This window comes from Acinetobacter bereziniae LMG 1003 = CIP 70.12 (genome assembly GCF_000368925.1).
GTDB lineage: Bacteria > Pseudomonadota > Gammaproteobacteria > Pseudomonadales > Moraxellaceae > Acinetobacter > Acinetobacter bereziniae.
The window spans coordinates 1,281,634-1,339,304 of record NZ_KB849755.1; the positions used below are offsets into that span (position 1 = coordinate 1,281,634).

The following is a 57,671-nucleotide window of genomic DNA, read 5'->3' on the forward strand; positions in this document are numbered from 1 at the left end:
CAACCTGTTTTATCTTTACGGATATTGTTGTCTTTATAATTCTCCACCAAAACACGTGCAGAAGCGTTACCGTTACCACCCGCATATGATTGAGTTACTTTACCAGTTAACACAGGAAGACTGTATTTAATTGCAGTACCTGTTATACCAGCACTATTGCCTTCTTCAGCAGCAACCAATAATTTTGTAGTCGGTGCTAGGTTATATGTATAACGAACTTGCGGAATACGTGTCGTACCACCACCTAAGTTAGTTGCAAAGTCAATCATTTCTGGCGCATGGCTAGACAAGAAGTTAGACGTTGTTTGACCAAATAACCAATTGTTATAAGTTAAGTAAGCGTGACGAATACGAAGGTTTTCATTCACACCATTACCCGCAAAGTCAACTTCAACTTTACCACCTACTTTTGCATCGCCTACAGGTGTATTAAAGTCTAAACCGATACGCGTAGTTTTCGCAGTAGCACGTAATTTATCTTTCGCTTCACCCGTCGTTGCATTCACTTTGTTGAAGTCATCGTCTGCACCCTCGATGATATAGTTCGCATCACCACGTACAAAACCGTAAATGTTAATGTCAGCGCCAGATTTTGATTTCAAACCTGAAGAAGCTGATGCAGGTGCAGATTCAACTTTAGACTCGACCAGACGAACTTGCTGTTGCTGTTGTTGAAGCAATGCTTTTAATTCTTGAACTTCATTGCGTAATTGTTGAATCTCTTGGCTGTCAGTAGCAGCTTGAGCTGTATTTACCATTAAAGCAGTGACTGTTAATGCTAAGCTTTTGATAATAAATGACTTGCGGTTTGTGAATAGACTCATGAAATACTCCTAGCCTTATTTATGATGTGCATCCGTACAATTTGACCTTTTAACCCCAGAACTTTGCTAAAAAATCAATTTTTCTTGTTTTCTTCAGTAGTCTCTCAAACACCACATTAAAAAAACATTGCACATATATGCTTGCTATTAAATTATGAAAGCGTTGAAACTAAGTTAAAACCCAAAAGTAACAATTTGTGTATAATTCTTACACTGTTGTAATCTAGCCTAACTCAACCCCTTAATTAAAATCAGTTTTACCGAATAAGACTTTGATTTCAATTCTTTTTTCAGATTAACATTTCTATAATTATTATATAATCGGGGGGTTAGCGAAATCTTGACAAACGTCAGTCGCTCAATATACGACTATCGTATATAGTCTAATTGATGGAAAACCAAGCTTTATAGGGAAAATTAATAGCGACAATGACGTTCAAATTGTGGATTCAATAATTACAGGTCTTGCTTGATTATTTGAAATGTGTCGTTAAATGAGGGCTCAACGATAACAAATTATTTCAAACACTCTTAGGGTCTGCGGACATTTCATAAATGGCTTGCGTTGTGGGTTAAAATTGAGCAGGTATGAGGAGTATACTCCGCAAGGAAATGAAGAGAATAGCGAGACTATTTTTAAATTTCATAACGTAGCCTGAGATAATTTTAACCACAACCCTGAGCAAGAACAAAGCACTGCTTTGTTTGCAGCGCAAGGCGTAGCGGGGACTAGCGTGTTTTTTGGCGCTTCGTCGTTCCCTTGCGAAACAGTGTTTCTCATCATTTAGAATGACTAAATTTCGTATTTCGCGCCTAGTATCGCCTACAAAACACACCTAGTCGCAAACATAGACGAATTGTCCACAGCCCCTAATATCTTTGCTACTTTTTGCAGCCTTAATTGTTTCGCTGATCATAAAAATCATTTCAATCCAAATTTATTGTTATCACTTTGACTTGATCTCATTCCTCTAACAATTTTCTATGCTTAGAAAATATAGTGCTTTGAGCTTAGTAAGCCTTCACTCAGTTGTTGTATGGACACCACTATTTATTAGCAAACTCCATAAAGGATAAAAAATTATAAATAACAAAACTTTAATCCAATATAAATCATCATGATCCATTTTTATTTTACTTTGTAATCTTTTGTAAGTGAATCTTGTTAATTAAAATGTCATTATGACACTATATATGTATTGGCAATAAGCCACTTTATGAGAGTCAATTCATGTCTATTCAAATTCAAGATTCAAAACAGAACCTGATTCCTGTACAGACGATCCAATTTGCGGGTGGTGAAAGACATATCCAAATTTCGGCAGAAATTTTGAATACCTTGAAAGGTACAATGCAAATTCAAGCAAAAATTACCAATAGCCAAGAGCTCATAGATTACTTATTGCTCGAAAATGTATTGCTCAATCAAGGTTTAGAAATTGATTTAGAAATCCCTTATTTCCCTTATGCGCGTCAAGATCGCATTTGTGCAACTGGACAAGCTTTTTCATTAGAAGTTATGACAAAGCTGTTAAATATCAACAATGAAAAGTTTCCGCAGCAACGTAAATCCATCAAAGTCTGGGATGCTCATAGTGATGTGACAGAAAAACTTTTGCATGAAAATACACACTTTTTTGAAGTTGAAAATGTCCAACCTAGTGAAATAATTTTAAAAAATGAAATGTTAACGAAGCTTTTAACAACAAAGAAAACTGTTTTAGTCTGCCCAGATGCAGGTGCAAAACAGCGTACAAAGACAATTGCCAGTGCTGTAAATACATTTCGTGATCGTGAAATTGATGTGGTCTTTTGTGAGAAACGACGCGACCCTGTCACTGGAAAAATCCAAAATGCTCAGGTCAATGCAAAAGATTTATCGGGTAAAACCGCAGTCATTACTGACGATATCTGTGACGGCGGTGCAACGTTTATCGGCATTGCACAAGAGTTAAAAAAATTAAATTGTGAGCATGTGATTTTATACGTTACACACGGCATTTTTAGTAAGGGCTTACAAGTATTCGATGGTTTAGTCGATCAGATTTTTACTACAGACAGCTTCCCTCAAATCGAAAATCCAAAACTTAACGTTATTAAATTCAGCCGTTTCAGTACATTGTAATTATCAAATTTTAACTGCCTAATTTTAATTATCTAGGAGAACAACAATGAGCTTAAAAATTAATCCACTAAATGCCATCGATTTTTATAAAGCAGATCACAGACGTCAATACCCTGCTGGTACAGAATATGTTTATGCCAATTTTACGCCACGTTCTTCGCGTTTAGCTCAAATGCTACCTGATTTTGACGATAAAATCGTGTTCTTTGGTTTGCAAGGTTTTATCAAACATTTTTTAATCGAAACATGGAATGAAGGCTTTTTCCAGCAAGATAAAAACAAAGTGATCGCTGCTTATAAACATCGTATGGACAATGCCTTAGGTGAAGGGGCGATTCCAGTCGATCACATTGAAGCCTTATATGACTTAGGCTATTTACCAATTCGGATCAAAGCCTTGGCAGAAGGTAGCCGAGTCAACATGAAAGTTCCTGTACTGACTATTGTAAATACCTTACCTGAGTTCTTTTGGTTAACCAATTATTTGGAAACTGTACTCAGTGCAGAATTATGGAAAAGCTGTACCACTGCAACTATTGCATTTGAATACAAGCATTTACTTACAGCGTATGCAATCAAAACTGGTGCACCTTTAGATTTTGTTCCAGTTCAAGGACATGATTTTAGCAGTCGTGGAATGAGTGGAATCTATGATGCAACACAAAATGGTGTTGGTCACTTAACCAGTTTTATCGGTACAGATGCCGTCTCAGCGATTGATTATGCCGAAGAATATTACAATGCAGACGGTATTGTGGGAGTTTCAGTTCCTGCTACTGAACACAGTGTAATGTGTATGGGCAGTGAAGATAATGAAATTGGAACATTCAAACGTTTGATCACTGAACTTTATCCATCTGGCGTAGTCAGTATTGTGTCAGATACTTGGGACTTTTGGCGAGTCATTACAGAATTCACTGTTGAGTTAAAAGGTGAAATTCTTGCTCGCCAGCCTAATGCTCAGGGTCTTGCCAAACTGGTTTTCCGACCTGACTCTGGAGATCCTGTAAAAATCATATGTGGTGATCCTGAAGCACAAGTTGGCAGCCCTGCCTATAAAGGTGCTGTGGAATGTTTATGGGAAATCTTCGGGGGGACTAAAACAGACCGAGGTTATAAAGTGCTCAATGAACGTGTTGGCTTGATTTATGGTGATTCGATCACATTGGAACGCGCTTTAAAAATTCTGCAAGGATTAGAAGCCAAAGGTTTTGCTTCAAATAATCTTGTGTTTGGAATTGGGAGTTATACCTATAACTATTTAACCCGTGATACTTTTGGCTTTGCAGTGAAAGCAACATGGGGACAAGTGAATGGTATTCCACGTGAATTGTTTAAAGATCCTGCGACTGATTCTGGAACTAAAAAGTCGGCTAAAGGGCTACTTCGTGTAGAAAAATCTGAAACGGGCTTTGTATTGTTCGATCAACAATCCGCAGAGCAAGAACAACAAGGTGAGTTAGACACGGTGTTTGAGAATGGTCAATTGATTCAAGAATGCGCATTGAATGAAATTCGTGAGCGTTTAATATCAAGCCTATAGTATTAAAACCAAGCATTCAGTTTAGGATAAAACTGAATGCTTAAACTAAACTATTGAAAAACACCAGCAAAATAGAAATTCCCATTAATGGTATCTGAACCAATTTGTACATTATTAAAGGTAAAATTTTGCTTTAGGTAATCTACGCTTAAGCCTTTACAACTTATATTTCGGTTCCCACATAAAACTGTATCTTCACCTTGTGTATAGACTAAGCTTAGATGTCCTTTTATCTCTTGATTAATTGTAAGCACTCCATAATTTTCAAACTCAATTTGATACATTTTTTGATCATTTATTGCTTGAGCATACGTATTCTTATACCTTGGCACTAATTGAGTTGACTGGTTTAAGATTAAATTATATTGATCATATGGAACATACACATTTGCACTTAAAGTTTTAATTTTCTCTGCATCACTTTTTAAAATAATATTGTCTAAATTGAGTTCGAATCCTTTGTTAGAATTAGACCAAATCTCATTTGCTAAGTCTGAAATAGTATAAGTATCTGTGCCATCTAACACTCTGATCGAAATTGCATTTTCAGAATAAGTATTGAGATACTTTCTTATTGATAAAAATATTGTTTTATCGTCTTTTTTTAAAACTAACTCCTTATCAGTCCAATATAGCTTACCCTCCAAGCGAGTATCAAATTCTGCATAACTTTCAATATTATATTCTTCACTATCGTAAATCACTTTACCTTGAACTTTTACAATCGGAAAGCGATTAGTTTGAAAAATTGGCCAATTACTTTGGGCAAAGTAATTTAATTCTCCTGTGATTAAAACAGATTTAAAACCATTAAAATCTTTTAATTCTGAAGCATCTCCACGATAGTATTGGTTTGGCGCATCTTTAAATATAACTTGGATGTGTTTTTTTTGGTTCAATTCTTTAATTGAATAGTTTGTGTTTGAAGAGCAATCATAAAGTGGAAAACAAAAAATAAATTTTACATCTTGCGTATCAAAGTCTTTAAACAGCATAGCGAGTTTAGCCTTGTTGCCGTGATTCAGTTCAACAACAGAAAAGTCAGAACCATTTTTATTCGCAAAACTAGCAGATGTAATTGGTTGATTTCCTATCGCTGAAATTTTATAAGTGAGTTGGGAATCATCAAAGTTTAAAGTTTGGTTAATTCCCTCACCTTTAATTGTTATATAGCTAGAATGATTCGCTGTCCCAATAGAATTATCACTTCCACCACAACCTGACAGCAATAATAAACTCACTGCCGAATACATCACGATTTTTTTCATTATCCATTCCTTATAAGGATATTTATTAAGTTTTTATAAACAATCTTATAACATTAATTTTCCTTGGCTAATATCCTTTACCCTGTAATAATTCTAACTATCTTTAAATTTAATAAATTAAGCGAGCCTTATTGTGACCTTGAATGCTGAACAGGAATTTCTGTCGAGTTATAATAAAAAAGACTTTGATGCTCCCCTTTTCACAGTCGATATGGCTATTTTTTCTGTGGATGCTGGGCAGCTACAAGTTTTATTGATTAAGCGCTCCAATTTTCCACAAAAAGATAAATGGGCACTGCCGGGTGGTTTTGTTGATTTAACCCAAGATGCAGATTTAATGGCTTCTGCGCATCGTAAATTGGTTGAAAAAACGGGGCTACAATCTCCCCATTTGGAACAAGTGGCAACTGTGGGCAATGCAACGCGTGATCCTCGGGGCTGGGCAGTCACCGCCTTGTACTTTGCGCTCATTGATTTCAAAGAATTTCAGCAAGTCGCTACCGAACAAACTGAACATAGTGAATGGGTTTCAATCTCGGAAGCAAAAAAACGAGACTTGGCATTTGATCATTTACAGCTTTTGGAAATGGCGATTGATCGTTTAAGCCGTAAAGCGCGCTATACCGCTTTACCAGTCAGTTTGATGCCAAAACTATTTACGTTGACTGAATTACAGCAGATTTATGAAATTATTTTGGGTCAAAGCTTAGAGAAGAAATCGTTTAGACGTCGTATGATTGAAGCAGGTGCAGTTGAAGAAACAAATCAATCTAAAATTGCAGGTAAACGTCCTGCGCAACTGTATAAATATGCTTTCGAGAGCTATGATTTCCATTTTCCAAGAATTTTGGAATATCCACGTGACTTAAATCCGTCATGACTGAGATAAGATTAGTTCAAGCTTTTCCTCAAGAACTATTCGATGATGTTATATTGGTGGCTCAATATCTTGAAAATCAGAAAATACAACTTCATGACAATACCCAATGTGAAGTGATCATTCATCAAGCTTTGATCAAGATACCTGCCAGAATCTATATCAACGCTGTACAATCTGTTGAGTTTCAAAACTTTCCATTGATACAACGTCAAATTCTATGGTGTATTTTCACGCGCCATCATGATGGTTTTGTCCGGCAAAAAGCGCTTGAAAAACTACTTCAGCAAAATCTTGAATATTTTATGACGCCATTTATCTTTCAATTGCTAGGTGAATATGTGGCTGAAATTTTGAAAATCATTGAGCCACATCTCAATGAAAATAATCAAAACAAATGGAGTGATTTTATCTTAGAAAATTGTCAGTATTTTCAAACGACACAAAGCAGAATCGTCAGTTATTGGAATGAGTACTATCGGTCAAGCTATCCTGATTTTAAAAACTATATTGGTCATCAAATTTTAACCAAATTCAAAAAATATGAGGAATCACGCTTTAAATGAAATGCATAACTTAAGTTTGATTTATTGGTTACCAAAAACAATCACATAAGTTCCAATCTGTATTTTTTCTTCTAAGCAGCATGCCAGATGTTCTAAAAAATTCATTATTTTTATATCTTCAAAAGACAAATCCCTAAGGTCTGAAACAATTTTCTCTACTGCATTGTAATCAAAATAATTATCGGAACAAGGATCAAAACTATTCTCGAATTCATTTGTCAGCGGGCTAAAAAACGGAAATAAAGACCTAAATATTTCAATCACATAAGCAAAATCATCCTGTGGAATAAAATAAGTTCTAATGTTTTTATCTTGTACTCGCTCTAAGTTTTCATCTTCTGCCCAAATAAAGAAACCCACTTTATCAACATATTTGGGATTTTCCGCTATCGTCAACTTGATTGGACGTTGATTAAATTGATCAATCTTTTCAATAATTTTTTCAATATTCTGCTGATAAACAGGATTTATATAATATGTGTGAGCAAGCGTTTGGTCACATCCTGTCGCTAAACAAATTTTATTGAGATTATTTTGATGAAACTGAGTAAGCGATTGTTCAATATCGTCATTATTTTGTTTTAATAATGACAATGCTTCTGTCAATGAAACGTTTATTTTTGCTCGTAATATCTTGAGCTTTTCATTATTCATAACATACTCTTGTATTTATTCATGATTCCATTTTCAATATTTATACATCGTCACTGCCTAAATTATCTTATGTTAATTATACAATTAAATATCGATGGACAATAATTATGAACACCCTATGCTATTTTGAAATTCAGTCTTCAAACCCTGAACGTGAAATGAAGTTTTATCATGAGGTCTTTGGTTGGAAGTTTAACAAAGTCGAAGGTTTACCGATCCAATATTTTCAAATTGAGACAGCAACATTACATGGAGGCTTATTAGAAAGACCAGCGCAAACACCACCGACACAGTGTGGAACCAATGCCTTTACCTGCTCTTTTGAAGTTGAAGATTTTGATCAAACGGCTGAAAAAATTTTAGCCTTAGGTGGGCGCATCGCCATGGAAAAATTTGCCATCCCTAACAAATGTTGGCAAGGCTACTTTTTAGATGCAGACCATAATACCTTTGGTTTGGTTCAAGTTGATCCAAATGCACAATGATTTTAAGAAATGAAACAAATAACTACACCAAACTCAGATTGATTTAAGTGGTGAATTTAGAGAATTGATATTCTAGAGTGTTGGTTTTTTAAAAGCTTAACCAGACGAGTGATTGAGTGAAATACTGTTTGGCTTTTTATCTGCTTAGTCAGCCATCCTGACCTTTTACTCAATCACTCACTTTAAACCGAAGCAATCAAAAAAGTAGTCTATTCAATCACCACAAAAGAACTTCTTATCTGATTCATCCGTGAATTTATGCTACCTTATTTTACAACGCATTAAGATCACACACGCACATGACTGTACGCTTTCTTCATACTTCAGACTGGCATCTGGGACAATTCTTTTATAACCACTCGCGCCAGTATGAACATGAACAGTTTTTAGCGTGGTTATTGCTACAAATTCAAGAGAAACAGCCAAATGCCTTACTGATCGCAGGTGATATTTTTGATGTGATTAACCCGGCTTCATCGGCTCAAAAACAATTATATCAATTTCTTGCAGATGCACATGAGATTGCACCACATATGCAAACACTGATGATTGCAGGAAATCATGACTCAGGTTACCGTATCGAACAAGTAGAACCGTTACTTGAGAAATATCATGCCAAATCTGTTGGGGTGATTCATAAAAATAGTGAAGGTCAAATTGACTTAGATCGTTTACTGATTCCTATCTATGATCCGCAACGTCATATTATTGCTTGGTGTCTAAGTTTGCCCTTTTTACGTCCTGCTGAAATTACTGGATTTAATGAACAGACTCATAATAGTCAAAACGCAATTGCCTATTTACATCAACAGTTGATTGCAGAAGCTCGTAAGAGAAAAACGGCTGATCAAGCACTGATTTTAATGTCGCATGCGCATATGCAAGGTGGGGAAACTTCCGATTCTGAGCGCCCAATTATTGTAGGGAATGAAGAAGCTCTTTCAACGACGTTGTTTGAAGATATTCTTGACTATGTGGCACTTGGACATTTACACAAACCACAAAAAGTTGCACAAGCACATATTCGTTATAGTGGTTCGCCCATTCCACTGTCGTTTAGTGAAATCCACTACAAACATCAAATTGTAGACGTAAAAATTGATCCATCCAAAACAGATGAATCCCGCTTTGAGTTTGAAAGTATCTATATTCCACGGAGTATACAGCTCCATAAAATCAAAGGAGAATTGAGCGTTGTTTTTGCTCAGTTACATGCTTTGCCAAGTGGAGAAATTGACAATATTGATCATCGTGAATATGTCGATATTGAATATCATACGGATGTTCCCCCTCCGCCCAATTTACGCCAACAATTTGAAGAAGCCTTACCCAAAGATAGATACCGATTGGTGCGTATTTCAAGACAATACTTAAGCGCAGAAAAAAATGGGGATACACCGAGTACAATCCATCTCGAACCGCCTACGCCAGAAAAACTTTTTCAACAGCTCTGGGAAAAAAATGGTTATGCCAGTGATGATGCTGTTTTCAAAGACTTTTTAAATTTGCTGCAAGAAGCTGAGAAGTCACTCGAAAATGAACCTGAAGCATAGGAGTTTGCTGTGAAAATTTTATCGATACGACTCAAAAATCTAGCTTCGTTGTCTGGTGAACATTTTATTGATTTTGAATCTGAACCATTGGCTTCAGCTGGTTTAGTCGCAATCGTCGGGAAAACCGGGGCTGGAAAGTCCACTATTCTGGATGCGATGTGCCTTGCCCTATTTAATAAAATCCCACGTTTAAAAGACAGTGATGGTAAGTTACAAGATGTGGATGGTTCAGAACTTTTAACCAACTCCCCACTGACTGTACTGCGTCGAGGTACCGCGCATGGCTTTGCAGAGCTTTGTTTTGTTGCACAAGATCAAAAACATTATCTGGCTCGTTGGGAGCTAAAACGTTCACGTGAAAAAGCAGATGGAAAACTGCAAAGTGTACAACGTTATTTAAAATGTCTGACCGATGGAACAGTGATAGCGGATAAAGCCAAAGCTGTAGACAACAGTATTTATAAAATTACTCAATTGAGTTTCGAACAATTTACCCGTGCTGTACTTTTGGCACAATCTGAAGTCACAGCATTTTTAAAAGCACGTGATAATGAACGTGGAGAGTTACTCGAGTATTTAACCAATTCAGCAATTTTTGGAAAAATTGGTCAATTGGCATATGAAAAAACCAAATTGGTGGCTTCAAAACGTAAGGAACTTGAAAACCTACTGGGTCATATTGAACTGTTATCTGATGAGGATTTGGCTGAACTGTCGACTCAATTTCAATATATTGAAAACACCTATCAAAAATTACAATCAGAAAAAATCCAGCTTGAAAAACAACAGCTTTGGTTTGAACGTAAACAAAAATTAGATCAAGAGATTATTCTGAAACAGCAATTTTTAGATGCCCAACTCAAAGTACAACACGACTTACGACCTGAACGTGAATGTTTAATTCGTTTAGAAAAATTTTCGAGTATTCGCTCAAGTGTTTTTCAACAGCAACAGCTGAATAAAAATGAACAACAACTGACACCACAATTGCAAAAGCAACAACAACTGTTTGATCAGTTAAAGCTACAGTTTGAGCAGCAAAAGCAAAACTTCACTCAAGCTGAAACTGCTTTTAATGATATACAAAGTTTTGAAAACGCACATTTTGATGCTTTAAAAGAAGTACGTAAATGTATCCAAGAACGTGATTTTATTGGTACAGAATTTAAAAAAATTCAATCCAAACTCAATGAATTGGAACAATCAAAACATCCCTTACTAAGCCAGCAACAGGAAGTTGAACAACATATTCAACGTCTTAGCCAACAGCAACTAAATTTAAGTCAAAAACTTGTTGAGACACAACAATTTTCAAGTCTGGATAAAGGCTTGACAGCGCATATACAACAACTCAGTCAATTTATTCAACACTATCCAAACATCGAAAACCAACTCGGTAATTTAAGCCAAGCTGAAGATAAACTCAGACAGCAAAACGCTCAATTACAGGCTTTAATTGATCAATCAGGTACGATCGAGACGCTAGAAACAAGGCTTGAACAAACCCGCCAACAACGTGAAACGATACTTTACCAACTCAATCAATTTGACATCATCCAACAAAAATTACAGCAATTTTTTGAATTACAGTCAGAGTCTCAACAACTTATTGCTCAAATTCATCAAGGTCATACACAATTTCAACAACTAGAAAAAGCCACAGTTCAAGCTGAACAAGATTATCACAACGCAAAACAGGCTCGAACCAAGCTACAGGATATACTTCAACAACAACGCTTATTGCATACAGAAAATGTCGAGAATTTAAGAGCAGCACTTAAAGATGATCAACCATGTATCGTCTGTGGAAGTACCACCCATCCCTATAAAATGGATGATTCCATTGTTTCCAAAGCCTTGTTTGAACTACAACAGCAACAAGAACAGCAAGCTCTGCTTCAAGAGCAAGATACTTTTAACATTTGGCAGCTTAGTCAGCAGAATTTAACCCAATTCAATGCAGAGCAAGAACAACTAAAAACCTCGCAAAAAAGACTGGTTGAACGAATCGCAGTCACTCAACAGACTTGTGCTGAACAAATTGCTTCTGCAAGAATTAAGCTTGATCTCACTCAAACACAAGCTGAAATCATGTTACAGTTAGGTCAATTTACCCAACAATCTCAACAGCAGATTGAGCAAATCGACCAACAGTCCAAACAATCGATTCAAACGATAAAAACCCAACAACAATTGTTGCAGAGTACTCAGCACACATCACATTTATTACAACAAGCCAAAAACCTTCAGCACCAAATTCAGCATATCGTTTCATGTTTGTCTGAGCAGGAACAACACATGTGGCAACAGCAGACAGTCACCACCGCAGAAAATGTTTGTATCCGTTTAAAACAACGTGCGCAACAACTTGATCAACAAGAACAGCACAGTAAGCAATTAGATTTATACGCCCAACAACAACACAGTATTCAACTCAACCTAGACAATATCTCCAAGCAAATTGCTGATACTGCTCAAAGCTTAGCGGAGATTAAACTTAAAGGATTACAAAATACAGAAACTGCAAATCAATTAATTTTCAGCATGACGGGATTAAATGAAGTGAAGCCGAATGAATGGCTAGCTCAGCATGATCTGAAACGCCAGCAAAGCCAACAACATTATCAACAACTCAAACAAAACTTTGAGCAATTGCGTAATCAATTTGAACAAGAAAAGAGCCAGCTTGAACAGCTCAAAGCTCAGCTCACCCAAAATCTAAATCATCTCAATCAAGTGCAGTTTGAAATCCAACAATGGTTAACAGAACATCCAGATTTTCAATTAGAAGATTTAAGCAACTTGGCGCAAATTACACCACCACAAGAACAGCAAATTCGAAAGCAATTACAGCAAGCTGAACGCACATTGAATGAAGCCCATTCAGCACTGAAAACCATTCAGGAACAACTCTCAGAACATCTAACGCTTCAACCAGAAATAGTGAGCAATGAATTACAACAATTGATGATAAGAAATAGTGAAGCGCTAAACACGCAAATTGAAATTCGAGATCAACTCAAACTCAAACTCGAATTACATCAGCAGAATGTCATGAAGCAAAAACAGTTTGCAGATCAAATTCACAACGTCCAGCAAGAAGAACATCGTTGGGGGAAAATTTCAGGTTTGATGGGGGATGCAACAGGTAAAAAATTTAGAGATTATGCGCAACAGTATAATTTGGATATTTTACTTGAACATGCCAATCTGCAATTGGCGATGCTGTCTCAACGCTATACGCTTAAACGTCTCGAAAACTCTCTAAGTCTCGCCATTATTGATCATGATATGGATGGTGAAACTCGATCTGTTGCTTCACTGTCGGGTGGCGAGTCATTCTTAACAGCACTAGCGCTCTCTCTAGCAATTGCCAATATGGCTTCAGGTTCAATGAAAATTGAATCCTTATTTATTGATGAAGGTTTTGGAACACTGGATGCTTCATCATTACATATGGTAATGAATGCTTTGGATCAACTGCAAAATCAAGGGCGTAAAATTGTACTAATTTCACATATACAGGAAATGCATGAACGCATCCCTGTACAAATTCAAGTCCGAGCTTTAGGTGCAGGTGCCAGTACGATAGAAGTAGTCAGTTAAAAAAAGGAGGATATTAACCCTCCTCGAACTGGACTTAACGTATTCAGTGATTTGCTAAATATTCTTTTTTAGCTTGATCACAAATTTCTTTTTTATCACTCAAGCCTTGGGTTGCTGTTTCGAGGGTTTCATCAAAGGTGGTATCAAACTGTTTGTAATCTCGGTCATACTGTACTTTATATTTTTGATTATTTTTTAATACAGCGATTGAACTCTGAATGGCGACACACATTGGATAAAGTTCCTTCCGATCCTGTGTTTGAGTTGCACGATCAGTAATTTCTTCGATTTTTCCCAAAATCGTATCAAAGTTCTTTTGAAATTTTTCATAACTCGGTTGAGTTGCAATAAGGGATTTATATTGATCTTCGATTGGATTGGCAAATGATTGTATGGAAGCCATGCCCAGTAAAGTGATCACACAAACTTTAACTAATTTCATTATATATTGACTCTTTTGTTTATTAATGGGTTCAAGTGTTTAAAAGCATAGGCTGTTTTCACGAATGCCCTATGCTCGTTGAAAAGATAATTTATCGATCTGCTGGAAATGCATTGGGTGGCGGCGCATATTTATTTACAGGTTTCGCCTTTTCTTCTGGTGCTTCTAACTCATACACTACAGTACCGATTACACCTGTATTTTGAATAGAGCCTTGATCAGAATTAGCAGCATAAGCATCTTTAGGCTTACTAAACGTAAAAGATGCTACAGCAGAATCACTCTTACGGAAACCTTCGATTTTCAAGGTGTCATGCGCATGCAATACATAACCTGCATTGCTCCGAGAAGCTTCACTGCCATTAATTACATCAATACCATCAACACTGGCAACAATTTCAAAGGTCTTACCCGTATTATTTTCATACTGTAATTGATAACTTTGCCCTTCACGCCCTGACAAATAATATTTTTGCCCCACACGATACATGGGAATGAACTGACCATGATCATCGACCACAGAAAAACTAATTTTTCCTGCCGCGATTGAAATAGAATTCACTGATTTTCCTTGATAGTTTTTATCAGCATATTGCAAAATTGTTTCAGCCAATGACGTTTCAGATTTACGTTTTAACTGCACTTCTGTGACCTTGGAATCAATTTCATCACCCCACTTCGTACCCAGTTTTTCATCAGCAGAGACTTGGTTATTGGCAGCTTCAGCAGCAGCATCGGTACTGGTCGTTTCAGCCGATGAGTTGGATGAACTTTCATCTGTTTTTTTCGCACAAGCAGCAAGAAAAATACACAGCAAAAGGCAGAGAAATATATTTATATTTTTCATTATCAAACCTATTTTAAAGTAATAAGTTACATTCCAATCATTATAATGCCTTGTATTTATTCAATAACATTGAACAATTAGAAAGATGTTTCAGTTAGATTATTATCAGCCATATCATAACTGAGCAATGTTTGATGTACTATTTTTTAATTATTGCAATTGTGTAACATTATAACATCCTAGAGCATTCTAGGATGTTAAAACCTATAGTTTGCCTAAACTCAATCACTTAATCTGCTGGAAAAGCATTAGGAGCAGGAGCATAGCCATCCTTTGAATTTTTAGCAGGCTGATATTGAGGTGCTTTTAATTCATACACCACTGTTCCAATCACACCGGTATTTTGAATAGATCCATTTGCAGAATTAGCAGCATATGCATCTTTAGGGCGACTAAAAGTAAATGAAGCGACTGAAGAATTACTCTTTCTAAATCCTTCAATTGCAAATGAACTGTATGGTCGTAACACATAACCACTATTTGAACGTGAAGCTCGGCTACCATCTAAAACATCTAAACCATCCACACTCGCGACAATTTCAAATGTTTGATTGCTGGTATTTGAATAGCGAAGTTGATAGCTTTGCCCATCTATGGCTGAAAGGTAATAATTTTGTCCATCACGGTAAAGTGGTAAAATTCGACCACGATCATCTACAACAGAAAAACTCACTTTGCCAGCTGCCAGAGAAATGCTATTAATATTACGTCCCGAAAATTGCTTATTGGCATAACGAATTTGAGTTTCATCAATTGGACGATTGCTTAAGCGTTTTAAATCCACTTGGGTCACATAAGAATTTAGATCATCACCCCATTTTGTCCCCAAACGTTCTTCTGATCGCACTTGATTTTGTTTGGATGTTGTACTTGCAGGTCTAGGCGCCGGTTTGGCTGAAGGTGCTGGTTCTGTCTCTAAACTTATGGCATCGTTTGATGGCGAATACTTTGTTGTACTGCAGGCGCTGATTAAAACACAAAGACACAACCACAATAACATTTTGGATTTATTCATATTCTATTTCCAGTTTCTAAATTTTATTTCACTAAGTATAGTCAACTTAACAAGTGCTGTGCATCGAAAATTGTAGAATATATTTTAAAGTCCCTGTTCAACGATTCAAGACAAATACTTCGATATATTTGTCCTGAATACTTATTTTTTAGTGTGAGTATAATCCTCGCGCAGCGCTTAACTCAGTGCTAAAACTACACCTGCAAAGCCAATACAATAAAAACCGAACAGCTGCCAACGTCCATGTTCTAGCCAGCTAGATAACCACTTTAAAGCAGCAAGACCTGCAATAAAGCTAAATACCATTCCCAATACACTCGGAAAAAGGAGTTGGCTTAAATGCATATGTTGAAAATTCTCCGCATGCATAAGACGATAAAACTCTTTAACAATCACAGCAGGTGTGAGCACTACAGCCAACGCAAAACTAAACTCTTCCGCTTTTTGGCGAGCAACACCTAAAAATAATCCTGTTGAAATGGTGGCACCAGAACGTGAAAAACCTCGAAATGGTAGACATAAAGCTTGTATCGCACCAATCCATGCCGCACTTTTCAAGCTGATTTCACCAGTTTGTCCACGATCTAATCGCGCAGATAAAATAATCAATATCCCTGCTGAGACTAATGCAGCAGCCATTAATTTTGAATTACTAAATAACTGTTCTATTTCAAAGTGATTTGCTCCTGCAAAAAACACATGTTTAATCAAGGCTTGTAGGGTTAATCCAAGTATGCCGGTAATGGCTGTGGCAAGAATAATAAAACCTGCTTGTTTCTTAAAATTAGTGATGGATGAAAAATATGTCTTACGCCAAGATGCCCAGAAATAAACAATGACGGCAAACATTGTACCTGTATGTAGCATGACCAAGAGAAAAGTCATATCCGGTGCAGAAGGATCAAAGCCCATTAATTTTTCAGCCAAAATGACATGGGCAGAACTGGATACAGGAAGCAACTCTGCCAAGCCTTGAATAATGGCAAGAATAAGCACATGAAAAATAGTCATCAATGCTCTCAGGTTTAAAATGATGTTTGCCTTATACGTTTACAGCATTAAAACTAAATTAAAATAAACTTAAACCACAACAAACGCAGTACTCCACTTCAAGCATAGGGCTAAAAATGCTATTCGTTTTTAGTGGAATAATCTCGTGCACCAAATAATGCTGTACCAATCCGAACCATCGTTGAGCCTGCAGCAATTGCTTCTACCAGATCTCCTGACATTCCCATACTCAGGGTATCCCAATCTTCAGGACGAACATGGAACACTTTAACTTGGTCAAATAACTGCTTGGCATCTTGAAATGCTTCAGTGTGATGTGGTGCAGGAATCACCATCAGCCCTCTTAACCTTAAATGCGGCAACAGGCTGATTTGCTTGACCAATTCAACAACTTCGTCAGGCTGACAGCCATCTTTGCTGTCTTGTGCATCAATATTCACTTGTAAACAGATATTTAAAGGGTCTTGAGTTACATCTCTTTGTTTCGATAAACGTTCAGCAATTATAAAACGATCTACGCCATGCACCCATGCAAACTTTTCGGCAAGATGCTTGGTTTTATTGCGTTGTACATGACCGATAAAATGCCACTCAATATCCAAATCTTTTAAATCTTCAATTTTATCCAAGGCTTCTTGTAAATAATTTTCCCCAAACGAGCGTTGCCCTGTGCTGTACATTTCTCGTAATAATGGACTTGGATGTGTTTTAGAAACCGCCAATAACTGGACCTGTCCCAGATCTCGATTTGCAGCCAAGCAGGCATCCTGAATTTGTGCTAATACATGATTTCGAGCTTGATTTAGATCATTCATTGACGGGGTTCTCATTTCATAAAAATTTCAGCTTCCAAGCAATTAAATTGTTGGTTATGCTGAGTGAAAAGCCTTATTATTCTACAAAATAATCAGGGTATGTTGATTGTTCATCAATGGCTTGTACGTGGCAGGCAAAAATTAAACAAACCATGAGTGAAATATAAAGAATAGCAAAACTATTTTAAAATTTCATAACGCAGTTTGAAATAATTTTAGCCATAACTATTGCACGAACAAAGCATTACTTTGTTCTTAATGTATGACAAAACGAGAAACCGAGGTGTTTTTTTACTGCTAAAACGTTACTTTGCGAAATATGGTTTCTCATCATTTAGAATAACGCCATTTCGTAGTTTCTGCAGAAGAACCAAAAACACTGAGATCGTCAGCAACATAGATGAACGCTCTTTACCCTAGGCTAAGAGATTTTATTCGGGGACATTATGGATATTACAGAATTATTGGCGTTTTCCGTTAAAAATGGTGCGTCTGACTTACACCTTTCAGCGGGTATGCCACCGATGATTCGTGTTGATGGTGAAGTCCGCCGTATCAATTTACCAGCATTGGAACATAAAGAAGTTCATAGACTGGTCTATGACATCATGAATGACAAACAACGTCGAGATTTTGAAGAACAATTAGAGACTGACTTCTCTTTTGAAGTTCCAGGCGTTGCCCGTTTCCGTGTTAACGCATTTAACCAAAACCGTGGTGCAGGTGCGGTATTCCGTACCATTCCATCCAAAGTCCTGACTATGGAGGATCTTGGTTTAGGACAAATCTTTAAAGACCTTTGTGACTTACCACGTGGTTTAATTTTGGTTACAGGTCCAACAGGTTCTGGTAAATCAACCACTTTGGCTTCGATGATTGACTTCATCAATGACAATCGTTATGACCATATTTTAACTGTCGAAGATCCAATCGAATTTGTACACCAATCTAAAAAGTGCTTGATCAACCAACGTGAAGTGCACCGTGATACACATGGCTTTAACGAGGCGCTACGTTCTGCACTGCGTGAAGATCCAGACATTATCCTTGTCGGTGAGATGCGTGACCTTGAAACTATCCGCCTTGCACTTACCGCAGCAGAAACAGGTCACTTGGTCTTTGGTACGCTGCATACCACTTCCGCAGCGAAGACCATTGACCGTGTGATTGATGTATTCCCTGCCGAAGAAAAAGACATGGTGCGTGCCATGCTTTCTGAATCACTACAAGCTGTTATTTCTCAAACCCTTTTAAAGAAAAATGGGGGTGGACGTGTTGCTGCACATGAAATCATGATCGGTATTCCTGCCATTCGTAACCTGATTCGTGAAAACAAAGTTGCACAGATGTATTCAGCAATTCAGACTGGTGCAAACTATGGTATGACCACCCTAGATCAAAGCTTAAAAGCGCTGGTTGCCAAAGGTGTAATTAGTCCTCAAGTTGCGCGAAATGTCGCAAAACAACCAGAATCATTTCTATAAATAAGATGGAAGATTGAGGCTTAAAAGATGGACTTTAATGACTTGCTCAATATGATGATTGAGCAGAAAGCATCCGACTTGTTTATTACCGCAGATGTAGAACCATCAATGAAAATTAATGGTCAAATCGTCCCTGTGGTAAAAACCAAGTTAAACGGCGAAATCATCATGCAATTACTCAACTCAATCATGAGTGAGAAGCAACGCAAAGAATTTGCAGATACGCGCGAATGTAACTTTGCCATTACCAACAGAGATAAAACTGCCCGTTTCCGTGTCAGCGCTTTTCAACAACGTGATATGCCAGGTATGGTTTTGCGTCGTATCGAAACTAAAATTCCAACGATGGAAGAGTTAAAACTTCCACCTATACTCAAAGATCTTGCCATGACAAAACGTGGCATCATTATCTTTGTTGGTGCGACAGGTACCGGTAAATCCACATCTCTTGCATCGATTATTGGCTATCGCAATCAGAACTCAAAAGGTCATATCATCACCATTGAAGATCCGATTGAATTTGTTCACGAACATGCTGGCTGTATCATCACCCAACGTGAAGTTGGTATTGATACTGACTCTTTTGAAATTGCCTTGAAGAACACCTTGCGTCAAGCACCTGATGTTATTCTGATTGGTGAGATTCGTTCCCGTGAAACCATGGATTATGCGATTGCCTTTGCAGAAACTGGACATCTGGTCTTTGCGACACTACATGCCAACAATGCCAACCAAGCCATTGACCGCATTATTCACTTCTTTGAATCTGACCGTCATAGCCAATTGTTTATGGACTTATCTCTTAACCTTAAAGCTATGGTCGCACAGCAATTAATTCCAACACCAGATGGTAACTCGCGTCGTGCAGCGATTGAGATTCTGATCAACTCACCACTCGTTTCAGATCTCATCCGTAAAGGTGATGTACATGAAATCAAAGATTTGATGAAACGTTCACGCGAATTGGGTATGCAAACTTTTGACCAAGCCTTGTTTGACCTTTATAAAGCTGGTCAGATTACCTACAAAGATGCGTTGAAACATGCAGACTCACCAAATGATTTACGTCTACAAATCAAATTGGATGAAGAAGGTGGCGCGCAGTTATTGAATGCCAACAGCAAATTGACTTTTGATGGGCAATAAAGCAACACAAAATCTTTAAAAATGAAAAGGGAGCTTCTAAAAGCTCCCTTTTCATTTGTTGTATTTATGTGATTTTAACGCTTACGATAAGCTTCCTGACATTCAGGCTCATCACAATAACCATATAGATTTAGAGAATGACCAGTTAACTGGAAACCATGCTTCTCAGCAACTGTATGTTGTTCATGCTCAATGATATCATTAGTAAATTCAACGACTTTATTACAATTTTGGCAAACCAAATGATCATGATGATCTTCTTGCATAATTTCGAAAACAGAATGATTGTTTTCAAAATGATGACGCTGAATAATTCCAGCAGCCTCAAATTGTGTTAACACACGATATACGGTCGCTAGACCAACATCTTCACCTTGTTCGAGTAATGTTTTATAAATGTCTTCCGCGCTCAAGTGGTGTTGTCTTGAATTTTCTAATAATTCCAAAATCTTGATTCGTGGTAGGGTAACTTTAAGTCCAGCTTTGCGTAAATCTTGATTTGAAATAGGCATATAAAAAGGTCTCTCAACAAATTTTAAGTTGGAATATGCAACAGAGTTGAGATGCAGTATGATCTATCCTTGGATCAATTGCATCATAATTAATTTGGGATAGTGTAGCAAAATGCAAAAAATCATGCTGACGTTATTCGTCGCTTCTTTACTTGGTGGTTGCTCTGTATTTGGAGTATACAAAGTTGATATACCTCAAGGAACACCATTAACCCAAGCTCAAGCTTCAAAAATTCAAGTCGGTATGACCTACCAGCAAGTGAGATTCTTACTGGGTAGCCCAACAATTTCAGATCCAATGAATCCTGGACGTTGGGATTACATTTACAACTATATCCCTGGAACTTATGCAAAAAAAGCAAAAATTCCAGCAGCACATGGTCAACACTTAAAGGTTTATTTTGATCAATCAGGTATTGTAAACAAAATCGAAGGTTTGGAAACCATTCCTGAGTCACAACCCGGTTTACCCGCTTCTAAAGAAGCAATATTGAATGCGCCCCCACTATAGACACTTTGTCATAAAAAGAAACCCCTCTTTGAGGGGTTTTTCATATGCATTCAATTGTTTAAAGCGATTAGCTATAATCGCTTAAGATTTGAAGAGTAATTGCTGATAACGATTTCCACGGCAATAACGCCCAACAGGATTGGCTTTGGCGCGATTACGACGAATGTCTTTGGGATTAATGGTTAAAGCTCTATAGATTTCAACACGATCACCAGCTTCTAACAAATGTGCTTGATCTTTAATCTTGACACCAAAGATGCCAAAACTAAAATTTTCAGGCAATTCTACTTGCTCCGCCAGACCACTTTGGGCAATTGCATCAGCAACGCTCATCCCCGGAGAAAATTGTAACTCAATGTGAAATTGTTGCTTTTCGGTAGCATATGCTACCCAAATTTTAGCCACTTGATTCACCAATACCCTTAAATAAATTGTCCGATATATGCAACCAATGCCATTAAAATGGCTAAAGGTAAAATGATACGCACTGCAATACGCCAAATATTATAAAAGCCTTCTGAACTGAAATTAATAGCTTTTCGTAAGTGACTGATTTTCATCATCCAACCCACAAATATTGAATAAATCAAACAAATCAACAACCCCCAGATCATTAACAATGGATTAAATATCATCGAAATGTTTGGAATCGCCCAAATAAATAATGCCACCAAAAGCACAGCAAATTGAATTACCACAGCCACTTGGCGTTGCACTAACTGTTCTTTGCTCAATTGTAATAATAGAGCAGCGGAAATAATCGCAGTAAATAATAATGCATAAGCTGGAATTTGTGATGAAACAGCAAAGAAACCAAATGCTATTACTGCAATCAATTGTGCAATCCAGATCGGTAGAGCGGTTTTGCTTGCCTCATTGCGCTGTTGGACATTGAGCAAGCTTGTTTGCCAATACAACCCAAGACCTAAACCTGTTGCAACTAAAGCTAAAATTGTGGCATTACCCCACTCTTTAAACTCAACAGGTGTCACATGCCAAGTCTGCAAACCTGTTCCAAAAACCTGAGCCAAAGCCAATGAAACCAATACGCCAACTGTTGTTAAACCGACCAAGAACTGACGCGGAACAAAAGATAATGCAAAAGCAACGACAGCACTGCCAACAAAAATCAAATGTGGCGCAACTGGAAGTTGAGCAATATGTACAGCACTAGCACTAATATTTGAAAGTATGCCACCCGCTAAGAATGGAATAAAAATGACTGCCAACCATCCTACAATACGCCAGGATTGTGATGCATCTGCGTCACGAGTTAAGCTAGACAAGGCATTTAATGCGGTTGTTTTAGAGCGTTTTGCTAAAGCAACCTCTAAATAGGTAATCGGCAATGCCAAAATCAGCATTGACACTAACCACAATATCCAAAAATCAATTTGTCGATCAATTTGAATACCCAGACTTGGTGCTAAGCCTGCGATAATCATGAATGATAAACAAAATGCCATGAGCGGCGATAACCATCGTGACATAGAATTATCCTGCATGAGGTGTTTCGTAAAAAGTTCTGCTATTTTGCCTTTGTCGATGCTGAAAATCAAAGCTTAAAAGAAAAAAGCAAATCACCCCTCGATAATTTGCTGCGCTAGACTTTTTTATAATCGCTCTTATTTCTTTTTATCCCCTCTGAATTTTTTTAATTAGAGAGCTGGTCATTTCCATAACTTAGGCTGAAATCAGCATGAGGTTATGAAAAAAATCGTGCAAACCAATTCTTGCCTTTTTTCTTTTCATTTTCTTTAATGATCCCCATCATATTTAATTTCACAGCTCCAACATAATCAGCGTCATCGTGCTGAATATGATTAATTAACCATTTAGACAAGACTTCATGTAATTCTTTTTCGATTGAATGACCTTGCTCAAAACTTTCACGGTAACTTTCTATACGCTTGATAAATAAATCATGGACACGTTTATGAGGAACACGATATTTATAACCTGCTTCTTCTTGTAAACTTTCTTCAAATGTAAAATGTGATTGCGTATAGTCGATAATATTATCGAGTATTTGTTTAATACGAACACGATCCGTTGCTATACCAATTTCATCAATTTCATTGATGTAATCCAAAATCCTTCTATGTTGATCGTCAATCACATCGATACCAGTATTATATTCTGGAATCCATTTCATCTTCATACGATCACCTTAAAAAATAATGTCTTGACCTTTAAAATCCATATTAACGAGAATCAAGTCAAATAAAAATGAACCGTATTACTCGGGATTCATTAAAAAAACCGCATTATTATTTAAGTTATTGTTTATATTAAATTAATATTATTAATCAAACTAAAAGAGTAAGATATTTTTTAACCAATATTAAAATTCAAATGATTTTATAGATGATTTAATTATCTATTTATAGGTTTAATTCATTAGATTAGATACATAGTTATTTCAACTCATCAATTAATATTAAACTAATGCTGATCTGCCTTGGTTATTCTGACTAAACTCGGGTCAGCAGCTTCACGCACCAAGCGCTCGACATAGGTGGTTGCAGTTTTTATCACCTTTCCTTCTTTAAATAAAATCATTTCACCTGGTTTATAAGCTGTCCATACTTCATTTTGAGTCAACGGTTCTGTTGTTATTACAGCTACACGATCTTCTTTGGTGGTAAATTGACTAAAATCGATATCGACATCAATATCAATTAAACGTGCATATTTAAAAGGATACTCTCTAACAATCCAATGCAGTTTGGTCGTCGCATAACTAAATAATGCTTGTCCATTGGAAAGACAGAAATTAAAAGTACCGTATTCTGCAATTTTAGGAGAGATTTCTTCTAGTAAAGCAAAAATATCATTTAGACTTGGCTCAAAATAACCAAATCTTAAAACCAGCTGTTCGAGTAAATAGCAAAATGCCAATTCACTGTCTGTACTGCCTACAGGCGTAAAGCGCCCCGACAAATGCGGATGAAAATTAAGTAAGTCGCCATTATGTGCAAAAATCCATTGTCTCCCCCACAATTCACGAATGAAAGGATGTGAATTTTCTAAAGTGATTTTACCTTGTGTTGCCTTACGAATATGTGCAATCACATTGCGTGATTTAATCGGATAATTACGTACCAACTCAGCAATTGGCGATACGACTGCAGATTGATTATCCACAAATAAGCGACAAGCTTTATCTTCAAAAAAAGCAATACCAAACCCATCAGAATGATCAGAGGTTATTCCTGCACGTTGAGAAAACCCACGAAACGAAAATGTAATATCGGTGGGTGCAGCACAGTTCATTCCAAGCAATTGGCACATAGCGTATTCATACAGCGTTTTATTTATAAGAATATTGTGCATGACTCCGCTTCCGCTTGCAAATCTCAATAACTGAAAATAACAGCATACAAGCGGATATTAGACCAAAGGAGTGAAATTGGGGATTGAAAGAAAAAAAGGATATCTTTAGGCTTTCATACTTCATCGGCAAGTATAAAAACTTAGGCAGTACCCTTTGATCATTTAAACTTAGCGATTAACCATTTTATTGAGTACGAATTTTTTTGCGACTTCATTGACATCGAGAAATACAAAATAATCCAAGCAATTGAATGCTTCATCATGATATGCCTGCTTTGATAAGCGTGCATTCATTTTCAAATACACATCAAATAATTTTGGAATTCTTTCATCTTGTGGAAAACTGTATTCTGGATGGCTGGGTTCAAAAGCGGGTTTAGCCTTAACATCAATTGATTGCTTAGCCGTCATTTTTTTAAGATGTTGGTGAGTATAGTAAGCACGTGCTTTATTGTCTTCCAAACGAATGCTGACACAGCCCATCAGATGTTTGGCTTTCATTTTCCAAAGTACTGTAGGAACTAGATTTAACCAAAGCATCGACAGCGCGCGTCCATTACGATAGCGAGGATGGACACAGGTACGCCCAATTTCAACAATATTTGATAGGTCTGAGAACTGTGAAACATCAAATTCTTGCGCGCTATAACTACGCGCAAGCTCATGACCTTGGATCAATTTTAAACGGGTATAAGCAACAATTTCATTGCTCCACTTATCTCTTAGTACGGCATGTTCACAATCAAGATCATAAAGATCTTGATCTAAACCATTTTCAAAGTGGATACCAAACTGATCTGCAAATTGTACTGCGCGGAATTTTTGTACTTCTTTAAGCTGTTTAAGGTCTTCAACCCATTCAAATTTATATTGTGACTGTGCTTTTTTAGGTTTAGGCAAAGGTAAATTGAAGTTCTGGAAGTTCTGACGATACTGATTTAATTTTGCGAACATATTTTTAGACTCCTTGAGCTTTTACTTACACTAGGCAATCCACATGACACTTATATGACGAAAAAATGACCATTTTAAAACACACTACAAACGGTGATAGGGGATAAATCCCTCCCCCAATAAAAAACCAGTGTAAAAACACTGGCTTTGATCAGACAAAAATAGATTTATGCGTGATTGGACTTTGAGCGGTTGGTAATCAAAGTACCCACACCATGATCAGTAAAGATTTCTAATAATGTTGCATGAGGTACACGACCATCAACAATATGTGCACTGACCACCCCACCTTTTACGGCATCTAAAGCACAGCCTACTTTTGGAATCATGCCACCATAGATCACCCCTGTTTCGATTAGGCGATCAACTTCTTGTGTACTGAGTCCAGTGAGTAGATTTTTATTTTCATCTAAAACACCGCTAATATTGGTCAACAAGATCAGTTTTTCAGCACCTAAAGCTTCTGCAACTTTACCCGCCACTAAATCTGCATTGATATTATAAGTTTGACCATCTTCATCCACACCAAGCGGTGCGATCACTGGGATAAAATCACTTTGTGTAAACATTTCCAAGACATCGGTCTTTACACCAGTCACTTCTCCCACAAGACCTAAGTCAATCTGGGTCACTGTACCATCATCTTGGGTTTTTTCCATCAACAGCTTTTTGGCACGTAATAAATTACCGTCTTTACCTGTTAAACCAATTGCGCGACCACCATGCTTATTGATCAAGTTGACGATTGATTTGTTCACGCTGCCACCTAAAACCATTTCAACCACTTCCATGGTTGCTGGATCAGTTACACGCATTCCATCAATACGATCAGACTCACGTCCTAACTGTTTTAATAATGAATCCACTTGTGGACCACCACCATGTACAACAATTGGATTTAATCCGACGGTCTTCAGCAAGACAATATCGCGCGCAAATGAACTTTCCAATGCAGGATCAGTCATTGCGTTACCACCATACTTCACAACTAGCGTTTTACCTGAAAAGCGTTGAATATACGGCAAAGCTTCTGTCAAAATTTGTGCTTTGTCGATGCCAGTGTGCTGGTGTGGCATTCGTCTCTCCTTAATGAGCTATAGCGACTTGATCGATGAGTATGGATCGTGCAAAAAATCAATGTGCCTGTAAAATATCTTGGGCGATCATAGGATAGCGATCATGGAGCATAGACGCAAATGTCTGACGAATCTCATCTAAACGATTTTGACAATCGGCATCAAAACGAACGGTAAAATACTCCCCCGTATTGGATGCGCGAATAATGCCGAACCCATGTTCAAAATCAAGTCGAACCCCATCAATTTTACTTAATTCAGCACCAAACTGATGACTGAGATGCTCAATTTCATTCAGCACAATTTTTGGATCTGTATGGTGGGTACTGATATAAGTATCTTCAGTATAAAAACGATCAGGATAAGTAGCTAAAATTTCTGACAATGTGGCTTGAGGAAAATGACATAAGTATTCCATCACACGCAAAGCAGCATATAAGCCATCGTCATAGCCAAGCCCACGCCCGTCGTTAAATACATAATGACCCGCATACTCGCCACCAAACACAGCATGTCCTTTTGACTGCGACATATACTTGCGTAAAAAACTACTGCCTGTACGAATCATTTTCGCTTGTCCACCTAAGTGCTCGACGACCTGACGCACCATAGATGAACATTTCACATCAAAAACAATTTCATGTTGTGGATGATCTTTTAAACACATTTGTGCAAATAGAGCCAACAGTCGATCAGCCGAAATGATATGCGCATTTTCATCCAGTAAAACAACCCGATCTCCATCACCATCTAAAGCAATCCCTATATCCGCTTGATGATTGAGTACATTCTGACGTAATAATTCTAAATGTGTCGCTTGTGATGGATCTGGTGCATGATCTGGAAAATTACCATCCGCATTACAACGCAAAGCAATTACTTCGCAACCGAGCTTCTTCAACACAAGATTGGCACAAAACCCAGCCGAACCATTTAAACCATCAATCACCACTTTTAAAGGTCTGGTTAATTGAATATCGTTAAGTAGTGTGGATTGATAAGATAAACAGAACTCAGATTTAATGTGGTGCGATGTTGTTTTAACCCCTGATACTGGCATACGCTCCACAGACTGGGTGTTTTGCAAATATTGTGCGGCTTGAACCCCAATATGTTGGATCATTTCTGGAGATGGTGGCTCAGACTGAATAATCCATTTAATACCGTTATCCGTTTTAGGGTTATGGCTGGCGGTCACCATAATGCCATTTCCCTGCGTATTACGTGCGGCAAAATACAATTGCGGTGTGGAACAACACCCTATTTCAGTCACATCGATGTCTTTATGTTGAAATACTTGTTTGATAATTTGAGCAAAAACGGGGCTGCTTAAACGTGCATCATAGCCCAAAGCCACTTGTGATTGACCCTTTTCAATGAGTTGATTTGCCAAGGCATCAGCAATGCCCTGAATTAACTCAGGTTTCATCATTTCAACTTTTCCACGAATGTCATATGCACGGAAAATTTGAAAAGGAAAATCATTCATTTTCATCATAAGCAAAAACTTCTATTTGCCAACCCTCTATTACTCAACTTTCATTTTGATCATGATGAGTAAACAATTCATTTATTTGAGAATTTATTCTAGGGCTCAATGCAATTTATCAACAAATTCTTCATAATATATTCAGTTTTCTACTTGGCTTTATACATACTTTTTGTTACATATCAAAAAAATACTTTAAAAAGCCTGATAATTCAGGCTTTTTAAACAAGTGTTAAACGATTAGTTTTTGCCTGTATGACCAAAGCCACCAGCACCGCGTTCTGTCGCCTCAAACTCATCCACAATATCAAATTGCGCTTGAATTACAGGTACCAACACATATTGTGCCAAGCGCTCACCAGGTTCTAAAGTAAACGTTGTTTGACCACGATTCCACACAGAAACCATCAATTCACCTTGATAGTCTGAATCAATCAATCCAACTAAATTACCCAACACGATACCATGCTTATGACCTAAGCCCGAACGCGGTAAAATTAAGCCTGCAAATTGAGGATCTTCGATATAAATCGCCATCCCTGTTTTTACTAAAACGGTTTGACCTGGTTCAATTTGAATCGCCTCATCAACACATGCGCGCAAATCCAAACCTGCAGAGCCTGTAGTTGCATATGTAGGCATTGGCCATGCTTGACCTAAACGTCGATCAAGTACCTTTACTTGAACTTTCATATTGAAATCCTTGCTTAAATAAAAAAATTAAATGCACTTTGCACTCTTGCTAAGTTGCCTGTGTATCAACAGTCAGGCTACAGAACAAGCAAAGTGCATATTTCAAAATTAGCGTTTTAATAACGCTTTTAGATTCTGTAAATACTGTTGAGCCTGTTGTTTTGGATCAACATTTTCAGCAAGTTTTTTCTTACGCCCCAACCAATCCAGCTCATCCTGTGGCAGTTCATCTAAAAAGCGACTCGGCGTCATTTGCTTCATTTGCCCACCGTTTTTACGCTGCTCAGCCAAAGTTAAAGTTAAACCTTGTTGTGCACGGGTAATGCCCACATACATGAGACGGCGTTCTTCCTCAATGGTTTCCGCGGCAATCGAGTTCTTATGTGGTAAAAGTTCTTCTTCCAAGCCCATAATATAAACAAATGGAAATTCCAAACCTTTGGATGCATGCAGTGTCAAAAGATTAACTTTATCAGTGTCTTCATCTTCCTGTTGCTGCTCTAACATATCCAGTAAGACCATTTTACGAATTACACTTTCAATGTTCTTTTCATCCACATCTTCTGCACGATTGATTAAACTCTGGATGCTGGTATAAAGCATTTCGACATTATCCAGTTTGGTTTTTTCTTGTGCCGGCGTCGCCGCAGTTTCACGAAGATAATCAATATAACCAGCTTCATTCATCATCTGACGAATTTTAGGAACAGGTTCATCGTCATCCAACAATTCACGAGTAAAATCATTGATAAAGCCTGCAAACTCAGCCAACTGTGTGGTTGCCTTTTTCGGCATCACCATTGTCAAACGCTGATCACTGGCTGCTGCCAATAAAGATAAATGGTTTTCCTGCGCAAATAGCCCCAATTTTTCCAATGTCACTGGACCAATGGCACGTTTAGGCGTATTGATGATGCGTAGGAATGCACTATCGTCTTCAGGGTTAATAATGACACGCAAATAGCTCATGACATCCTTAATTTCAGCGCGTCCAAAGAATGATTGTCCGCCCGATAACTTATAAGGAATCTGCATTTGTCGAAGTTGAGTTTCCAGTACACGAGCTTGGAAGTTACCACGATAAAGCACCGCATAATCCTTCCAATTCTTACCATTCATTAATTTATGCGTAAGCAAGTCTTTAACGACACGTTCTGATTCATCATCATCATTACGGCAAGTAATCACTCGAATCACTTCACCATGCCCTTTATCACTCCACAATTTTTTATCAAAAATATGCGGATTGTTTTCGATTACATGGTTGGCTGCTTTTAAGATACGACTGGTTGATCGGTAGTTTTGCTCAAGCTTGATGACTTTTAAATTGCGGAAATCCTCTTTAAGTAACGCCATATTCTCAGGCTTGGCACCACGCCATGCATAAATGGACTGGTCATCGTCGCCTACAGCAGTGAATTGCCCCATGACCCCGACCAATAATTTTACCAAAATATATTGGGCTGTATTGGTATCCTGATATTCGTCTACCAACAAATAACGCACACGGTTCTGCCAACGATCACGCACTTCGGCATTCTCTTGTAACAGGCGTGTTGGCATCACAATAAGATCATCAAAATCTACTGCATTATAAGCACGTAAGTTTCGCTCATATAGCTGATACAAATGGGCAAATTGGACATCTTCGGGTGTTTCACAGGTGGTATGTGCTTGCTCAGGCACAATCAGATCATTTTTCCAATCAGAGATCTTCTTCATGGCTTTGGCAATCAAATCTTTACTTTCAGCACCTGACAAATTATCACGATGCATTAAGTCCATCAGGATTCGTTTACAATCATCCGAGTCAAGAATTGAAAAATTATTTTTAAGTGGTGTATTTTTAAGCTCTATACGTAATAGATTTAAACCAAAGGTATGGAAAGTTGAGACTGAGAGCCCTTTACCTTCTTCTTTACCCAATAATTTACCAACACGCTCTTTCATTTCACGCGCTGCTTTGTTGGTAAAGGTCATTGCTGTAATTCGGTGTGCAGGAATACCACATTGCTGTACAAGATAAGCAATTTTTCTTGTAATTACTGAAGTTTTACCTGAACCCGCCCCTGCAAGTACTAACAAGGGTCCTTGAGTATATTTCATGGCTTCAAGTTGCTTGTCATTCAGTTGACTTGCTTTCGACATTGTTCATCCTCATCAAACTTCGAGCTCGATTATAGTCATCTAAAGTAGACTTGCAAAATGCTTAATTTGAATTTTTCCGACATAAAAAAACCACGTCTAGATGGTTTACTTTAAATAGCGTATTTGGTGATCTATTTTGCTTGTTGAGTTTCAATCACTACCTTTTTTTATACAATGATTAAGCCCATTTTAAATTGCAGTTGGTTGCTCAGCCATTTAAGACACTCCCTATTCTCCTTAAACAATCATTGTCGATTATTTTCCAAATAGTTTGCTTGAGTGAAATATAGGCTAGATACATCAGCACTTTTTTAGCATTAAATCACCAGTTAATAGTGAATCATCTGCTATATCAACCATAAAATAAAAAAGGAATCATAAAATTATGATTCCTTTTCAAACACTTAAACTAAAAAAAGAATAAGTATTTATCGTTTTTAGCTTGCAGCGTAAATGCTGATTTCTACACGACGGTTTTGTTCACGACCAGCAGCAGTTGAGTTATCTGCGATTGGGTTTTGTGAACCATAACCTTGAGTATCAATACGGCTTTGAACACCTTGACCTCTCAAATAGTTTGCTACAGAAGCAGCACGGTTTTGTGACAATGGGATATTGATTGAATCATTACCAGTATTATCAGTATAACCAGTCACAAGAATTACACTCTTGTTGTCTTCTTTCAATGTTTGAACAACTTTGTTCAACGTACCGTAGAAGTTAGGTTTGATGTTTGCCTTGTTGGTATCAAAAGTAATGCTACCTGGCATAATCAATGCAACAGAGCCATCTGGATTACGGCTAACTTCTACACCAGTACCCTGCATTTGTTGACGTAATTTTTTCTCTTTATTGTCAAGGTAAAGACCAGCACCCGCACCTAAAAGTGCGCCAATTGCTGCTGCACGGTTGTTTTGTGCAGAACTGTTTGCGTTACCACGAGACAAACCATAACCTGCTGCCGCACCGATCAAACCACCTAAAGCAGATTTGTCGTATTCCATACCGCCGATGTTATTACCAGTTGTTTGACAGCCAGAAAGTACGAGAGCCCCAGCTGTAAGTGTTGTAATTAATAGTGCACGCATTGCATGCCTCCAAGTTGTGTTTTTTGTTAGGGTAATTTTGGTATAAAAAACAAAGCGCCACTATAGACGTTTTGTTAAAATTCACATTTTTTTTTACATTTTGTAATATTTGCAACGAAATTAACAAAACTGATCATCATAATTTATACATAGTCATTAAATGTACCTTTTTAAATTAAATCGTAACGACTATATTGTGTACTTTGAGCACACATTCACCATAAATCACTAGGACTGTTCTATGTCATCTCAGCAGCAGAAGCAACCTATTTTAAAAAAAATTACGAAAGGTCTAACCGTTGGTACAGTGATCACTGGGAGTACTTTTTTTCATGGTCCGCCAGTGCTTGCTTTAGGTCTGACTAAATTGTTTAAAAAGTCCAAGAAAGTGGATGAAACCAACATTAATATCACCAATAGCTGGCTAGCTATAAATAACTGGTTGATTGACCATGTTTTACCAGAAACACAATGGGATATCAGTGTTGATGACAATCTCGATCTGAATATGCAGGGACGTTATTTAATGACCTGTAACCATCAAAGCTGGGTAGATACCACAGTCAACCAATACTTCGGCTTAACTCGTATGCCTTTGACCCGTTTTTTCACCAAATGGGAACTTATATTTATTCCCTTTGTTGGGCAAGCCTTTAAAATTTTAGGCTTCCCAATGATGAAGCGACATAGTAAAGCGCAAATTGCAAAAAATCCAGAACTCAAATATCGCGATTTGGAGGAAGCACGAAAAGCCTGTGAACAGCTTCTCAGCCAGCCATTCACCCTATTAAACTATTTGGAAGGTACACGATTTACCCAACAAAAGCATGATCAACAACACTCTCCTTTCACCCATCTGCTTAAACCGAAAGCAGGAGGATTAGCGCTTGCTTTAAGTATCTTGGGTGATCAAATTGATGCTTTGGTGGACATGACCATTGTTTATCCAGATGGTGCACCTGGTTACGGTGAATTTTGGTTGGGTGAAGTGCCCCGAATCGCTGTAAATATGCGTAAAATTGAAATTCCAGATTGGGTACCGGGCGGGAACTATGAAGACGATGCGGAATATCGTCAACGTTTTCAAAATTGGGTGGATCAGTTATGGGCTGAAAAAGATCAGTTGATCAGCACCATGAAAGAAAAATATAAAAGCTAATCTCAGCTTTTTTGTAAATTCAATGTAAAGGATTGGCATGACAGAGCAAGTTAACGCCCCTCAACAAGAGGCACAACCCAAACAAGAGATGTCACGAGGATGGTGGATATCATTTGGTTATGACATCTTTATGATGTTTATCATTGTGTTTAACTTATTCTGTTTATGTGCCAATGCCTTTTTGATGAGTAATTTTGGCGATTGGTTGTTTAGTGAAATTCACCTTCCCCAAGTATTACAGTACTACAAAACGGATTTACATCCCTGGGTGATTAAAACAGAAAGTTGGTTTATTACTTTCTTAGTTGTTGAGTTGGGCATCCGCTGGTTGATTGCTATTGTCAACAAACATCATGCCCGTTGGTTCTTCTTCCCCTTTATTCACTGGTATGAAATTTTAGCCATTATCCCCTATCTACGTTTTTTACGTTTAATTCGGGCAGGCATCATTGCATATCATTTTCATGAATTAGGCTATAAGGTCATTCCTGACAGTATCATGAGACGTATCGTCTTTTATTATCGTGTACTGATGGAAGAACTTTCTGACCGTGTTGTCATCACTGTGATTGATGGAATTAAACATGAACTTGACACCAGTTCGAGTCATAAAAAGATCATTCATGACTTGGTGGATCACCACCGAGAACGTTTTGCACAGACTTTGGCTGAAATTTTACAGGAGTCTTTGGCTGTAGAATTAAAAGCACAAAGCACTCAAATTACCCACAATGTCGGGCAAATCGTTCGTCAAGCCATTGAAGATACCCCCCAACTCACTCAATTATTAAGATTGATTCCGATTGCAGGCAGCATGATTGAAAATCAAATTCAAAATATTGGACAACAACTGGGAGAAAACATTACTCAAGGCTTAGTGCAACCATTTACCCAAGGTAGTGTTCAAAATCCAAATGCAACTTATCAACTTATTTCTACCAAGCTAAGTCAGATAAATATTGAAAATCAGCATCTTGAAGAATTAGTTGAATCTGTTGTCTATGAAAGTTTAGAATCATTGAGAAAGCAAGTGAAAGTAAAACAATGGCAAATTGAATTAGAAAAAAATGATCAGGTCAAAGATTGAGTGATTCAAAGAATAAGCAATTCATTGAAAATATTTGTATCTTTGCTAGAGAAATCATTGAATATGTTCTAGCATTTGCCCTAATTTACAATTTGACTTTAGATAGAAAAATTTAGGTCACAAGCCTTTTAAGGAACAATTATGGCTGATATACGGATTACAGGCAGAATGGTTAATTTTACCCGATTAACCTTCGATACTAATGATCATGATGCCATCCGCCAGCAATTAACTTCAATGATGAGTGAAACCTCTTATCAAGGGGCTTTGGTCATTATTGATACCACAGTTGAACAAGAGCTTATCGCCTTGATTCAATTGATTATCAGCTTAGATTTACAGCCAATGGCTGTGATTGATGGTTTGTTGGGTGATCAAGCCAGAGCAATTCAATTCCCTGTTTTGCCTGCCGATCGTCCTTTACAGCGGATTAAACCCACCAAAGAACAAGTGGTTGAAACACCTGTAAAACAGCCTGATCAACCAACAAAAACTGCAACAGTGAATACGCCTAAAACATTAAGTCATGCAACCTCATATCATGATGAAATTTTAAGAACTGGGCAATGTATTGTTCAAGACCACGGCGATGTCATTCTAAATGCTGGTATCAATAGTGGTTCAGAAGTCATTGCTTCAGGAAATATACATATCTATGGCAGTGTTCGTGGTAGAGTCATCGCTGGTGCAGGTGGGAATACCACTGCAAGAATTTTTTGTCATTCATTAGAAGCCGAATTGGTTTCTATAGCAGGAACATATTGTGTAGCAGATGATATTCCGCAAGATGTCATAAAAAAAGCTGTACAAATTTACTTGAATGATCAGCAAGAGCTAGTATTTGAAGCTTTGCAATTTTAAGGTATAAATTAAACACCATATAAAACTCGTTCAATCGAGTAAATGACCATAACAGGAGTGGATTCGGTGGCCAAAATTGTTGTCGTTACATCAGGCAAAGGTGGCGTAGGTAAAACTACGACGAGTGCATCTTTTGCAACAGGATTAGCCCTACGTGGTCATAAAACTGTTGTGATTGATTTCGATGTGGGGTTGCGTAATCTTGATTTGATTATGGGCTGTGAACGTCGTGTTGTTTATGATTTTGTTAATGTCATCAATAACGAAGCGCGCTTACAACAAGCCTTGATTCGTGATAAAGATATTGAAAATTTATATATTTTACCTGCATCACAAACACGTGATAAAGATGCCTTAAGCGATGATGGTGTCGCACGTGTAATTGATGAACTTTCTCAAGAGTTTGATTACATTATTTGTGACTCACCTGCAGGGATTGAACGTGGTGCGATTTTAGCCATGTATCATGCAGATGAAGCCATTATTGTGACCAACCCTGAGATTTCTTCTGTTCGAGATTCTGACCGTATTATTGGAATGCTCGACAGCAAAACGAAAAAAGTTGAAAACAACGAAGGACGTGTTCGTAAACATTTATGTATCACACGTTTTAACCCTGAACGTGCCGATAAACAAGAAATGTTGACCATTGACGATATTTCTAAAGATATCTTACGTGTGCCTACTCTTGGTGTTATTCCAGAGTGTCCAAGTGTGCTTCAGGCATCGAATGAAGGTAAACCTGTCATTCTTTACCAAGAAGCTTCTGCTGGACAAGCGTATGATGATTTAGTTGCTCGTTTCTTGGGTGAAGAACGTCCTTATCGTCACATTACAGTGAAACCTAAGGGTTGGTTAGCACGATTATTTGGAGCGTAGAAATGGCAGGATTTTGGAGTAAACTTTTTAGCAACGATGACAAACCATCTAGCGCCCAAACTGCTAAAGATCGCTTAAAAGTTATTGTTGCTTCTGAAAATGGTTTGGGCAAACGCCTGAGCCAAGACAAGATTGATCAAATGAAAAAAGAAATCATGCAAGTGGTCAATCGTTATGTACGTGGTGTGGATGAACAGCATATTCAAATGCAAGTTCGTTCAGAAGCCAACATTGAAATGTTGGAAATGAATATCAATTTACCTGAAGAACGATAATTTCATTATTGATTAGTCAAGTGAATTGATTCAGGGCAAAATATGTCGCGGAGTTAGAAAAGCATCGCTTTTACTCTTGCTAGATATTTTGCCCTTTTATTTTAGATTTTATTCAGCTAAATATTGTATTTATCCGTATTAGCGTAAATATCAATAGCTTTTATATAATGCTGCAAACTAAGATAAACAATTAGATTTAGATTTTTTGAGGAGATGCTGTTATGGCACTTTCACAGCCAGCAACGTTCAATGAAGAATGGTCAGACGAGCGTGTATTTGCCTATTTAGATCAACTTCCTCCTGAAGGAATCAACACAGATTTCCATGTGTTGTATCATGCTTTTAAGCATATGCGTCCTTTTGATTATGAACGCTTATTGACTAAGTTTGTCGCTGATGGTCGTGACATTAATGCAACCAATCCCGAAGGTCAGCGTATTCATGACGTGATTGCTGAATACCCGCGTCAAAAAGAAGGTTTCTTAGAAGTATTGGCAAAGTTTGCTTAAACATTCAAAAGGAATAATGACGAACTTTTAAAAAGTTTAGACTTATTTGATACAAACGCTCGATGAATATCATCGGGTGTTTTTTTATGAATAGTAAAGCTAGAGCAACGCATATATGATTGTGTACTAATTTTTTGTATTAGATATAAATATTGACGATCACCAAACATCAAAGATTTTAGGATTAATGCTAGGTGACTTTTTTGTGACCTTATTCTCCCTCTCATGAAGATCCATTGTTGAAGTTAAAACATAGAGTTATTCAAAATAATCACCAGTTTACTTCACAAATACACCTTGAAAGATATAACTTATCATTAACCAAAAAAAACCCAGCTTACGCTGGGTTCTTCGAATCAAGTCAGTGCTTAGTGAGCAGCGAATTGGTTCATTGTGTTTTTAGCATCGTCATGCGCTTTAAGTGCATTGTCACCAGAGAAGATTTCTTTGTGATCATCACCGATGTCTGAACCAGCCATTGCTTGGTGTTTAACACAAGCAATACCACCGCGGATTTCTTTACGCTGTACGCCAGCAACATAAGCCAACATACCTTCAGAACCGAAGTAACCTTGTGCAAGCTCATGAGTTGAAAGCGCAGCAGTGTGGTAAGTCGGAAGTGTGATCAAGTGATGGAATACACCTGCTTCACGAGAAGCATCTGCTTGGAAAGTACGGATTTTTGCATCAGCATCAGCAGCTAATTCAGTGTTATCGTACTCAGCGCTCATTAATTTAGCACGGTCGTAAGCAGAAACATCTTTACCTTCAGCAACCCAACGATCGTAAGCTTGTTGACGGAAGTTTAAAGTCCAGTTGAATGATGGGCTGTTGTTATAAACAAGCTTCGCATTTGGAACTGTTTCACGTACACGGTTAACCATGTGAGCGATTTCTTCAACGTTTGGAGTTGCAGTTTCGATCCAAAGAAGGTCAGCACCATTTTGTAAGCTAGACACACAGTCAAGTACAACACGGTCAATTTGAGTACCTTCACGGAATTGATATAAGCCAGAAGCTAAACGCTTAGGACGGTGTAATTTACCATCACGTTTGATCAAGATTTCATCTTCTTGAGCATCAGCAATATCAATTTCTTGAGTATCTAAGTAGCTGATATATTGAGAAGCAATGTCACCTGGCTCTTTAACCACTGGGATTTTTTGAGTCAAGTCAGCGCCTTCAGAGTCAGTACGTGCAACGATGATACCGTCATCAAGACCCATTTCTAAGAATGCATAACGTAATGCATGGATTTTAGCGATGAAGTCTTCGTGTGGAACTGTTACTTTACCAGCTTGGTGACCACATTGTTTCGCATCAGATACTTGGTTTTCGATTTGAAGGGCACAAGCACCAGCTTCAATCATTTTACGCGCAAGTAAATAAGTTGCTTCTTCGTTACCGAAACCAGCATCGATGTCCGCAATAATTGGCACAACGTGAGTTTGGAAACCATCGATTTGAGCAGTAATTTCAGCAGCTTTTGCAGTATCACCTGCTTCTTGAGCTTTTTTAAGCGCACGGAATAAATCGTTTAATTCTTTCGCATCAGCTTGACGTAAGAATGTATAGATTTCTTCGATCAATGCAGGTACAGAAGTTTTTTCGTGCATAGATTGGTCAGGAAGAGGACCGAATTCTGAACGAAGTGCAGCAACCATCCAACCAGAAAGGTAGATGTAACGTTTGCTTGTTGTACCGAAATATTTTTTGTTCGCGATCATTTTTTGTTGCGCGATGAAACCATGCCAGCAACCTAATGATTGAGTATATTTGCTAGAATCTGCATCATATTCAGCCATATCACGACGCATGATCGCAGCTGTGTATTTAGCGATATCTAAACCAGTTTTGAATTGGTTTTGCATCTGCATACGAGCAGCATCTTCTGGGCTAATATCGCGCCATGTGCTTCCGAATTTTGCTTTTAATTCACGGATTGCATCAATCGCTGTTTGGTATGTAGTCATGATATGTTCCTGTAATAATATTAGGATTTCATCAATCGAAGAGCCAAATCCACTCGGTATTTGATTGTTCAGATTTAGAACACTTCGTTGTTATGAAGTTAGCTTAGATTGAGTGCCTAAATTAATCCAATATTTTGAGTTAATTTTCAGTATTTATTTAAAAAATATATAGATCAAAGTCGTATTATAATTATGTAAGAATTTTTTAAGCCTTTATTTTTTCTTTAATTTTAAATCATCTCAATCAAAGAACTTTGATTAATTATGCACCAGATTGCTCAATTTATATTTATTAGACTTAAGTCTGAACTTGTTAAAAATATACTTGAAGTTGTTTTTTTTGATGTAAAAATATACAAACACTGAACTTCTTATGCTTTAAATGAGTACCATATTTGCTGTTTGGAAGGCGCAAAGCTCATTGCAAAGTACACTTTCATATAGAATCTCAAACATGATGATTTGTATTTTTGAAAGTGTTTAACCTATCCAATACAATTACGCACAAAACTACCTTTAGAAATCTCATAATAAGTAGGGTCTGTTGTTGTTTTTTCATCTACTTTTTACACAAAAGCATTTCCTTATGGCATAATCCAATGTGATTTCTAAATTTTATTTTCGGTATTTTTTTTATGAATCTGGAGCGGGTCGATCTTAACCTCTTAATTTACCTTGACGTTCTTTTACGTGAAAAAAATGTGACTCGTGCAGCTGAACAGTTGGGTGTAACGCAACCAGCAATGAGTAATATTTTACGTCGTCTGCGTAATTTATTTAATGATCCTCTTTTGATTCGCTCATCAGAAGGTATGACACCAACAGAACGTGCACTAGAATTACAACCACGTATCCGTGATGCCCTCTCTGACTTATCGATGATTTTAGAACCACGTACTGAGTTTCGACCATATACCAGTAACCGTGTCTTTCGCATTATGACTTCAGACTATGCGGAGGCAACTTTAGTTCCTCGTTTAGTTAAAGCACTACGCTCAGAAGCCCCGAATGTGGTTCTTGACTTTCTTACGCCAAGTGACGTGTCTTACCGAGATATGGAACAAGGTAAAGTTGATTTAGCGATTAATCGCTTCAATGAAATTCCACAAAGCTTCCACCAAGTTTTAGTGTGGCGTGACAGCTTTTCTTGCCTACTTAATAACAAACATCCTGCTTCAAGCAACTTAAATCTTAAAAGCTATTTAGATGCACAGCATATTTGGGTTTCAAAAACGGGAATGGGTGTAGGATTTGGAGTAAACCCTGAAAAGCAAGCTGGATTAGGTTGGATTGATCAAGCCTTAGAACGTATTGGTCAAAAACGTAAAATTTCTGTGTTTACCCGCCATTATCAAATGCCAGCATTATTGGCATCGAATGTAGATTTGATTGCCACTTTGCCGACGCGTATTGCTCGCTTACAAGCGAAAAGCCAGAACTTATTAATCAAAGATCCTCCATTTTATATTCCTGAGTTTGAGTTAAAAATGGCATGGTGTCCTTTACTACATCATCACCCTGCTCATCGTTGGTTACGTCAACTGATTCTTTATGTTGCACGCCAAATGATTGAAGAAGAAAACCGTGAGTTCATGCAAAATAATTCACATTTTTCGCAATATTAAGATAAATTTCTTAAATTCTTATCATTTCAAGCTTATACTCATTCCAAATCGGTAGTGGATTTCTTCACTACCGCCCCTTTTTATGTGTTAATTTATTATGTATTCATAACTTCTCATAATAATGATGATCCACAGGTGGATTCGTGAGCCTCTTCCAGAATATCCTAATTATCGCAGTACTCATTGCAGGAGCTGGTTTTTTATCTTTAACTGAAATCGCACTTGCCGGTGCGCGTAAAGTTAAACTCAAAATTCTTGCCGAATCTGGCGATGAGCGAGCACAAAAAGTCTTAGACTTACAGCAAAACTCTGCCGATTTCTTTGCTGCCTCCCAAATCGGGTTAAATGCAGTCGCGATTCTAGGTGGTATTTTAGGTGAAGGCGCATTCCGCCCTTATTTCTTTGAATTTGTTTCTCGCTTTTATGTAGGTCCGTGGGCTGAAACCATCAGCTTTGCACTGTCCTTTACTTTAGTAACCTCGCTATTTATTCTTTTTGCAGACTTAATGCCAAAACGTATGGCAATGATTGCACCTGAAAAAATTGCAGTTGCAGTCATTAATCCAATTCAAGTTTTTATCGTCATCTGTAAACCTTTGGCTTGGTTTATCAATGCCGTTGCAAACCTATTGTTCCGCCTGTTCAAAGTGAATACCACCCGCGAAGACAACATCACTTTCGATGATATTTCAGCAGTGATGGATGCTGGTGCTCAAGCAGGCGTGCTACAAAAACAAGAACACCATTTTATTGAGAACGTGTTTGAGCTTGAAGAGCGTAATGTTCCCTCAAGTATGACACCACGTGAAAATGTGGTGTTTTTTACATTAAAAGAGCCAGAGGAAAGCATTCGTCAAAAGTTAGCGGAATATCCCTATTCAAAATTTTTAGTTTGTAATGAAACGATTGATCAAGTGATTGGCTATGTGGATGCTAAAGATATTTTAGTTCGCATTCTCAACAATCAAAAAATCAATCAATTAAACGAATCGACCATTCGTACTGTGTTGAGTATTCCAGACACGCTGACTCTTTCTGAATTGCTTGACCGTTTCCGATCAAGTAAAGAAAAGTTTGCTGTCGTGTTTAATGAATATGCATTGGTCGTCGGCGTGATTACCCTATCGGATATCATGATCACGGTAATGGGTGATTGGGTAACCCCAATGGACGAAGAGCAACAAATTATCAAACGGGATAATAATTCGTGGCTGATTGATGGAAGTACGCCCATTGAAGACATGAAGCATGCGCTAGAAATTGATGAAATGCCAGATGAAGAAAACTATGAAACTTTGGCAGGTTTTATGATGTACCAATTAAGAAAAATTCCTAAACCTGCAGATACTGTTATTTTTGGCGGCTATAAATTTGAAGTAGTCGATGTCGATCATTTTAAAATTGATCAGCTTTTGGTGACCCGCTTACTTGAAAGACCAGAACTACCAACATCTGAAGAAAACCCTTCTTCATAGCCATTTATTTACTACAAAAGCTCAGTTTCCTTACTGAGCTTTTACCAATAAAAGATTCCCTTTATCACAAAAGCTTTGCTCTTTTATGTTATTCCTATCACATTTATTCATAATATTTTGAAATATGAAAATTACCATGAATCCCCTATTCAAAAACAATATTAAAATAAAAATATATAAATCAATGAATTAAACTTTATAACCATTTTGGTGCAAAAATGAATGACGTTTTTAAATATCTGTTTTAAATACTCTATTTATTAAAAAAATAGTCACTCATTTAATATTTCTACAAATATATTTAAATTTAATCAAATAACTATTAGCATTCTTCTGCTTAAAAAACTAAAAGACTTCTGCAATAAAAGTCTCATTCAAGGATTGAACTATGCTAACCGTATTAGGTTTAGGCATGATTTTATGCTTTATGTATTTAATTATGTCTAGACGAATGACTGCACTTGCTGCGCTCACACTTATCCCAATTCTATTCGCACTCATCGCTTACGGTCTTGGCTTCTACGTGGACAGTCTAGGGCATATTGAAATCAAAGAACTTGGCGAAATGATGTTAGAGGGTGTTAAAAAGCTTGCCCCTACTGGCGTGATGCTATTATTCGCCATTCTCTACTTTGCCATCATGATCGATACAGGTCTGTTTGATCCTTCAGTCAAATTCATTTTAAGACTGGTTAAAGGCGACCCGTTAAAAGTCGTCATTGGGACAATTACTTTAACCTTAATTGTTTCTTTAGACGGTGATGGCTCAACCACCTACATGATCTGTGTAGCCGCAATGTTACCACTTTATAAACGATTGGGTATGAGCCCACTGATCATGGCATGTTTAATGATGCTTGCCAGCGGAATTATGAACCTAACTCCTTGGGGTGGTCCAACTGCTCGTGCTGCCAGTGCATTACATGTAGAAGCAAGTGATATCTTTGTCCCGATGGTCTTACCGATGTTAATTGCCATTCTATGGTTATACTTCGTTGGTTTTATGTATGGGCGTATGGAACGTAAGCGTTTAGGGATCATCGAACTTGATGTCAGTCATGGTGATGACATTCAGATTTCAACTAATCCTGAAGCAAACCGTGCACATTTAAGATGGTTCAATGGTTTATTAACCGTTGTATTAATGATCTGTTTAGTGAAAGGTGTTTTACCTTTACCCATTCTATTTATGATCGCACTTTGTATTGCACTGGTTGTGAACTACAAAGATATAGATATGCAAAAGTCTTTAGTCGCTCATCATGCAGGGAGTGCGCTAAACGTTGTCGGGATCATTTTCGCAGCAGGGATCTTTACGGGGATCTTAACAGGAACAGGCATGGTCGATGCCATGTCTAAAGAATTGGTGGCGATTATTCCACAGAGTATGGGTCCATTTTTAGCACCCATTACCGCTGTGATTAGTATGCCATTGACTTTCTTCATGTCGAATGATGCGTTCTACTATGGTGTACTGCCGATTCTTTCAGAAGCTGCAAGTCACTATGGAATTACACCAGTAGAAATGGCACGTGCTTCAATTGTGGGGCAGCCTGTACATTTACTCTCACCACTGGTTCCATCCACTTATTTATTATGTGGATTGGCTGGGATTGAATTTGGGCAACATCAAAAGTTCACCATTAAATGGGCGATTCTCACCTGTTTAGTCATGCTCGTTGCAGCAATGTTACTTGGCGTATTCCCGTTATATTCAACCATACATTAAACGTCATACATGAATTAAAAATGCACAAAAGCTGATATTAATATCGGCTTTTGTGCATTTAGTGGTATAAACACATACCCAGCTTAAAAATATTCCTGACTTCTGGCGCTATTTACATAAATAGAAGTACTTGAATCAAACAAAATCGCCTAAAATTCATGAAAAATTGTATGTTTTTAGACTAAAAAAAGATAAATCATTTCAATCTATTTAAAAATTTTTTCAAGAAAAGGAGATACAAATAATCCTTTTGGATCATATCGTTTTAATACCTGCCCTGCGGATTGAATCGTTGAATCATTACTTTGACCATAGGCATGTACTTTAGGTAATTCATTTTCTAAGTAATTTACATTCTCCCATGCCTTGTCATAGGTATAAGCCCAACCTTTTGACCATTCAGGACGAACTAAACAATCTCCTTGATAATGCTGAGTCATCCATGATTCGATTTCAGCATAGAACCTTGCTGCAAAAGGCGTACCCGGTAAAGTTAATATATTAAACCAAACCGCACAGTCCCATTCTGGATGATCAGGACATGGCTTTATCGCAGATAGAGCGGCAGTTTGTGCATTGGCAAGTATTGAATCATCAGGATGATCCAATCCAGTAACACGAATCTCAACAGGTCCATTCACCGGGTAACGATTTATTCTTTGATATTGTTTTAAACGGATTTGATATTCTGAACAGAAATCAGCAATCACACGTTGCACATTCTCTCGACTAGTCAGTACAGCATAACCATTTGCAGTAACCCTTAAAGTTGTTGGTTTTACATAGAGTAAAGTGTTTTTAGAGGGTCCCCATAGATCAGATGTTTGGGTTGCAGCTAAACCATGCGTAAGGATCGTCGTAATACCTGAAAAAATTGTTCCTTGGAGCCCCAATGTCGCAATTTTTAACTGCATTTGCCCAAATGCAGGAGTTAAATAATGACTCTTCTGAATGACAATTTTTTGAATCAAATCTGTAAGCGGTTTAGGTAAATTATCTGAAAACCAAAAATTAAAAGGATGGAATGCAATACGAGATGTAAGTGGTCTACGTGGAGTCACTGACCAAACTTTCAGCCAAGGATAATCGGTAAACGGAAACCATATCGCTTCAACTCGACCGGACTGGTCAAGAAATTTAGAGAAAGTACGCCCAGCATCTTTATTGGGTGAAAATAACTCTAATTGGTGAATATCGGTAATACTTTCACAGCGTAAATATTGGTTTGCTCCTGTTTGCAATTGTACAGATAACACAAATGCACGACCAAGATTCACCAAGAAAGCCCGAATGTCTGGATTGTTCCGATAAAAAGTTTTTGCGACATATTTCTGCTGCTGTGCATCAAAGACAGCGACTGTCATTGAGACGACCAAATTACTGATCGAACCAAATGTTTGTCCTGCAACTAAAGTTTCTCCCTTGGCAGGCACACCCGTACCATGACCATTAATTGCCAAAACACCACCCAATGTTAAATCACCTGGTGCTGGTATTGAAACAAAGCCACGTCCATTGTCCTCCATGAACTTTAAGAGAGCCTCCATTTGAATTCCTGCTTCAGCAGTGACCACCCCATCAAACTCAATAGACATTCTATTGATATGAGTCGGCATATCGATCAGAATCACTTTCATGACTTGATCATGGTCATCTAGCATTAAAGGTGACCAATTATGCGACATACCTTTTGCCCGGACTTTATATCCATTTTCAGCAGCCCAATTGATCACCGCTAAAATCTCTTGTTGATTTTTGGGTACAGCAGTCCATGCATTTTCATATTTTGATTCACCCGACCAATTTTCATAGCGTTGCTTATGAAGGCGAATATAGGAGGGGAAATTATTTAATCGATCATGGTGCCCAAAAATCCAAGCCTCAGCGCTTTGAACAGGCATCCATGTAGTCACGGCACCAAATGCAGCAAGGCTTCCCATTGTTTTTAAAAAATCACGTTTTGCTGGATCGAAATCAACTTTCTTATTCATCATCATCACTCTTTTTCAAGGTTTATTTTTATCAATCAGCTGTAAATATGAAGATTTACAGACCAAATCAAAAGTTCGCACTAGGCGCAATTTAAATCATAAATATATGATATTTATAAATATTAAATAAATTACAAACAACGTTTTTAATCACGTTGAAGAATGTACAAGAACAAATGAAATCTATATTTAATTTTTGAAGTACCCTCCGCCTTTCAAAACTAAAAAGGGGCTTAATTGTGTTCATAAAATTTACTTGCTCAACATAATGTTATGAATTCAATCCCCACTGCGCATATATCAAATGGACTTGGTACTGTTTTGCTTGAATTAAAATCATATGATTTCCCTCATTTATTGAGTTTATTGTTAAATGGTTATCTTAAATTATTAAGAAAACCTTAATCTATCACGATTATTTTTCATTCGCAAAAAAATTATATAACAATACGATATTTTCTGATTTATTCAGTTTCTGTGTTACGAAATAAAATAAAAGAAATCAATAAACCAAGCTCAAATAAAAAATACATAAAGCAACCAGCAATTGCCATCGAAAGCATATCTGGCGGCGTGATAAACATGGCAATAAAGAAACAAAAAACAAAGATAAATGATCTTTTTTGTTTTAACACGTTTAAATCAATTAAATTAAAATATACAGCAAGTACAGTAATGAGCGGTAATTGAAAAACAATACCCAAAACGACAAAAAGCTTTATCGAAAACATTAGATACTGATTTATATCCGTCATGGGAAGAACAACATCTGGAGCAATACCCATAAAAAAACTTAACACCTTAGGTAAAATAAAGTAATACCCAATCAATATTCCTAAATAAAATAAAATGACGCTAGACATAAAAAACAGAGACAACACCCATCGTTCCTTTTTATGAAGTGCAGTATTTAAAAATGAATAAACCTTATAAAAAATAAAAGGCATTAATAAAATCAGCGTAATAAAAAAAACAAGCTTAAAGGGTGATAAGAATGTAGATGTTACATCGGTGGCAATCATATGTGCGGAAGGTGGCAACTTTAACTGTAGAGGTAAAGCTAGAAAACTATAAATTTTCGCTGAAAATGGCGCTAAGCTTAAAAAAATCATTAAAAAAAGAATAGACAGTTGAATGACAATTTTTCTTATTTCAATAAAATAGAGTAAAAACCCCTTTTCTTTTACGATTGGCTTTTCTGTAAGAACGTTATTCAAAACTTCTCCTCTTTTTTAAATCTTAAAACAGTTCCACAACATCAGATGCTCTAGGACAAATACTGTATTAAAAGGTGCTTTAAATTGAAAATGATCGATTGGATAATATTTTATATTTTCTTCCTTATCTTTATTTTCCATATAGTTTAAATATTCATATAATTTTTCCTCTAATTTTTTTATATTACCCATTTCATGTGTTAATTCACTTTTTAAATCATTCAAATCTAATTGCTTTTGAATAGATTGATGAAATTCACTTTTAAAATGACTTAATTTTCTTCTTGCTTGAATAATATAATTTATTGCTTCAGATGCTTTATTTGGTCCTAAAACAATCATTGCAACAATGATAAGTAAAATTAGCTCACTAAAACCAACATCGAACATAATTCTCCACCACGCTCAATTTATTTCAAATGTGTAGAGTCTTGGTCATCTTCTTTGATTGCTTTTCTAAAATCTTTGACTGCACCACCAACATCTTTTCCAAGATTCTTTAATTTGGCAGTACCAAAAATAACAAGGATAATGATTATAAATAAAGCAATATGTCCAATTGACATTCCCATCATTATTTTTATCTCTCAAATGTAGTTTTGTTAAAATAAGCAGTATAAAACAATTATTATTATTGACGAATATAAATTGTTAAACAATTGTTAAGATTTTCTTTATTTTTATATTTTCTAATCAGCAACAAAACCTTTGCTTGTGCTGATTAGCGCTTTTTATAATTCAAGGATGAATTAAGACATCGAGTAATGCTTGATAGTGGATTGAAATATCATCTTCTAAAATTTTATAAGCACTGTCGAATTGTACCATTGGCCAACCTTCTTTCCAGAATGGGAAAATATTGTGCAAATCATGTGTCACAATTGCATCTTCACGAACAATTGCCTGCGCGACTTGTGACAATACTTGCGCTGTTTCAGCACCATCAATCGCTAAATAATCAATGCCTTTGGCTTTTAAAATACGAACACGGTCTTTTTTGTAACGGATTTTCTTCGCTTGCGCTTCATTCAGATTTAGAGCCAATGTAACCGCTTCAACAAATTTATCTTCAAAGCTCTGGTTTAATGCAACCAATGCCTGTTTATGTGCTTCTTGTCGCCCTGCTTTTCCACCCTCACGAATGATTTTTTTTGCATCAACATTCAATTCATCCGATTTCATCGACTGAAGAATGTCTAAAATTTCAATATCACTTAATGATGCAGAAGAATCTGTCATGGGAGTCCTAAAACAAAAAATAAATAGAATCGCTATTTTCGCATAATTTTGAAATTAAATCAGAGATAATCTTAATTTCAGATCCATAGAAGATTGGCTTCAAAATATTCATCTCACAATCATTCTTAAACTGCCTCTATTTGCAATTTTTTCATTGTATAAACATATATTTAACCAGACACCTCTTCTACTATTGTTTTGCTTAGCCACCATCTGTGTACTTTTCGCAATTCTCTCAAGCATTCTTGTTTATATCCATTACATTAAAAGTAATGACAAAGCGGTGGTAAAATTTTAATCATATCTTCGCTTTATACCCTACTTTTACAGTTCATGAACTTTCTTCAATCTAGTTTTGATTTTTTGTGGTCGAATTTTTTATTAAAAATAACGTGAGTTCGATGCAATTAAATATTCAACTCATTGAAAAATAATAAATCTATGCAGATATTTGCTGGATTTTCATCCAATTTAAGGATGAGGAGCGGAGCTCCGCAAGCGCAACCATCAATAGCGTTTCATTTCTCTTGATCAATAAAATGAAAGCGATCAATAGATTGTTTGATGATCTAAAGCTTGCACTGCCACGCTTTACTTCTAAAGTTTAAATTGTTTTGCGTAGGCGATGCCTCACTTTTCAGAGATGAAAAGTGACAAAAATCTTTCGTTGAGCGAGGGGTACATCCTCATACCCCCGCTCAACATGGCGACATCCATGTCGCCTCACGATCGCAAGACCATCAATGATTCAAAAAGTACAAAATAAATGAATCATCTAAATCACTTATATGAATAATCAGGCAGTTTGGCTATATCATCTTTCATCAAGGATTTTTATCGAACTCAGGTTAAAGATACTCATTTAAATTTAAAGGATAATCATCTACTCACAAATTTATGCTTTCATCTACGCTTTTTTTTTGCTATTGATTTGATAACGCAATAAAAAATAGTGAACCTCATGAAAGCTGTTGCCTATAAAAAACCTTTAGCAATTACTGAAACCCATGTTTTTTCCGAAATTGAAATTGATACCCCAGTCGCAACTGGTCACGACCTATTAATTGAAATCAAAGCGATTTCAATTAATCCTGTCGATATCAAAATGCGCCAACGCACCTCACCGGACAATGAAACATGGAAAATTTTGGGGCATGACGCAGTCGGGATTGTTAAAGCCATTGGTGACAAAGTTCAAAACTTTAAAGTTGGTGATGAAGTCTTTTATGCAGGCTCTAACCAAAGACAAGGTTCTTATGCAGAATATCAATTGGTAGATGAACGCATCGTAGGTTTAAAACCTCAATCCATTAGTAATGCCGAGGCTGCCGCTCTACCTTTAACGTCTTTAACCGCTTATGAAATGTTATTTGATCGTTTAAAAATTCAAGATACCAAACAAGAAAAGCCTATCATTTTAGTGATTGGCGCAGCAGGCGGTGTCGGATCAATTACCGTTCAACTGCTCAAAGTATTAACTGAATTTACTGTAATCGCCACTGCATCTCGACCAGAAACCAAAGCTTGGCTAAAAGAAATTGGCGCGGATTTTATCGTAGATCACAGTCAACCCTTGGAACAGCAAATTTTAGACCTCAATATTGGTTCACCGCATTATGTATTTTCAATCAATGGCACTGGACGTTATACACAGGCAATTGCCAATTTAATTGCACCACAGGGGCATTTTGGTTTGATTGATGACCCTGAGAACTTTGTTATTAATCCTTTTAAAATCAAATCTGTGTCTATTCATTGGGAGTCAATGTTCACTCGTTCTACATTTCAGACCAAAGATATGACACGACAAGGTGACATTCTCAATAAAATTTCCAAATTAATTGATGACCATAGGATTAAAACGACGTTGGGACAAAACTTGGGCACAATCAAAGTAGAGCATGTAACTCAAGCACACAAGATGATTGAGTCGGGACAAAGCATTGGTAAAATCGTTTTGGAAGGTTTTTAATTTTTCTGAATCACGCTGATTTTTATTGATCGCTTAAATCTATATGCAAGGATTTAAGCGATATTAATCAACTACTTTTAAATCATCAAAGAGACTAAAATGATGATACTCATCATAAAGTTTTAAATGACTTCTACGACAACTTTACCAATATGCTCACCCGTATCCATTGATGCATGAGCAGCTTGAATTTGATCAAATTGAAATGTTTTATAAATCATCGGTAAACATTCACCTTTCTCCCAAAGTGGAGCAACATGTGTCATTAAGCCTTGCGCAATTTCAGCTTTTTCAGCTGTATTGCGTGCGCGCATCGTCGATCCTGTAATGGTGAGGCGTTTCATCATGATTTGTCCCAATTTGACCTCTTTAGCTTTAGCACCACCGAGAAAAGCGATATAGACCAAACGTCCATCTTTTCGGAGCAAGTTTAAATTTTGCTCCAGATAAGGAGCTCCGACCATATCAAGAATAATATCAACTCCTGCATTTTCAGTCTTTTCGAGAATCACTTTTTCAAAATCTTCGGTTTTATAGTTGATCGCATCCGTTAAATGCCCAATCGCTTCGACTTTTTCATCAGAACCAACGGTCGCAAAGCTTTTCAAACCTAAAGATTGCGCTAACATTAAGGCAGTCGTACCAATACCACTTGCCCCACCGTGTACCAAAAGTGTTTCACCTGCTTTGGCATGTGCCATTTGAAACACATTCGCCCATACGGTAAAGAAGGTCTCAGGTATTGCCGCAGCTTGAACAAAGCTCACCGTATCAGGAATCGTAATGGTTTGAGATTCTGGTACAACACAATACTCTGCATAGCCACCACCATTGGTCAGTCCGCAGACCTTATCTCCAAGTTTAAATAAGCTTACATCTTCACCTATCGCAACGACCTCACCAGCAACTTCTAGTCCTGGCACTGGTGTAACCCCTTTGGGCATTGGATATAAGCCTTGTCTTTGTAAAATATCTGGGCGATTAATCCCAAAAGCATAAACCTTTACCAAGACTTCATCTGCTTTAGGTTGCGGAACTGCCACATCTTCATATGCGAGTTTCTCTACACCGCCCGGCGCTGTAATAATGATCTGTTGCATAGACTTTGTAGACATATTTTTCTTTCCTAGTTCGTGAATTTAATGCTCTCGATATTTGAACATAAACCATCAAATCTGCAAATATTTCTCCACCAAGGTCTACAAAGATCATCATTGAAACTTATTAGAGAAAATAAAAATACTTTTTATCAAAAATTTATCATTTAGTACTTGATTCAAACTCTAATTTTGATATGTTCAAACTAATCATAATGAATATGATTAAGCATTAATCAATAAAGCGCCATAAAAATAATTTCAAAGTATATTGTCAAGGAGACGATAAATATGCGAATCAATAAAGTACTCATCGCAATGATGTCTATTTATCTTCCAAGCTCTGCACTGTACGCAGCAGCTCTAGATAGATCAGGACAGTCTATGTCAGCATTTTTACAGCCAGGTAATTATTTTGAAGCAGGTATCTCTGTTTTAGATCCCACTGTAGAAGGACGTGAAGCGGACACATCGGAAAGTCGTCGACATATTTCAGACATGGGAGATGACTATTATTTTCCATCAGCAGCAATCAAGTTACAAGTCACAGACAATGTTTCATTCGGTTTGTTATATGACCAACCTTTTGGAGCAGATGCAGCATACAGTGGTCAAAATGTCTTTGTTTCATCTCCAAATGATACAGTATTACCACAGGCACGTTTAAGTGCATTACGGACCAGTACAATTAACTCCACATTTAATAACATGTCTGTACAACAACGTGTTGGTCTTGTTTTACAAGGTCAGGGGGAGGATCTTTCCACTCCTGCTGGGCAAGCTAAATTGCTTGAAATGATTAATGAATACAATACTAACTCAACAATCAAAGCAGGGGTTGATGCCGTAGTACAAAATGGCATTACCAATAAAGTGGATCAAGGTATTGCAGCAGCCAATGCCAGTCTAGGTAAAGGCAATACCAAAGTAGAAGTAGACTCTCAAAACTTATCGATGGTTTTTGGTTTTCAACCCAATAAAAACTTCAATATTTATGGGGGTGGTGTTTACCAAACTGTAAAAGGTTCAGTCAGTCTTCGTGGTCAAGCTTATAGTGTATTTAATGGCTATGACAACAAGATTAAAGAAACCAGCGGTGTAGGTTGGTTAGCAGGTGTCGCTTTCCAAATTCCTGAAATTGCATTAAAAGCATCTGTCACTTATCGCTCTGAAATTGATCATGATACGAATGTGCAAGAAAATATTTCAGCATTAGGTGCGCTGGCTTTACTTCCAGGAGGACAAGCTGCAATTGATAAGATCCAAAATGCCAGTGGAAAAACGCGTATTACCACCCCTCAATCAGTCAACTTAGACTTCCAAACAGGAATCATGGCAAATACGGTGGCTTTTGCAAATCTACGTTGGGTAAACTGGAAAGATTTTGTTATTCGCCCAGTTAAGTTTGGTGCAGTTTCTGAAGCAGTAGGTCCTTTGGTCGGAAAGCCAAATGGATTTAATTTAGCAGATTATTATGATGATCAAATCTCGGCAACAGTGGGTGTCGGTCGTAAAGTCAATGATCATTGGGCTGGGAATGTTTCAGTGGGTTGGGACTCTGGAGCAGGTAACCCAGTCACCACTTTAGGACCCACTGAAGGTTATTGGAATGTTGGCTTAGGACTTCAATACAGTCCAACACCAGCCACCTTCATTGCGGGCGGCGTAAAATACTTCTGGCTCGGCGATGCTAAAGCACAAACCTCTTCACAAGTCGGTACTGATGCACATGTGGCTGAATTTAAAGACAACAATGCGATCGCTTATGGTTTAAAAATGGGTTATCGCTTCTAAGCTATTTCATTTTAACAAGCATGTAATTCTTCAAGTTTTACATGCTTTTTTATGGTCTAAATTTAGGACTTATCAAACCATTGGTTATTTTTTGATTGCTATTGGTATTTTACCCTGATAATATTCAATCGAAAATTATTTTTACCCAGATAAAATACCAATAGGCTTTAAAATGAATACTGAACTAACCTACACAGCCTTTATCGGTCATCGGCAATTAATCAGTGATCAACTGCTTAATGTCGCACTGATGATCAAACAACAAGGCAATATCTCTACACCAGTTCTGATTTTTAATGATCAGACAGGTCAGCAGATTGATGTCAATATCATGGGTTCTGAACTTGATATCCAGCAACGTTATGGCGAGCCTGAAGTGATCAAGAAAGTGGGACGACCAAAGTTGGGAGTCATCTCTCGTGAAATCACCTTGCAAGAAAAACATTGGAATTGGTTAGATCAGCAAAACTCGAGTGCATCAGCAGTTATTCGAAAATTGATTGATCAAGAACTCAATAATCCGCATTCTGAAAGTAATAAAATGATGGTAAAACAAGCCATAGATCGCTTTATGTCTGCTATGTCGAGCAATATCCCCAATTATGAAGAAGCCGCTCGAGCTTTGTATCGAGACAATCAAGAAAGCTTTATTGCTTTAATTGAAAATTGCCCTGAAGATATCAAGACATATTTATTGGCTAAATCAAATTATGCATTTTAAGGAAAACATCCTTAAACAGACTGAAATGCTCTAGCTCCATTGGACGAGAGCATTTTTTATGAGCTATTTTTTTCAAAGTATTGTATTACCGTCATATATAACGCATTGTTATCTCTGCTTTTCTGAATCATCACATGCCTGTTTTAAGCGTTGCATCGCCATTGGATCCATCGGTGCTGTCATCATTGCATGATAATGACGACACTCTTTGGTCGGTTCATATATTTTAGATTGATTTGACGCACAAGCTGTTAATACAGAAACGATCATGACAAGGAAAAATACTTTCATTACATTCTATCCACTTAGAGCTTGAGCTAAATTAAAACTAAATTTTTTAATTTTTACTGTAATTACTCTGTTTTTATTCGATTTCATAGAGGTGCTTATATGATGATCATATTATTTGTTCAATGACATGATCAGTATAACCAATCTATTAAAAACTTATACAGTAAATACAATTTCTAAATTAATCGAATCAATGCTCTGTTTTTGCTCAAGTCAAAGGGGATATCCATATCAGCCTTGAGCGATGGCGACATCCATGCCGCCAACCGTGATAACGACATAAGATAAAATTGGCTGATGAAAAAGCAAAAACTCATTCATTGATATTAAGTGAATAATATTGATTGGTATAAGAACAGCTATTCTAGATAAAGATTGTTTTGTGTATTAAGCGTACCTTCTATCATTTCTTTCAAAAATAAACCCGCCATAAGGCAGGTCTATTTAAATATATTGAAAGAATTAAAGGCGTACCAATTCCACAATTTTCTCAGCCAATTCTTCAACTGCTTCTTGAGCAAATGCTACATCAGCACCCTGTTCAACATCAGTCACCACCACGACACCAGTTTGACGAAGTAAACTGACTTGATCACTTGATAGCCCTGCTTTTGCAATCGCAACAACACCTTGCTGAATCAACAAGCTTTCGAGTGCTTGTGCATTTTCAAGTGCTTGTGCAGATACTGCAACAACCGCTGGTTTTTGACCTAAACGTGCAGCACGTGTTTCAGCAGTCACAGGCTCATTATGTGCAGTCCACTCAACTGCCGCTTCGACCATACCAGCACCGACAGTGACGTTGCTTAAACGATCAATAAAAATGAATGAACCTGTATAACGACTGTCATGATAACGATCAAATACAACAGGCGCATCAAACTCAATCGTTACATCAGCAATCGCATTTAAATCAAGCTGTTCAACTTGAATTTTTTCCAAGGTATTCACATTGGTACGATAGTTAATTTTTGCAACTTTCGCAGGAATCGTTTGTGTACCGAACTTCACATTATAAAGTTTGCCTAAAACTAAAGGCTGGTCAGTCATCCATACGACCGTCGCACGAGCAGAACGTGAAATGAGCGGTTGCTCGCCTGCTTTGACCAAAACATTACCACGAGAAATATCGATTTCATCATTCAAGGTCAAAGTCACTGCTTGACCAGCAATTGCATGTGTTAAATTACCATCAAAAGTGACAATTTCTTTCACTGTTGATTTCTTGCCTGAAGGTAAAGCTACAATTTCATCGCCAACCTTCACTTCTCCTAATGCAATCGTACCGCAGAAACCACGGAAGTCGAGATTGGGGCGATTGACGTATTGCACAGGGAAACGAAATTCATGTTTGCTAACGTCATGGCTAATTTCAACCGTTTCCAACGTTTCCATCAAAGTTTGACCTTGATACCACGGCGTATTCGGTGATTTGTTCACAACATTATCACCGTTCAACGCTGAAATTGGCGAGAAGATGATATTGGCAGGTTTACGATCACCCAATTGATTAACGAAATTGTTGTACTCAACTTGAATTTCATTGAAACGTGCTTCAGAAAACTCAACCAAGTCCATTTTGTTAATCGCAACCACAATATTGCGAATCCCTAAAAGGCTTGCAATAAAAGTATGACGGCGAGTTTGCGTTTGTACACCATAGCGAGCATCGATCAAAATGATCGCAAGGTCAGCAGTCGATGCACCTGTTGCCATGTTACGCGTGTATTGCTCATGCCCAGGTGTATCGGCAATGATGAACTTACGTTTTTCCGTTGAGAAATAACGGTAAGCCACATCAATGGTAATCCCCTGCTCACGTTCCGCTTGTAGACCGTCAACAAGCAATGCCAAGTCTGGTGCATCACCTGTAGTGCCTACTTTTTTAGAGTCGCGTGTCACGGCTTGTAATTGATCTTCGTAAATCAATTTTGAGTCGTAAAGCAAACGACCAATTAACGTTGATTTACCATCATCTACATTACCGCATGTTAAAAAGCGCAGTAAGTCTTTATTTTCATGCTGTTTTAAATATGCCAAGATATCTTGGCTAATCAATTCTGATTGATGAGACATTGCTCAAAGCTCCACAATATTTTGAAATCGGTTGCTATATTTTTAAATCCTCCCAAATCCTCCATTTTCTTGCTGGAGTTCCCCCTCTTTTATAAAGAGGGGTTAGGGGGAGATTCATATAAAAATACTTAGAAATAGCCTTCTTGCTTTTTCTTCTCCATCGAACCAGCCTCATCATGATCAATCATACGACCTTGACGCTCTGAGCTCGTCGCTAGAAGCATTTCTTGAATAATTTCGGGCAATGTTGTTGCAGTTGATTCAACTGCACCTGTTAATGGATAACAGCCTAAAGTACGGAAACGTACCGATTTCATTTGTGGAACTTCACCTTCTTTTAAGCGCATACGCTCATCATCCACCATGATCAGCGTACCACTACGTTCAACCACTGGACGTTCAGCAGCCAAATATAGTGGCACCAAAGGAATACTTTCTTGATAGATATATTGCCAAATGTCTAACTCTGTCCAGTTTGACAATGGGAAAACACGGATACTTTCACCTTTATTGACTTTACCGTTATAAAGATTCCAAAGTTCTGGACGTTGGTTTTTAGGGTCCCAACGATGTTTCGAATCACGGAAAGAATAAACACGTTCTTTTGCACGTGATTTTTCTTCATCACGACGCGCGCCACCAAATGCCGCATCAAACTGATATTTATCCAAAGCCTGCTTTAAACCTTGGGTTTTCATAATATCGGTATATTTTGAACTACCATAATCAAATGGATTTACGCCAGCATCTTTACCTTCTTTGTTTTGATGCACAATCAGGTCAAAACCGTGTTCTTTTGCCATGTTGTCACGGAATTTGATCATGTCCTTAAACTTCCAACCTGTATCGACATGCAACAGTGGGAAAGGAAGTTTTGCAGGATAGAATGCTTTTAAAGCAAGATGCAGCATGACAGCTGAGTCTTTACCAATTGAGTAAAGCATCACTGGATTTTCAAACTCAGCAGCAACTTCACGGATAATATGAATACTCTCAGCTTCAAGCTGTTTAAGATGAGTAAGTCTTTCCTCAGATATAGGCATTGACAGCACCAGCTCACAAAAACGTGTACTTATTACACATATTAAAATTTATATTCATTATAGTGATTTACACGCTAACCCTTTTGCTTGTTTTTTTATATTCATATATAAAAACATCATAAGCAAAAAAATATGAGATCGCGATGTCTACACAAATTATTGCCTTAGAAGAAGTTCACTTTGAGCAATGGCTCCCCCTTTGGCAAGGCTATTTAAGATTTTATAATGCACAGATGAACGACGAACAAATAAGATTATCTTGGAAGCGAATCACAAATCCTGATCAAACGGATATGTTTGGCTTTGCCATCAAAGTAAATGGTCAGGTGGTTGGCTTTGTACATTTGATTTCTCATCCAAGTATGTGGACGAATTTACCCTATTGTTATTTACAGGATCTTTTCATCAAAGAACAATTTAGAAATCAAGGTTTAGCCCAACAATTAATTGAGCATTGTTATCAGGTCTGTACTGGAAAATTTGATCGCATCTATTGGCTAACTCAAGCATCTAATATTACTGCTCAATATTTATATGATCGTATTGCAACTAAAACAGGGTTTATTCAATATAAAAAAGCATTAGCTTGA

At 37.3% G+C, this 57,671-nt stretch carries 52 protein-coding genes (1 of these 52 running past the window's edge); 23 read left to right on the forward strand and 29 right to left on the reverse strand.

What is annotated here, in order from left to right:
- Window positions 1-824, reverse strand: partial view of a DcaP family trimeric outer membrane transporter gene (locus F938_RS07955; RefSeq protein WP_005030829.1) — the 5' portion only. It extends 427 nt beyond the left edge of the window; the window shows 824 of its 1,251 coding nt (coding positions 1-824); its start codon is at window positions 822-824; the stop codon falls past the left edge of the window.
- Between the two features lie 1,231 nt (window positions 825-2,055).
- On the opposite strand from F938_RS07955, the gene prs reads away from it, so the two are divergent.
- Both prs and F938_RS07965 read left to right on the forward strand, forming a co-directional pair.
- On the forward strand, window positions 2,056-2,949 hold the full coding sequence (gene prs, locus F938_RS07960) for a ribose-phosphate diphosphokinase (RefSeq protein WP_005030830.1): 894 nt from the start codon (window positions 2,056-2,058) through the stop codon (window positions 2,947-2,949).
- 46 nt (window positions 2,950-2,995) lie between these two features.
- Entirely contained in the window at window positions 2,996-4,492 is a 1,497-nt protein-coding gene (locus F938_RS07965) for a nicotinate phosphoribosyltransferase (protein WP_005030831.1), read from the forward strand.
- Between the two features lie 50 nt (window positions 4,493-4,542).
- Here the strand turns inward: F938_RS07965 and F938_RS07970 are convergent, their stop codons facing one another.
- The gene (locus F938_RS07970) at window positions 4,543-5,760 is read right to left on the reverse strand and encodes a hypothetical protein (protein ID WP_005030833.1); all 1,218 of its coding nucleotides are present in this window, start codon (window positions 5,758-5,760) and stop codon (window positions 4,543-4,545) included.
- A gap of 133 nt (window positions 5,761-5,893) precedes the next feature.
- Here F938_RS07970 and ntrR point away from each other — a divergent pair, with 133 nt between their 5' ends.
- Together ntrR and F938_RS07980 are read left to right on the forward strand one after the other, a co-directional pair.
- Window positions 5,894-6,640 carry an ADPR responsive transcriptional repressor NtrR gene (gene ntrR / locus F938_RS07975; protein ID WP_005030835.1) on the forward strand — a complete coding sequence of 249 codons (747 nt, stop codon included), beginning with the start codon at window positions 5,894-5,896 and terminating at the stop codon, window positions 6,638-6,640.
- Window positions 6,637-7,203 carry a hypothetical protein gene (locus F938_RS07980; protein WP_005030836.1) on the forward strand — a complete coding sequence of 189 codons (567 nt, stop codon included), beginning with the start codon at window positions 6,637-6,639 and terminating at the stop codon, window positions 7,201-7,203. Before ntrR ends, F938_RS07980 begins: the two co-directional genes overlap by 4 nt.
- A 21-nt stretch (window positions 7,204-7,224) precedes the next feature.
- Here F938_RS07980 and F938_RS07985 read toward each other — a convergent pair whose 3' ends face one another.
- Window positions 7,225-7,857, reverse strand: coding sequence for a hypothetical protein (locus tag F938_RS07985; protein WP_005030837.1), 633 nt, complete (start codon window positions 7,855-7,857; stop codon window positions 7,225-7,227).
- Window positions 7,858-7,964: 107 nt separating this feature from the next.
- Here F938_RS07985 and F938_RS07990 point away from each other — a divergent pair, with 107 nt between their 5' ends.
- The 3 genes from F938_RS07990 (at window position 7,965) to F938_RS08000 (ending at window position 13,501) form a co-directional block, all read left to right on the forward strand.
- On the forward strand, window positions 7,965-8,342 hold the full coding sequence (locus F938_RS07990; protein WP_004828070.1) for a VOC family protein: 378 nt from the start codon (window positions 7,965-7,967) through the stop codon (window positions 8,340-8,342).
- A 299-nt stretch (window positions 8,343-8,641) separates the two neighbouring features.
- Complete coding sequence (locus F938_RS07995) at window positions 8,642-9,895, forward strand: exonuclease SbcCD subunit D (protein ID WP_005030838.1); 1,254 nt, start codon at window positions 8,642-8,644, stop codon at window positions 9,893-9,895.
- A 9-nt stretch (window positions 9,896-9,904) separates the two neighbouring features.
- Window positions 9,905-13,501 carry an AAA family ATPase gene (locus tag F938_RS08000; protein WP_005030839.1) on the forward strand — a complete coding sequence of 1,199 codons (3,597 nt, stop codon included), beginning with the start codon at window positions 9,905-9,907 and terminating at the stop codon, window positions 13,499-13,501.
- A gap of 43 nt (window positions 13,502-13,544) precedes the next feature.
- On the opposite strand, the gene F938_RS08005 is transcribed toward F938_RS08000, so the two are convergent.
- From F938_RS08005 to F938_RS08025, 5 genes are all read right to left on the reverse strand, one after another.
- The gene (locus tag F938_RS08005) at window positions 13,545-13,943 is read right to left on the reverse strand and encodes a hypothetical protein (protein ID WP_005030840.1); all 399 of its coding nucleotides are present in this window, start codon (window positions 13,941-13,943) and stop codon (window positions 13,545-13,547) included.
- 91 nt (window positions 13,944-14,034) lie between these two features.
- Window positions 14,035-14,790 carry a hypothetical protein gene (locus F938_RS08010; protein WP_005030841.1) on the reverse strand — a complete coding sequence of 252 codons (756 nt, stop codon included), beginning with the start codon at window positions 14,788-14,790 and terminating at the stop codon, window positions 14,035-14,037.
- Between the two features lie 229 nt (window positions 14,791-15,019).
- Window positions 15,020-15,805, reverse strand: a complete 786-nt coding sequence (locus F938_RS08015) for a hypothetical protein (protein WP_005030842.1) — start codon at window positions 15,803-15,805, stop codon at window positions 15,020-15,022.
- Window positions 15,806-15,982: 177 nt separating this feature from the next.
- The gene (locus F938_RS08020) at window positions 15,983-16,816 is read right to left on the reverse strand and encodes an undecaprenyl-diphosphate phosphatase (protein ID WP_005030843.1); all 834 of its coding nucleotides are present in this window, start codon (window positions 16,814-16,816) and stop codon (window positions 15,983-15,985) included.
- A gap of 119 nt (window positions 16,817-16,935) precedes the next feature.
- Window positions 16,936-17,631, reverse strand: coding sequence for a YggS family pyridoxal phosphate-dependent enzyme (locus F938_RS08025; RefSeq protein WP_005030844.1), 696 nt, complete (start codon window positions 17,629-17,631; stop codon window positions 16,936-16,938).
- A gap of 446 nt (window positions 17,632-18,077) precedes the next feature.
- Here F938_RS08025 and F938_RS08030 point away from each other — a divergent pair, with 446 nt between their 5' ends.
- Both F938_RS08030 and F938_RS08035 read left to right on the forward strand, forming a co-directional pair.
- Window positions 18,078-19,115 (forward strand): type IV pilus twitching motility protein PilT, encoded by a 1,038-nt coding sequence (locus F938_RS08030; protein ID WP_005030845.1) that lies wholly within the window; start codon window positions 18,078-18,080, stop codon window positions 19,113-19,115.
- Window positions 19,116-19,142: 27 nt separating this feature from the next.
- Window positions 19,143-20,261, forward strand: a complete 1,119-nt coding sequence (locus F938_RS08035; RefSeq protein ID WP_004828052.1) for a PilT/PilU family type 4a pilus ATPase — start codon at window positions 19,143-19,145, stop codon at window positions 20,259-20,261.
- Window positions 20,262-20,335: 74 nt separating this feature from the next.
- Here the strand turns inward: F938_RS08035 and fur are convergent, their stop codons facing one another.
- Window positions 20,336-20,773 (reverse strand): ferric iron uptake transcriptional regulator, encoded by a 438-nt coding sequence (fur, locus tag F938_RS08040; RefSeq protein ID WP_004828050.1) that lies wholly within the window; start codon window positions 20,771-20,773, stop codon window positions 20,336-20,338.
- A gap of 112 nt (window positions 20,774-20,885) precedes the next feature.
- Between fur and F938_RS08045 the strand changes: the two genes are divergently transcribed.
- Window positions 20,886-21,284 carry an outer membrane protein assembly factor BamE gene (locus F938_RS08045; protein ID WP_004828048.1) on the forward strand — a complete coding sequence of 133 codons (399 nt, stop codon included), beginning with the start codon at window positions 20,886-20,888 and terminating at the stop codon, window positions 21,282-21,284.
- Window positions 21,285-21,365: 81 nt separating this feature from the next.
- Here F938_RS08045 and F938_RS08050 read toward each other — a convergent pair whose 3' ends face one another.
- From F938_RS08050 to F938_RS08095, 10 genes are all read right to left on the reverse strand, one after another.
- Window positions 21,366-21,689 (reverse strand): RnfH family protein, encoded by a 324-nt coding sequence (locus F938_RS08050; RefSeq protein WP_010591161.1) that lies wholly within the window; start codon window positions 21,687-21,689, stop codon window positions 21,366-21,368.
- Window positions 21,690-21,706: 17 nt separating this feature from the next.
- Entirely contained in the window at window positions 21,707-22,789 is a 1,083-nt protein-coding gene (locus F938_RS08055; protein WP_034708196.1) for a membrane protein, read from the reverse strand.
- A 200-nt stretch (window positions 22,790-22,989) separates the two neighbouring features.
- A complete protein-coding gene (locus F938_RS08060; RefSeq protein WP_004828043.1) occupies window positions 22,990-23,445 on the reverse strand; it encodes a bacteriohemerythrin in 456 nt (151 codons plus the stop codon).
- A gap of 284 nt (window positions 23,446-23,729) precedes the next feature.
- Entirely contained in the window at window positions 23,730-24,578 is an 849-nt protein-coding gene (locus F938_RS08065; protein ID WP_010591162.1) for a class II glutamine amidotransferase, read from the reverse strand.
- A 210-nt stretch (window positions 24,579-24,788) separates the two neighbouring features.
- Window positions 24,789-25,574, reverse strand: coding sequence for a GNAT family N-acetyltransferase (locus tag F938_RS08070; protein WP_005030847.1), 786 nt, complete (start codon window positions 25,572-25,574; stop codon window positions 24,789-24,791).
- A gap of 167 nt (window positions 25,575-25,741) precedes the next feature.
- The gene (argB, locus tag F938_RS08075; protein WP_004828038.1) at window positions 25,742-26,650 is read right to left on the reverse strand and encodes an acetylglutamate kinase; all 909 of its coding nucleotides are present in this window, start codon (window positions 26,648-26,650) and stop codon (window positions 25,742-25,744) included.
- 58 nt (window positions 26,651-26,708) lie between these two features.
- Window positions 26,709-28,148, reverse strand: coding sequence for a phosphomannomutase/phosphoglucomutase (locus F938_RS08080; protein WP_005030848.1), 1,440 nt, complete (start codon window positions 28,146-28,148; stop codon window positions 26,709-26,711).
- 231 nt (window positions 28,149-28,379) lie between these two features.
- A complete protein-coding gene (gene dut / locus F938_RS08085; RefSeq protein ID WP_005030849.1) occupies window positions 28,380-28,832 on the reverse strand; it encodes a dUTP diphosphatase in 453 nt (150 codons plus the stop codon).
- Window positions 28,833-28,940: 108 nt separating this feature from the next.
- Window positions 28,941-30,980: a UvrD-helicase domain-containing protein gene (locus F938_RS08090; protein WP_004828034.1), complete on the reverse strand. Its 2,040-nt coding sequence runs from the start codon at window positions 30,978-30,980 to the stop codon at window positions 28,941-28,943.
- Window positions 30,981-31,417: 437 nt separating this feature from the next.
- Window positions 31,418-32,068 (reverse strand): YiaD family glycine zipper/OmpA-like lipoprotein, encoded by a 651-nt coding sequence (locus F938_RS08095; RefSeq protein WP_004828032.1) that lies wholly within the window; start codon window positions 32,066-32,068, stop codon window positions 31,418-31,420.
- A 241-nt stretch (window positions 32,069-32,309) separates the two neighbouring features.
- Here F938_RS08095 and F938_RS08100 point away from each other — a divergent pair, with 241 nt between their 5' ends.
- From F938_RS08100 to F938_RS08125, 6 genes are all read left to right on the forward strand, one after another.
- Window positions 32,310-33,227, forward strand: coding sequence for an acyltransferase (locus F938_RS08100; RefSeq protein WP_005030850.1), 918 nt, complete (start codon window positions 32,310-32,312; stop codon window positions 33,225-33,227).
- Window positions 33,228-33,264: 37 nt separating this feature from the next.
- On the forward strand, window positions 33,265-34,314 hold the full coding sequence (locus tag F938_RS08105) for a hypothetical protein (RefSeq protein WP_005030852.1): 1,050 nt from the start codon (window positions 33,265-33,267) through the stop codon (window positions 34,312-34,314).
- 141 nt (window positions 34,315-34,455) lie between these two features.
- Complete coding sequence (gene minC / locus F938_RS08110; RefSeq protein ID WP_005030853.1) at window positions 34,456-35,175, forward strand: septum site-determining protein MinC; 720 nt, start codon at window positions 34,456-34,458, stop codon at window positions 35,173-35,175.
- A 66-nt stretch (window positions 35,176-35,241) separates the two neighbouring features.
- Window positions 35,242-36,054, forward strand: a complete 813-nt coding sequence (gene minD, locus F938_RS08115) for a septum site-determining protein MinD (protein ID WP_004722761.1) — start codon at window positions 35,242-35,244, stop codon at window positions 36,052-36,054.
- 2 nt (window positions 36,055-36,056) lie between these two features.
- Window positions 36,057-36,329 (forward strand): cell division topological specificity factor MinE, encoded by a 273-nt coding sequence (minE, locus tag F938_RS08120; RefSeq protein WP_004722763.1) that lies wholly within the window; start codon window positions 36,057-36,059, stop codon window positions 36,327-36,329.
- 221 nt (window positions 36,330-36,550) lie between these two features.
- The gene (locus F938_RS08125) at window positions 36,551-36,838 is read left to right on the forward strand and encodes a PA4642 family protein (RefSeq protein ID WP_004828024.1); all 288 of its coding nucleotides are present in this window, start codon (window positions 36,551-36,553) and stop codon (window positions 36,836-36,838) included.
- 368 nt (window positions 36,839-37,206) lie between these two features.
- On the opposite strand, the gene F938_RS08130 is transcribed toward F938_RS08125, so the two are convergent.
- Window positions 37,207-38,811 (reverse strand): isocitrate lyase, encoded by a 1,605-nt coding sequence (locus F938_RS08130; RefSeq protein WP_004828022.1) that lies wholly within the window; start codon window positions 38,809-38,811, stop codon window positions 37,207-37,209.
- Window positions 38,812-39,446: 635 nt separating this feature from the next.
- On the opposite strand from F938_RS08130, the gene F938_RS08135 reads away from it, so the two are divergent.
- The 3 genes from F938_RS08135 (at window position 39,447) to F938_RS08145 (ending at window position 43,640) form a co-directional block, all read left to right on the forward strand.
- On the forward strand, window positions 39,447-40,436 hold the full coding sequence (locus F938_RS08135) for a LysR family transcriptional regulator (protein ID WP_004722769.1): 990 nt from the start codon (window positions 39,447-39,449) through the stop codon (window positions 40,434-40,436).
- A gap of 143 nt (window positions 40,437-40,579) precedes the next feature.
- Window positions 40,580-41,911 carry a polyamine export protein PaeA gene (locus F938_RS08140; protein WP_004828019.1) on the forward strand — a complete coding sequence of 444 codons (1,332 nt, stop codon included), beginning with the start codon at window positions 40,580-40,582 and terminating at the stop codon, window positions 41,909-41,911.
- Window positions 41,912-42,299: 388 nt separating this feature from the next.
- Window positions 42,300-43,640, forward strand: coding sequence for a CitMHS family transporter (locus F938_RS08145; protein WP_005030857.1), 1,341 nt, complete (start codon window positions 42,300-42,302; stop codon window positions 43,638-43,640).
- A gap of 206 nt (window positions 43,641-43,846) precedes the next feature.
- Here F938_RS08145 and F938_RS08150 read toward each other — a convergent pair whose 3' ends face one another.
- From F938_RS08150 to F938_RS08165, 5 genes are all read right to left on the reverse strand, one after another.
- Window positions 43,847-45,631 carry a cholesterol oxidase substrate-binding domain-containing protein gene (locus F938_RS08150; RefSeq protein ID WP_228129511.1) on the reverse strand — a complete coding sequence of 595 codons (1,785 nt, stop codon included), beginning with the start codon at window positions 45,629-45,631 and terminating at the stop codon, window positions 43,847-43,849.
- A gap of 464 nt (window positions 45,632-46,095) precedes the next feature.
- A complete protein-coding gene (gene tatC / locus F938_RS08155; protein WP_005030859.1) occupies window positions 46,096-46,848 on the reverse strand; it encodes a twin-arginine translocase subunit TatC in 753 nt (250 codons plus the stop codon).
- A gap of 15 nt (window positions 46,849-46,863) precedes the next feature.
- Window positions 46,864-47,238: a twin-arginine translocase TatA/TatE family subunit gene (locus F938_RS08160; protein WP_005030860.1), complete on the reverse strand. Its 375-nt coding sequence runs from the start codon at window positions 47,236-47,238 to the stop codon at window positions 46,864-46,866.
- 20 nt (window positions 47,239-47,258) lie between these two features.
- On the reverse strand, window positions 47,259-47,423 hold the full coding sequence (gene tatA / locus F938_RS23725) for a twin-arginine translocase TatA/TatE family subunit (protein WP_004828008.1): 165 nt from the start codon (window positions 47,421-47,423) through the stop codon (window positions 47,259-47,261).
- Window positions 47,424-47,586: 163 nt separating this feature from the next.
- Window positions 47,587-48,087, reverse strand: coding sequence for a hypothetical protein (locus F938_RS08165; protein WP_004828006.1), 501 nt, complete (start codon window positions 48,085-48,087; stop codon window positions 47,587-47,589).
- A gap of 961 nt (window positions 48,088-49,048) precedes the next feature.
- Between F938_RS08165 and F938_RS08170 the strand changes: the two genes are divergently transcribed.
- Window positions 49,049-50,059, forward strand: a complete 1,011-nt coding sequence (locus F938_RS08170) for a zinc-binding alcohol dehydrogenase family protein (protein ID WP_005030861.1) — start codon at window positions 49,049-49,051, stop codon at window positions 50,057-50,059.
- A gap of 122 nt (window positions 50,060-50,181) precedes the next feature.
- On the opposite strand, the gene F938_RS08175 is transcribed toward F938_RS08170, so the two are convergent.
- Window positions 50,182-51,174 carry an NAD(P)H-quinone oxidoreductase gene (locus F938_RS08175; protein WP_004828002.1) on the reverse strand — a complete coding sequence of 331 codons (993 nt, stop codon included), beginning with the start codon at window positions 51,172-51,174 and terminating at the stop codon, window positions 50,182-50,184.
- A 273-nt stretch (window positions 51,175-51,447) separates the two neighbouring features.
- Between F938_RS08175 and F938_RS08180 the strand changes: the two genes are divergently transcribed.
- On the forward strand, window positions 51,448-52,950 hold the full coding sequence (locus F938_RS08180) for an outer membrane protein transport protein (protein ID WP_004828000.1): 1,503 nt from the start codon (window positions 51,448-51,450) through the stop codon (window positions 52,948-52,950).
- A gap of 172 nt (window positions 52,951-53,122) precedes the next feature.
- Window positions 53,123-53,671, forward strand: a complete 549-nt coding sequence (locus tag F938_RS08185; RefSeq protein WP_005030862.1) for a DUF2239 family protein — start codon at window positions 53,123-53,125, stop codon at window positions 53,669-53,671.
- 108 nt (window positions 53,672-53,779) lie between these two features.
- Here the strand turns inward: F938_RS08185 and F938_RS08190 are convergent, their stop codons facing one another.
- The 3 genes from F938_RS08190 to cysD all read right to left on the reverse strand — a co-directional run bounded on the left by F938_RS08190 (window position 53,780) and on the right by cysD (window position 57,075).
- On the reverse strand, window positions 53,780-53,962 hold the full coding sequence (locus F938_RS08190) for a hypothetical protein (protein ID WP_005030863.1): 183 nt from the start codon (window positions 53,960-53,962) through the stop codon (window positions 53,780-53,782).
- 462 nt (window positions 53,963-54,424) lie between these two features.
- Window positions 54,425-56,038, reverse strand: a complete 1,614-nt coding sequence (cysN, locus tag F938_RS08195) for a sulfate adenylyltransferase subunit CysN (RefSeq protein WP_004827995.1) — start codon at window positions 56,036-56,038, stop codon at window positions 54,425-54,427.
- Window positions 56,039-56,166: 128 nt separating this feature from the next.
- The gene (gene cysD, locus F938_RS08200; protein ID WP_026040334.1) at window positions 56,167-57,075 is read right to left on the reverse strand and encodes a sulfate adenylyltransferase subunit CysD; all 909 of its coding nucleotides are present in this window, start codon (window positions 57,073-57,075) and stop codon (window positions 56,167-56,169) included.
- Window positions 57,076-57,224: 149 nt separating this feature from the next.
- On the opposite strand from cysD, the gene F938_RS08205 reads away from it, so the two are divergent.
- A complete protein-coding gene (locus F938_RS08205; RefSeq protein ID WP_005030864.1) occupies window positions 57,225-57,671 on the forward strand; it encodes a GNAT family N-acetyltransferase in 447 nt (148 codons plus the stop codon).

Excerpts from the sequence above, each read along its gene's own strand:
- minC (WP_005030853.1), top strand. The coding sequence starts at position 34,456 with ATGGCTGATATACGGATTACAGGCAGAATGGTTAATTTTACCCGATTA.
- F938_RS08135 (WP_004722769.1), top strand. The coding sequence starts at position 39,447 with ATGAATCTGGAGCGGGTCGATCTTAACCTCTTAATTTACCTTGACGTT.
- fur (WP_004828050.1), bottom strand. The coding sequence starts at position 20,773 with ATGCCTATTTCAAATCAAGATTTACGCAAAGCTGGACTTAAAGTTACC.
- F938_RS07970 (WP_005030833.1), bottom strand. The coding sequence starts at position 5,760 with ATGAAAAAAATCGTGATGTATTCGGCAGTGAGTTTATTATTGCTGTCA.
- F938_RS08025 (WP_005030844.1), bottom strand. The coding sequence starts at position 17,631 with ATGAATGATCTAAATCAAGCTCGAAATCATGTATTAGCACAAATTCAG.
- F938_RS08170 (WP_005030861.1), top strand. The coding sequence starts at position 49,049 with ATGAAAGCTGTTGCCTATAAAAAACCTTTAGCAATTACTGAAACCCAT.
- F938_RS08065 (WP_010591162.1), bottom strand. The coding sequence starts at position 24,578 with ATGTGCCAATTGCTTGGAATGAACTGTGCTGCACCCACCGATATTACA.
- F938_RS08070 (WP_005030847.1), bottom strand. The coding sequence starts at position 25,574 with ATGTTCGCAAAATTAAATCAGTATCGTCAGAACTTCCAGAACTTCAAT.
- F938_RS07985 (WP_005030837.1), bottom strand. The coding sequence starts at position 7,857 with ATGAATAATGAAAAGCTCAAGATATTACGAGCAAAAATAAACGTTTCA.
- F938_RS08160 (WP_005030860.1), bottom strand. The coding sequence starts at position 47,238 with ATGTTCGATGTTGGTTTTAGTGAGCTAATTTTACTTATCATTGTTGCA.
- F938_RS08035 (WP_004828052.1), top strand. The coding sequence starts at position 19,143 with ATGGACTTTAATGACTTGCTCAATATGATGATTGAGCAGAAAGCATCC.
- F938_RS08090 (WP_004828034.1), bottom strand. The coding sequence starts at position 30,980 with ATGTCGAAAGCAAGTCAACTGAATGACAAGCAACTTGAAGCCATGAAA.
- F938_RS07980 (WP_005030836.1), top strand. The coding sequence starts at position 6,637 with ATGACTGAGATAAGATTAGTTCAAGCTTTTCCTCAAGAACTATTCGAT.
- F938_RS08100 (WP_005030850.1), top strand. The coding sequence starts at position 32,310 with ATGTCATCTCAGCAGCAGAAGCAACCTATTTTAAAAAAAATTACGAAA.
- F938_RS08095 (WP_004828032.1), bottom strand. The coding sequence starts at position 32,068 with ATGCGTGCACTATTAATTACAACACTTACAGCTGGGGCTCTCGTACTT.
- F938_RS08165 (WP_004828006.1), bottom strand. The coding sequence starts at position 48,087 with ATGACAGATTCTTCTGCATCATTAAGTGATATTGAAATTTTAGACATT.
- dut (WP_005030849.1), bottom strand. The coding sequence starts at position 28,832 with ATGAAAGTTCAAGTAAAGGTACTTGATCGACGTTTAGGTCAAGCATGG.
- F938_RS08080 (WP_005030848.1), bottom strand. The coding sequence starts at position 28,148 with ATGATGAAAATGAATGATTTTCCTTTTCAAATTTTCCGTGCATATGAC.
- F938_RS08045 (WP_004828048.1), top strand. The coding sequence starts at position 20,886 with ATGCAAAAAATCATGCTGACGTTATTCGTCGCTTCTTTACTTGGTGGT.
- F938_RS08145 (WP_005030857.1), top strand. The coding sequence starts at position 42,300 with ATGCTAACCGTATTAGGTTTAGGCATGATTTTATGCTTTATGTATTTA.
- F938_RS08190 (WP_005030863.1), bottom strand. The coding sequence starts at position 53,962 with ATGAAAGTATTTTTCCTTGTCATGATCGTTTCTGTATTAACAGCTTGT.
- argB (WP_004828038.1), bottom strand. The coding sequence starts at position 26,650 with ATGCCACACCAGCACACTGGCATCGACAAAGCACAAATTTTGACAGAA.
- F938_RS08205 (WP_005030864.1), top strand. The coding sequence starts at position 57,225 with ATGTCTACACAAATTATTGCCTTAGAAGAAGTTCACTTTGAGCAATGG.
- F938_RS08020 (WP_005030843.1), bottom strand. The coding sequence starts at position 16,816 with ATGACTATTTTTCATGTGCTTATTCTTGCCATTATTCAAGGCTTGGCA.
- F938_RS08125 (WP_004828024.1), top strand. The coding sequence starts at position 36,551 with ATGGCACTTTCACAGCCAGCAACGTTCAATGAAGAATGGTCAGACGAG.
- F938_RS08055 (WP_034708196.1), bottom strand. The coding sequence starts at position 22,789 with ATGCAGGATAATTCTATGTCACGATGGTTATCGCCGCTCATGGCATTT.
- F938_RS08060 (WP_004828043.1), bottom strand. The coding sequence starts at position 23,445 with ATGAAGATGAAATGGATTCCAGAATATAATACTGGTATCGATGTGATT.
- F938_RS08030 (WP_005030845.1), top strand. The coding sequence starts at position 18,078 with ATGGATATTACAGAATTATTGGCGTTTTCCGTTAAAAATGGTGCGTCT.
- F938_RS08005 (WP_005030840.1), bottom strand. The coding sequence starts at position 13,943 with ATGAAATTAGTTAAAGTTTGTGTGATCACTTTACTGGGCATGGCTTCC.
- F938_RS08185 (WP_005030862.1), top strand. The coding sequence starts at position 53,123 with ATGAATACTGAACTAACCTACACAGCCTTTATCGGTCATCGGCAATTA.
- F938_RS08180 (WP_004828000.1), top strand. The coding sequence starts at position 51,448 with ATGCGAATCAATAAAGTACTCATCGCAATGATGTCTATTTATCTTCCA.
- F938_RS08010 (WP_005030841.1), bottom strand. The coding sequence starts at position 14,790 with ATGAAAAATATAAATATATTTCTCTGCCTTTTGCTGTGTATTTTTCTT.
- F938_RS07965 (WP_005030831.1), top strand. The coding sequence starts at position 2,996 with ATGAGCTTAAAAATTAATCCACTAAATGCCATCGATTTTTATAAAGCA.
- F938_RS08150 (WP_228129511.1), bottom strand. The coding sequence starts at position 45,631 with ATGAATAAGAAAGTTGATTTCGATCCAGCAAAACGTGATTTTTTAAAA.
- cysN (WP_004827995.1), bottom strand. The coding sequence starts at position 56,038 with ATGTCTCATCAATCAGAATTGATTAGCCAAGATATCTTGGCATATTTA.
- F938_RS08175 (WP_004828002.1), bottom strand. The coding sequence starts at position 51,174 with ATGTCTACAAAGTCTATGCAACAGATCATTATTACAGCGCCGGGCGGT.
- F938_RS07990 (WP_004828070.1), top strand. The coding sequence starts at position 7,965 with ATGAACACCCTATGCTATTTTGAAATTCAGTCTTCAAACCCTGAACGT.
- minE (WP_004722763.1), top strand. The coding sequence starts at position 36,057 with ATGGCAGGATTTTGGAGTAAACTTTTTAGCAACGATGACAAACCATCT.
- prs (WP_005030830.1), top strand. The coding sequence starts at position 2,056 with ATGTCTATTCAAATTCAAGATTCAAAACAGAACCTGATTCCTGTACAG.
- F938_RS08015 (WP_005030842.1), bottom strand. The coding sequence starts at position 15,805 with ATGAATAAATCCAAAATGTTATTGTGGTTGTGTCTTTGTGTTTTAATC.
- F938_RS08130 (WP_004828022.1), bottom strand. The coding sequence starts at position 38,811 with ATGACTACATACCAAACAGCGATTGATGCAATCCGTGAATTAAAAGCA.
- tatA (WP_004828008.1), bottom strand. The coding sequence starts at position 47,423 with ATGATGGGAATGTCAATTGGACATATTGCTTTATTTATAATCATTATC.
- F938_RS08105 (WP_005030852.1), top strand. The coding sequence starts at position 33,265 with ATGACAGAGCAAGTTAACGCCCCTCAACAAGAGGCACAACCCAAACAA.
- F938_RS07995 (WP_005030838.1), top strand. The coding sequence starts at position 8,642 with ATGACTGTACGCTTTCTTCATACTTCAGACTGGCATCTGGGACAATTC.